This is a genomic window from Maribacter polysiphoniae, from assembly GCF_003148665.1.
GTDB lineage: Bacteria > Bacteroidota > Bacteroidia > Flavobacteriales > Flavobacteriaceae > Maribacter_A > Maribacter_A polysiphoniae.
On record NZ_QGGQ01000011.1, the window covers coordinates 1 to 57,671 of the forward strand.

Here is a 57,671-nt window from a genome sequence, read left to right on the forward strand (position 1 = left end):
CACCGAACCCATCAGGAAGATCATCTATACGACCAACGCCGTGGAAGGTTTTCATCGCCAAGTTCGTAAGGTAACCAAGACCAAGGGGGCATTTACCAACGACATGGCCTTGTTGAAACTGGTATACCTGGCCACAAAGAACATCGAAAAAAAGTGGACAAGCCCATTACATAATTGGAGTCTTACCGTTCAACAACTTTATATTAAATTTGGGGAGAGGATACCACTGGTCTTAAACGCCAATTCCTTTGGGGCTAGCCCCAAAGGAATTGGAACAACGGACAGAGTTTAATTTACAGACCCATTTTCTACACAGGTTTTAGGAATATTCGACTCTCTATTGGTCGCTATTGAGAATCAATACCGCAATATAGCACCTGCCCTCCTACCCTTGCAACTACAGGATATAGATATAGAACAGGACATTGGTGCCTGGGATGCAGCTAAAAAAGCATGGGCATTACTTTATGAAGCTTTAGTTACCCCTCTATACGGACTTAAAATACTGTCTTTCATCATTGGGGTTTTTCTATGGATACTTGACCTTTTCATATATCCGATATTCTTAGCGGAGCGTTTTTTCTTATTAGGAATAATGCAAGCCTTTTTTCCACTAGTCATTAGTCTTTCCGTTTTTGAAAAGTTTCGTTCCCTGGCCTACAATTTTTTTAAGCTTTATGCCGGTGTGTATATGTTGGTGCCAGCATTTTTCCTGGTAAATGTATTCGTGAATAATCTCTATACCGAAATCAATGCCAATTTATGGAACGACCTATTTGGGACGGATTGGGGAAGTAATTTCTTTGCTCCGCTTTTGCAGTTAGGATCCATAGGGTTTATCGTATTCCTAAAATTCAAATTATACAGCAGAGCGACCTCGTTCACTTTTAGGCTGTTCGCAGGTTAAAAATTAAGAATCAACTATATGAAAACACCTTATAAGAATATCTATTCCATTTTAAAGCTCAACCGTTTTATCGTCTTATCGGTTATTATCGGAGCCGTGCTTACTTGTATCGTCTCCATAGTGATGGTGATAAAACTCCACAAAGAATCCGTAAACAATGCCTTTGTTGTCAATACCAATGGAAGTGTTATTCCCTTAAAAATGGTTTCCCAAAGAGAAAATTTAAATGTGGAAACATTAGCACACTTGGAACTTTTTCACACTTATTTCTACAACATCGATGCAAGCAATTACGAAAAGAATTTGGAAAAGGCTCTTTGGTTGGGAAACAGTTCCGTGGATGCACTATACCGGCAAAAAAAGGCGGATGGGGTCTACAATCGTTTGTTACAATACTCATTGGTCCAAAAAGTATTGAGCATAGAATCAAAAGTCGATTTACAAAATGAGCCCTATGAATTTGAAACCAAGACCATCTTTGAAATCAATCGTGGGACTATTACCGATACTTATGAATTGACGACAACAGGCAAAATGATCCACGTGGATAGAAACTTTCCAAAAAATACACACGGATTATTGATTACCAATTTTTTTGAAAACAGCTTAAAGAAAATAACCGATGAGAATTGAAAAGAACAAAATTATTTTTTCCATCATGCTAGTCTGCATTCTACTTTTTATAGGAGGATATGCACTATTAGTTTTAGAAGAAGACCAGGAACCAACTTTAGAAAACAACCAGGTTCCCATACCGGAATTAAAAGATAATCAAAAGGAATATGATTCCAAATTAGACGCTTTAAACGACTTAAAAGAAGTTAGACAGATCAATGCCCCAAGTATCTATGATGAACGGCTGCTGGACTCAACAGGGGTATATGATCCCGATTTATTGGACAAGGAAAAGATGCGCATCGTGGATAGCATATATCAACAGGGACAAATTGAATATTCCGATAGAAAATATGAAAACTTCAATATGAACAATGAGGCAACAAAATTCACTCAAGTAGTTCCAAAAGATACTATGGCATTCATTGAGGAAAAAGAAAAAGATGTTGCGGCCAAAGAATTGGGCTTGGAGCATCAACTCTTTTTTGCTTCGCACCCCATTGAAAATGATGATATGAACGTGCTAAAAACCGACACCTTCATTTATGTGCGAGTGGATGGTACCCAAACCGTCAAAAACAATTACAGACTGCAGATGCGGTTAAACAAAGCTGCCAACATATATGGAGAACACTACCCTAAAAATACTTCCATTTATGGGTTCGTGAGTTTTAAGCCAAATAGAACCATAATAGATATCGAACAAATAAATCATCAACCAATTATACTAAAGGCTCACGATTACCAAGATGGTAGTGAAGGCATTTATATAGAAAATAGTTATAAGGCGGAAATTACAAATGAAGTCTTGGGAGATATGGTGGAGGATATCAACATACCCGGCGTACCTCAAGTCAGCGGTATAAAGAACGTTTTTCGGCGAAACCAAAGAAATGTAAAGGTCACCGTTCTCGATAATTATAAACTCATTCTAAGAATTTCAAAACCACAGAATAAATTTCAATTCAATTAAAGACCAATACCATGAAAAAAACACTTCTTTTTTTGTCTCTGGCATTGTCGTTTTCGATATCGGCACAACTGCCATTGGATACCATTTATGCCAACGACCAGAAAAACGTCGCCCTATTTTTCCCTAGCCCAATACGGCAAGGCATCACTGGAGCTTCTCATTTTGTTTTCACATACAACCGGGAAAAAGAACAGTATTTTGGACTCTTACAGGCAAAACCAGGTTTAGAAAGTAATATATTCGCCGTCACCAGTGATGGTAGCGTGTATTCCTATATTCTAAAGTATTCGGAAAAACTTTCAAAGCTCAACTATTTTGTTACTGCGAACGAAAGTATAGGAAACGAAGCTCCTCTAGATAAGCCAGTTAAGCAAGCAAAAATAAATATCGTTACCGATGAAAATAGAATACCCTATTTCCAAAGAGCCTGTGATTATCTATTGAAATCTAAATCTCAAGCTATTGCAACAAAACGAAAACAAGGAATCAAATTAGAGTTGGAAAAAATGGTATATGATGGCTCTGAAGTATATTTGGTTATTGAGGTAAAGAATAAATCCGGAATCAATTTTGAAATCGACTATCTGAATGTGTACAGAACTAATGGAAACAATAGGCGAAAAGCTTCATTTCAACGTTTGCCACAAGATGTAATTTACCAACATAGTTTTCCAAACATCATATTAAATGGTCTATCACAGCAGTTTGTCTACGTACTTCCTAAATTTGTTTTAGGGGATAATGAAAAATTGATGTTAGAGCTCAAGGAATTGAATGGAAGTAGGAAAGTGATTTTGGAAGATAATCTTTAATAAGATTCTTTCAATAAAAAAGACCAAGCTGAATCAGCCTGGTCTTGTCATATTCAGTTTAAGCCTATACATTCAAAATGAATATCTTACGCTTTTCATTTTGAGGTGGTTCTTTTGGAAAATGATTTATTCTCCTTTAGATTGAATTGTGCTCGCAACCGCTGCATGTCATCACTTACTTTTCGCTCTATAACTTTTGCATAAATCTGAGTCGTAGCTATTCTAGAATGACCTAATAATTTTGAAACTGTCTCAATGGGCATACCATTACTCAGCGTTACCGTTGTTGCAAAAGTATGTCTAGCGATATGAAATGTGAGATTCTTTTGAATACCACATACATCTGCTATTTCCTTTAAATAGGAATTTAGCTTTTGGTTCGACATTTTAGGGAAGATAGTTCCTTGAGATATCGATTTCTTATTGCTTATATATTTTTCAACGATTTCAAGTGCTTTTGGTAATAATGGAACTCGAATAGGCTTCGTGGTCTTTTCTCGACGATAATAAATCCAAAGTTCGCCATCTATTCCAATACATAGGTTTTCTCCGGTCAGGTTAATTACATCGATATAACTCAAACTCGTATAGCAACTAAAAACAAACAAATCTTTTACCAACTGAAGTCTAGTTGTGGCAAAGGACTTTTCTTCTATTGCTTGAAGTTCGTCAAGTCTTAAAAAGCCTCTTTCCGTTTTAATATATTTTGATTCGAAGTTGATAAAGGGATCACGTTGTATCCATCCCAATTTTAGAGAAAGGTTGATTAATTTTCTGAAACGTGCTATATGTTTCATCACAGTATTGTTACCCATTCTCTGTTGATGGTCTTCAGGTACGTAAGACCTTAGAAATTTTTCAAATTTTATGATAAAGTCATAGTCGAGTTCACTCAAGTACATATCCGAGGACTTATAAGTTTTTAGTAGGAATTTGGAAACATATTTTTGTGTGGTGAAATAATTTTTTTGGGTTCCCCATTTTAACTTGCCCCTCATGTCCTCGTTATGGTAAGCAATAATATCCGTAACCGATCGATGGGCATCATCTACCCGAAGGAATCTTGCCTTAACTGCCTGTGCGGTAATAAGCTTATTTTCAGTCTTTAAATCTCGGTAGCACTGAAATAAGTGATTATAGGTCTCGTCCAAATAGCTGTTAAGTATTCTCGATTTTTGGCTAGTCCCTTTAGCTCGGTTTTTATGCACATCCCAGCCCGATATTAAAATTTTCCGTTTTAAACTAATGACTGCCCGTTTACCATTTACGGTGATTCTAGCATAAAGTGAGACCTGATTGTTTTTGACTCTGGAAAAATCTGCCCAGAAGAGAATACTGAATGTTGAAGATGTCTTCATGATTTCGTCTTTTAATTAACATTTATTTTGTTATCAGACGAAAGTCAAATCACTTATAAAGATACATTTATTTAGTCAACGCATTTGGCTTTTTAACAAATAGGTCAACACTTTTACAGTTTTAAATTTGTTGACCGATTTGTTGACATTTCTATTAGGATTAAATGATATGTTTTGATATCCCTGAAAACGAAAAAACCTGATAATCATACGATTAACAGGTTTTTGCTATAGATTGATACTATAATTTGTCGGGATGACAGGATTTGAACCTGCGACCACACGGCCCCCAGCCGTGTGCGCTACCGGACTGCGCCACATCCCGAAAATCACTTTTCATTGAGGTATCGTTTAACACCTCTTTTCTTGATCTTCCTTTCCAATTGCACTGCCTCAGTTCGATCGGTACAAGGGTAAGTCTTGATCAATATCCAAGGCCTTCCCTTGGATGTATATTTTTTACCACCACGATTATGTGTGATAAGTCGTTTTTGAATATTGTTCGTCTGACCAACATAATACTTGCCCAGCGATTCACTATACAATATGTAAACAACAAATTCCATCATTTCATGCGACCATCCCGCCACAGGCGGGATACGCTACCGGGCCTGTCCCGCTCCTCTGCGGGAACTGCGCCACATCCCGAAAATTACTTTTCGTTGAGGTATCGTTTAACACCTCTTTTCTTGATCTTCCTTTCCAATTGCACTGCCTCAGTTCAATCGGTACAAGGGTAAGTCTTGATCAATATCCAAGGCCTTCCCTTGGATGTATATTTTTTACCACCACGATTATGTGTGATAAGTCGTTTTTGAATATTGTTCGTCTGACCAACATAATACTTGCCCAGCGATTCACTATACAATATGTAAACAACAAATTCCATCATTTCATGCGACCATCCCGCCACAGGCGGGATACGCTACCGGGCCTCTCCCGCTCCTCTGCGGGAACTGCGCCACATCCCGAAATCGGATTGCAAAAATATAAAAGTTAGGCAAATTAACTTCTATCTTTTATAGAAAACTTTTCACTATTCCAGACTTTCGATCCATTCGAACATTTGTTCTGTCCATCCCCGAAGGTATTTGTCCTTAGTTGCCAAGGAAAAACCGTGGCCCCCATTTGGATATATATGCATCGTGGCGGGAACATTGTTCTTTACCAACGCCCTGTAAAATACCAAACTGTTCTCAACAGGTACCGACTTGTCATCCGTTGCATGCAATAAAAATGTAGGGGGTGTATTCGATGAAACCTGTTTTTCGTTACTAAAACGATCAACCATCCCCGGTTTAGGGTCCTTGGTCAATAAATTCTCCTGGGAGCCCCCGTGGGTAGATGATTCGCCAAAGGTGATTACCGGGTAACACAACACCATAAAATCGGGCCGTGCACTCCTTGTATCAACGTCATCAATTGGCGTGTATACCTTCTCTTCGAAATGGGTTCCTAAAGTCGAAGCCAAATGCCCCCCGGCGGAAAATCCCATAGCTCCAATTTTATTAGGGTCGATATGAAACGCCTCAGCCTTACTCCTTACTAAGCGCAAAGCCCTTTGTGCATCAATCAAAGGAACATCCTCTTGATGGGTCTGGGATACCGATGAAGGTAAGCGATACTTGACCACTATACCTGCAATGCCCTTACTATTCAAGAATTTGGCGATATCGGTTCCCTCCCAATCATAGGCCAGAATACGATATCCCCCTCCAGGGAAAATCACTACTGCCTGACCGGTAGCATTCTTTTTTGAGGGTAAATACACCTCAATGGTCGGCTCTTGCACCGTACTTATTCGCAAAATATCCTCCATGACATGCTCTTCCTTTTCAAGGGATGCCACGTGGTTTGGTATCTTGTCTTTGGGCCACAACGGCATTATGGTATCTTGTGAAAAAGCGTTTACACCCATGGCTAATACAATAAGTAGTGTTATTTTATTCATTCGTATTTCTAGTTATTAATTACACTCCCATTTAAAATCGGCTACCTTATCGTTAGATGCTGCAGATAGGTTGTAATGCCACCATTCTGTCCGTATGGACCAAAAGCCATGTCTTTCCATGGTTTCCTTAAGCAATAGTCGATTATCCAATATATCTTGGGGTAGATCCAAATTATCGTGATAGGCACGCTTTCCGAAAAAATCAAAATCAGTACCCATATCCAATTCTTCCCCTTCCAGGGTCACCAAGGTAATGTCCACAGCGCCACCCTTGTTATGTATAGATCCCTTTACAGGGTTTGCCACATATTGCGGATTGGGAACAATCTCCCACATTTTATATTGTACGGAATTTGGTCGATAACAATCGTAGAATTTAATTTTCACGCCATGCTCCTTAAACTCCCTATTGGCCTCTATGAGTGCTTTTGCCGTTTTCACACGGGTATAACATTCGGCACAATCATAGACCTTGGCCTTTAAGAAATTGTTCTCCGTGGCATAACGCATATCATAGGCAAAATCATCACTGAAATCGGCTAGTCGAACAAAAGTACTATCGGCCAAGCTTTCAAAGGTCTTGAATTTCTTGGCTACAGACTTTTCTGTTTTAACCGTATCCTTGACTTCCAATGGCGCAGAGGGTTCTATGTTTTTTTTTGTTGGAGACTCCTTACAGCTGTAAATCAAAATCAAACTAAAAAGAAAAAATAATCGGCCCATATAACTGTTTCGTGGTTTGATTCCTTTATATTTAGAAGGTTGAACTAAGAAGGAACAAGTTACATATAATTCTTTGTTTGATCAAAGTCATAAGACATCAAATTTCATATGAAAAAAAATAATTTCAGATGTTTGTTTTTACTCATTACCCTAAGTTTCTTCTCTTGCAAGGAAGAAAAAGCGGTAGCGGAACAAAATAACGAACCTTCAGTACAAAATTGGATGCTCGGATTCAAAAAAACCACTATAAATCCCATTATGGTGGCAGATTCGAGCTATACGTTTCAAGACCCGATTTCCAGGAAGGAAGTACAATGGCAAAAGGCCGATGTCTTTAATCCAGGGGCCATTGTCAGGAACGATACCGTTTTTTTATTGTTCAGGGCCGAAGATAATCCTGCCGCTATATTGGGTGGAAGGACTTCACGAATCGGTCTTGCTTACAGTACGGACGGCATTCATTTCACCAAACATCCGGAACCGGTTCTCTATCCCAATGATGATGCATTCAGCAAATGGGATCAACCAGGGGGCATTGAGGACCCTCGTGTTGTGGAAACCCCGGAAGGCTCCTATATTATGCTGTATACCAGCTGGAACAAAGATGTGGCCCGACTCTCAAGTGCAACATCCAAAGACCTCAGAAGTTGGACCAAACACGGTCCCGTTTTTGAAACGGCATATAACGGAAAATTCCTGGACATTTGGAGTAAATCAGGTTCCATGGTGACCGAATTGGTCAATGGAAAACTTGTGGCGAAAAAAATCAATGGAAAATACCTTATGTACTGGGGGGAACTCTTTGTCAATCTTGCCCTTTCCGATGATGGAATTGATTGGGAACCCATTTTGGACGCCAATGGGGAACCCCTTCATGTGTTTACACCATCCCCCAATGAGTTCGATAGTCACTTGACCGAACCCGGACCCCCAGCGATTTATACCGAAAACGGTATTCTTTTGTTATACAACGGCAAAAACCTGAGTGGTGAGGGAGCTACGGATAAAGTCCCTGAAGGCACCTATTGTGGTGGACAAGTACTCTTCGACAAAAACGACCCTACGAAAGTTCTAGCCCGATTGGAAACCCCTTTTATCTGTCCCGACCTTCCCCATGAAATTACCGGACAATACAAGGCTGGAACGACCTTTATCGAAGGCTTGGTTTATTTCAAGAACCAATGGTTTCTCTACTACGGAACTGCCGATTCCATGGTAGGTTTGGCCATTAAAAAGGATTAAAATGGGATATACCTTCATTCAAACCCAACATTGAACCTTGTTGATTTTCAATATCCTATTGGATAGCGGCCTTATCTAGGTTAACAAATTCCCTTCCTCATCCCATTCCGCAATAATGCCGCGTTTGCTTTGATCTACACATTTGGCGATCCATTCCGGATCATAGGACACCCCATGTTGTTCCAAAACATCTTCAGGTACACCATCCCAAACATTGGGCATGTTACCCTTGTATCCCAAATCGGCTATGCCCACCTTAGAGGTGTAGTATCCCGTGACCGTCAATCCTCGCATCATGTGAAAAAACTGGATCTCCATCGGTTGGTCCTCCAAGGGCACCTCAACATCGTGAAAGGCAATCGTATCCAATATTTGTTTTTGCTGTTCCAAAGTGGCCGACTTAAATTCAATACCAAAAGTTGTATTACAGGTATGGTCTAACCACATGAGTCCACCCAACAATGTATCCTGCATTTCAGGATAATCCTTGGCAATAAACTCAATGAACTCGGGCACTTCTGCTTCAATAGGGCCGCCGTGGGGTTCTTTGGGGGGAAGGATTACCGTACTTAAAACAGCAATGGTCTCCATTTCATGCGTATTGAACAATTGCTCCGCATTCAGTTTCTCGATCAACTTCAATTCCTCGGGCGTTCTACCAAAAAATTCCTCGGCACCAGAAGCTATATTTTCCTCAACTGTCGGACCTTCATCTGTTTTACAGCCCTTAAAGATCAAGCCAGTTGCCCCAGCCCCGGCCCCCAATATAATTGCTTGTATACTTTTTCTCCGATCCATATGCTAAATGTTTTGCTGTTTCAACTGCTTAATAATATAATCCGAGGCCCTCCATGATAGTGCCAGGATCGTCCAAGTACAATTCTTATCCGCTTGGGAAACAAAAGGTCCCGCATCGACAATAAAAACATTGTCCACATCGTGTAACTGCTGATACTTATTGGTAACCGATGTTTTAGGATCATTGCCCATGCGCGTGGTGCCCACTTCATGAATAATCCGTCCAGGAGCCAACAAACCATAGTCTTTGTCTTTCCCTGGTTTCCCACCCAAGGGTTCACCTCCCATATTATGAAATATCTCTTCAAATGTATCCTGCATATGCTTGGCCTGTTTTCGCTCTAAATCGGACCATTGGTAATTGAATTTCAATACAGGGATTCCGTATTTATCGACGGTAGTGGGGTCAATTTCACAATAATTCTCTTTTCTGGCAATTGACTCACCCCTTCCTGCCAAACCAACTACAGCGCCATAATACTTTTTAACATCGTCGCGTAGGGTATCACCATACCCTCCAACCTTTGACCCAAAGAACTTATTGAATTCATTGGGGTCATAAGCAAAACCATAACTGGGCATAGACATGCCTCCCGATATTTCAATATGGTAACCCCTAGGGAAATCCAATTTGGAATTATCGCCCCACCAAGGTGAGTACACATGCATACCTCCTACCCCATCTTCATTGTATGACGTTTTTCTATTCATTAAACCAGGAATAAAGGCAACCCTACTTGCCCCTGTTGAATCATGTAGGTATTTCCCCACCAGGTTACTGCTATTTCCCAAGCCGTTGGGATGTTGTTTGCTTTTCGAGTTCAACAATATACGCGCCGAACTACAGGCAGAGGCCGCAAGTACAACGACTTTTCCCTTCAGTTTATATTCTTTTCGGTCGTCCTTACTGATGTACGAGACCCCTGTTGCTTTCCCCTCTTCGTTGGTGGTTACCTCACGCACTACGGAATTCACGAAAATCTTTATCTGGCCCCCATTTTTCTGGGCCGGAAATATTAAACAACTCCCTGATGAAAAATCCGCATAAACAGAGCACGAACGGGAACATTGTCCACAATAAAAGCATACCCCCCGTTCATTGTTGATCTTCTTTGTCAACATGGAAAGTCGTCCCGGAATTACGGGAACCCCCGATTTTTTTGCTCCGTTGATATAAAACAGTTCGTGTAGTCTAGGTTTGGGGGGAGGAAGAAAAAATCCGTCGGGATCATTGGGGCGCCCTTCTTTAGTTCCGAAAACCCCGATCAACTTATCCACCTTATCGTAATAAGGCTTAACATCCTCATAACTTATGGGCCAGTTATCACCATGTCCGTCTATATCCTTATGCTTAAAGTCCCTAGGCCCGAACCGCAAGGAAATACGTCCCCAATGATTGGTCCTACCCCCGAGCATATGGGACCTAAACCAGTCGAATTTTGTGCCCTCGGCATGGGTATACGGTTCCCCCTCAATCTCCCATCCGCCATAGGCCATATCCCATTCCCCGAAAGCCCTTGTCTTGGACGCTCCCCTTCTGGGGGATTCGTAAGGCCACTTAAATTGGGTCATTTGTTCTAAATTCTTGGGGTCGAAAAAAGGGCCGGCCTCTACCACTGCAACCTTGAATCCGGCATCGGCCAATTGCTTGGTTGCCATTCCGCCGCCAGCTCCTGAGCCTACAACTATTATATCATAGACTTCTGTTGGTTCTTTTATTTGCATAGTTGATAATCGCTTATAGCGACAAGTTAAAAATTATACATTTAAATCCGCACTTTTTTAGACCAACAGATTTCAACAAAATAAACTTTGAATCAAAAAGATAAACTTTTGACAAAATAGTCTCAATCGCATAACCGCTCACCCCATTATTATTCATAATTATCCACCCCCTTAATTATTAAATACACATTATTTTATGGCTTTTTTGGAAGCACAAGAAGTAGCCTTGAAGTATTCCGACTAGTTTATGACAAAATAGTACATAATTAAACTATGGGGTATTAATAATTTTATTTTCACAGATGAACCTATCATTTTCCTGAAAACCAAAAGATGCATAAAGACCTGTATAAATATTTAATTCTCGCCCTGTTAGGTTCAACGGTACTTTCCTGTAAAACAGGGCTCATGAAACAATCAACATCACAAATAGTGGCTGATCGAAAGGCCGACCCATCAGCGAAATACCTGTTGCTAAGAATCAAGGAAATACCAAAGTCCGGATATGCTTTTGGCCATCAGGATGCCACGGCATATGGGATGGGATGGAAAAACAATGGTGATGACTACAAGAGCGATGTAAACGAGGTTGCGGGTGATTTTCCCGGGGTCTATGGTTTTGAACTGGGACACCTTGAATTGGGTCACACCCAAAACCTGGATACAGTCAACTTCAACCTTATGGCCAAACTGATAAAAAAGGCGCACAAAAAAGGAGGAATTATCACCTTGAGTTGGCATCCTGACAATCCGGTGACCAAAAATTCGGCCTGGGACCCCTCACCTGCGGTATCCCAAGTTTTAGAAGGAGGGTCCCTACACCCCAAATATAGGGCCTGGCTCGTCAAAGTTGCCGATTTCATGCAAAGTCTCAAGACCCGTTCAGGGAAATCAATCCCCATAGTTTTTAGACCGTATCACGAAATGAACGGTTCATGGTTTTGGTGGGGTCATGGCAACTGCACCCCGGAGGAGTTCAAAACACTATGGAAAGAGACCTTCGAATTCCTTACCTCCAAAAACAATGTCCACAATCTTTTATACTGTTATTCGACGGACGCCATCAAAGATGGGGAAGAATACTTAAGATACTATCCTGGTGATGCCTACGTGGATATTTTGGGCATAGACCTATACCACAAGAACACCACGGAAGAATACATTCAACTATTAAACGACAACCTTTCCCTGCTGGCCAAGATAGCCAAGCGGAAAAACAAACCCTATGCCATGACCGAAGGCGGATTGAATATGGTGACGGAAGAAAACTGGTGGACACAGGTCCTAAATAAAAATATTGCCAACAAGGGTATTTCTTGGGCGCTTTTTTGGAGAAATGCCTGGCCCAATCATTACTACGTACCGTTCAAAGGACAAAAAAGCAGTGCCGATTTCAAGCAATTCGAGTCATTGCCGAATGTACTTTTCCTTAAGGGATTGAAAAAAATAAGGTAGTACCGTAAACCGTTGGCAAGAAACAGAAAATATGGAGAAACTAAAATTAAAGGAAAAAGCGGGTTATGGTTTTGGCGATTTTGCCTCTTCGATGTTCTGGAAAATGTTCAGTGTATATCTTTTGTTTTTCTATACGGATGTTTTTGGCATTTCCGCAGCCGTAGTGGGTACCATGTTCTTGGTTACCCGGATTTTTGACGGCCTTAACGATCCCATCATGGGTATTCTTGCCGATCGTACAAATACGAAATGGGGAAAGTTCAGACCGTATTTACTATGGATGGCGATTCCCTTTGCCCTTTTCGGGGTACTGACCTTTACGACCCCCGACCTAACGACTTCCTCCAAAATAGTCTACGCCTATGTAACCTATTGCCTCATGATGATTGTGTACACGGCCGTGAATGTGCCCTATGCCTCCCTACTGGGGGTTATGACCTCCGACCTGAAAGACCGCACATCCTTGGCTTCGTTCCGGTTTATTTTCGCTTTTGCCGGGAGTATCCTAGTATTGGCAACGGCAGAGCCTTTGGTGGAATTTTTGGGGAATGACCAAGGTGTATTGAATCCGCAAAAAGGATGGCAACAGACAATGACCATTTATGGTATTATCGCTGCGATTCTCTTTTATGGCACCTTTCACCTTACCCGAGAACGGATCCAACCCCCGAAAGAACAAAAAACAGCCCTAAAAGCTGATTTAAGGAATTTAGCCAAAAATGCACCTTGGTTTATCTTACTGGGTGCGGGTATATTCACCTTGATATTCAATTCGATTCGGGATGGCTCCACCATCTATTACTTTAAATACTATTTTGATACACAAGAGGCATTTCAACTGCCCTTATTAAATGTACCCCTAACCTTTAGCACCCTGTATTTGGTACTTGGGCAAGCTGCGAATATCATTGGAGTCGTACTTGCAAAACCCATTTCCGACGCGATTGGCAAAAAAAGGACCTTTATGGCCGCCATGTTCATGGCAACGATCCTGAGTTGCATCTTCTTTCTTTTTGATGCAGACCAGCTCTTTTTCATATTCCTGTTTCAATTTTTGATCAGTATTTGCGCGGGAATCGTTTTCCCCCTACTCTGGTCAATGTACGCGGATATCGCTGACTATTCGGAATGGGAAACTGGTAGAAGGGCAACCGGACTCATATTCTCATCATCCTCGATGTCCCAAAAAATGGGTTGGACATTGGGGGGAGCCCTTACCGGATGGATCCTGGCCTATTACGGTTTTGAAGCCAATATAGACCAAACCGAGGAGGCTAAGACCGGTATTCGCTTAATGATGAGTGTTTTACCCGCCCTTGGTGCTCTTTTATCTGCCATTTTTATGATTTTCTATAGGCTTGATGACAAATTCATGATAAAAATCAACAAGGAGTTGACCCTTAGAAGAAATAATGAACCAACCACAAATAACCCACTATGACCAAATACAAAAACCATTCAAATAACAATCTGATCCAAAAATTGTTCGACGACTATAAAAAACTGATTGGCAGGAAAAACATTCCATTGTCACAACCTTCAGGTTTATTCACGAAATACAAGCACCCTATCTTAACGGCTGCCCACGCACCGATACATTGGCAATACGACCTCAACATTGACTCTAACCCACATGCCTTGGAACGAATAGGCATAAATGCCACATTCAATGCCGGGGCCATTAAATGGAACAATGCATATGTTTTGGCCGTCAGGGTTGAAGGGAAAGACAGGAAATCGTTTTTTGCATTTGCCGAGAGCGAAAATGGTGTTGATAATTTTGAGTTTTGGGAAGAACCCTTACTACTCCCCCAAACCGACGATCCCGACATAAACGTTTACGATATGCGTCTCACAATGCATGAAGACGGATATGTCTATGGTATTTTCTGCACCGAAAGAAAAGACCCCAATACACCTAAAAGTGACACATCATCAGCTATTGCCAACGCTGGTATTATCAGGTCGAAGGATTTGAAAACCTGGGAGCGCATGCCGGATTTATTATCCGATTCCAATCAGCAGCGGAACGTAACCCTACATCCCGAATTCGTATGCGGTAAGTATGCTGTTTACACCAGACCCCAAGATGGATTTATCGAGACGGGTGCCGGTGGAGGAATAGGATTGGGATACATTGATGACATGAAGCATCCCCAAGTGATGAATGAGGTCATTATCAATCCAAAGGAATATCATACGGTATACGAGCTCAAGAATGGACAAGGGCCATCACCCATAAAGACCAAGGATGGTTGGTTACATTTGGCCCACGGTGTAAGAAATACGGCTGCCGGCCTACGATATGTACTTTATTTGTTCATGACCGCCCTCGACGATATCACCAAGGTTATTTATCAGCCAGCAGGATACTTTATGGCCCCTGATGACCAGGAGATCATAGGGGATGTTGGGAATGTGCTCTTTTCAAATGGATGGATACCCGATGACAACGGTGATGTCTATATATATTACGCATCTTCCGACACACGTATGCACGTTGCGAAATCGACATTGGATATCTTGGTGGATTATTGCAAGAACACCCCAAAGGACAATTTATCCTCTTCAGGTTCCGTTGGTAATATCCATGAATTGATCAAAAGGAACAAAGGACTTTATTAAAAAAGATAAAATCCCAAGCATATGACATTGAATGACCCTACTGAAGTTTCGGCCCAACTGGAAATGGAACTCCACCATATTCTTGATTTTTGGAAAAACAACACCAAGGACATGGAATTTGGCGGTTTCATAGGTCGCATTGACCACAATAACAACATAATTAAGAAGGCTCCAAAAGGAATTATACTGAATACCCGTATCCTATGGACATTCTCGAGGGCCAATAATTTTTATAAGGACAACAGATACGGTGCGGAATGTCAATTGGCCTTCGATTATTTATACGACTATTTCAGGGATGCGGATTTAGGCGGTGTGTATTGGGAAGTTGATTACAAGGGTTGTGCAACGAACAAAAAAAAACAAGTTTACGCCCAGGCCTTTTGTATTTATGCCTTGGCGGAATATTATAAATATTGCGCCAATACCAAAGCACTTACTTGGGCGATGGAACTATTCGACTTACTGGAAGCACATTCGTACGACCCCAAGCTAAAAGGCTATATTGAAGCCTTTGATGAAAAATGGGGTTCCATCGAAGACCTTAGGCTCAGTGACAAGGAATTAAATGCACCAAAAACCACCAACACCCATTTACACGTACTTGAGGCTTATACAACACTCTATGAGGTAACCAAGGACCCTAAAGTCAAAAACGCCCTCTTGGGGATTTATGACCTGTTCTTAAACCGGGTTTTTAAGAAAGACAATCATCTCGATTTATTTTTCACCAACGATTGGCAATCACTTTCCTCCGAAATATCTTTCGGTCATGATATCGAAACGGCGTGGCTATTGATCCACGGGGCGAAAACCATTGGCGACCAGGAACTTCAAAGGAAAACCGAGAACCTTTTGCTCTCGGTTACCAATACTTTTGTAGCCGAGGCATTGGATCAGGATTTTGGCGTGATCAATGCAATAGACCCCATGACCGAAAAACTGGATAACGACAAACATTGGTGGCCCCAGGCGGAAGCCATGGTAGGTTTGGTGTATGCATGGAAAATCACGAATGACGATTCCTTTTTCAATATGGGTTATAAAGTCTGGCAATTCATCAAAAACCATATTATCGACCATAAGAATGGTGAATGGTTTTTTAGGGTGGATGTTGATGGGGTACCGTACACTAGTGAAGACAAAGTAGGTCCTTGGAAATGCCCCTACCACAATTCCAGGGCACTTATTGAAATAATTTCAATGATAAAGGGTTAGGACCTTTATAGCACCCTCTTAATACCTATGAAATCATCGCGATATTCAGTAGGTGTCCTTTTTTTGTTTTTCTTAAAAACCCTATTGAAATTGGCAATACTATTGAAGCCACAAATGAAAGCGATTTCAGAAATAGCCAAATCCCTTTCGATCAAGAATTTTGAGGCATAGCCAATACGTACCTCGTTCAAATAATCCACAAAGGTTTTCCCTGTTCTTTTTTTAATGAACCTATTGAAGGAAACGTTACTCATATTAACCAGATCCGCCGCCTCTGTCAATGTTATTTTACGGGCGTAATTCTGCTGTACGAACTCGTACAGTTTTTTGATTTTATTATTATGCTCAAAATGGGGTGGCTCAGGGGTCAAAGTCGATAGTAGACGTTGATTTCTCGAAATAGCCAAATCGTATAGAATCGAAAACAATTCCATGAAATTATCCATACCTCCCATTTTGGACACCCTCAACAATCTATTCTTCATCGCCAATGACACTTCCTTGGAAAAAAGGATACCATGGGAAGACCTTTCGAACATCTCCCGAATAGGCCTCATTACACTTCGGTTCATCATCGCTTCACCAAAGAGGTCGCTATGGAACTGTATGGTAACTTCCCTTACTTTCTTATTCGTGCAATTATGCTGTTCCCAAACATGGTATAAATTAGGACCTACCAAAACCAATTCTATATCATCTATCTCCTCCATACAATCCCCAATAAACCTTCGTACCCCTTTTCCGTTTAAAACGAAATTCAACTCCATCTCTGGATGATAATGCATGGGATAATCAAAAAACTCCTTGGTCCTGTCCTCTACCAAAAAACTGTCCTCTGAAGAGAGCGTGACAATCTCCCTGTGAATTTTTTTTAATATATCCATTGTCCTTAGGTTGTTTTTGAAGCTATACATTACCCAAATGACAAAATATTGGCAATAGAACCTAACTTATTTAGTTAGATTTGATTAGGTAATGTATATCACATATGATTAGGTCTTAGCAATTTAATAAAATATTCCTAAATAAATTAACATTTTATTGTTTTGAGTTACCTATTGCTAAAATATGATATGCCTTCTACCTCTAAGAGACGAATATAATAGGATTAATATGGGGAATCCGGGTCATATTCCTATTTGAAATAAGACAAAATTGAATTGATATAAGATTAAAATTAGTTTATTGAGTTAGTTTTTTTATCCTGTACAGCACCTTTGCTCCCAACCGACAAAGGTGTTGTTTTTTTTTGCATATCACCGATTACTGCAATCCCTCACCGATAATCAGCCATAACCATGACGGGGCAAACATTGGACTTATACCCAACAGGAGTCGACAAGAATTGGCAATCCACTTACTTTGTGACGTTTGGATCCCCAGGCATCTCAACATGAAGAGCCAGAAACAAACATCTCAGCCATAGCTGTGCCCTAAAACCTAAGCCGCGCTCCCGCCAGCCTCTTTCTTAATCCCTAATTTCAGTAATATCTTCTCTAACAAACACCATTTGGTAAAAGCCGATTGGAACATATTGGCACCTATGAACATCGTAAACCACAGCCAATTGATATTTACGTACACGGCCATAATAACACTCGCCATAATAAACACTCCTACTAAGGCCCTAAAATATGTATTCAACATAAGATTTCTTTTTAATTGATTTTTAAATACTTCTTTCTACAGGAACAACAATCGCCTTTATGGGATTATTGGTTTCCAAGCTCCCATTGAACTCCTTGATCAGTTCAAAAAGCGCATCTATCTTATCCTCACTGGTAAAAGAGAAAAACAAACTGGACTCGACCCCTCCCTTAACGTTCGGGAACCAACTCGATTTCATCAATAAGGAAATAGGATTTTTATAACCATCAATATCAGAACCACTGAAATTCTCGATCTCGGCCTTTTTAAAAAGGTCCATGACCTGCTTCTCATACTGTTCAACAACAGTTACCATTAATAGCTTCATACCTTTACATTTTAAATTAATTGTACTTCCACCATCCTTCTAAAAGATGGGATAAGAACGTATACCACAACTACGTTCCGGTATGGAGAATAGTGAAATCGGCCCTTATGGGCTAACCTTCACTAATTGTCAATACCCGGCTCATCCATTATTATTTATAATTTTTACGTTCGATCATATAGTACACCAAGGGCACAACCAAAAGCGTCAACACAGTAGACACGATCGTTCCTCCCATAAGTGATATGGCCAATCCTTGAAAAATAGGATCGAATAAAATTACAAAGGCCCCGATAACCACAGTACCCGCAGTCAATAAAATGGGTACGGTCCGTACGGCACCAGCCTCGATAACCGCCTGTTTGATCGGTATCCCCTCGGCCAATCGCAGATTCACAAAGTCGATCAACAGGACGGAATTCCTCACCATAATACCCGCAAGGGCAATCATTCCGATAAAGGAGGTAGCCGTAAAGAAAGCCCCCAACAACCAGTGTCCCAATACGATACCTACCATGGATAACGGTATGGCAACCATCATGACCACGGGTGCCTTAAAATTCTGGAACCAACCTACAATCAGAATATAAATGATGATAATGACCCCTAGGAACGCAATCCCCAAGTCTCTGAAAACTTCCAATGTAATTTGCCATTCACCATCCCATTTAACGGTATAATTGTCTTCAAAATCAGGTTGCTTTATATACAACTCATCCAGGGAATACCCTTCAGGAAGGTTTATTTGTTTCAGTTTATCGGTCATCCCTAAAATGGCGTATACGGGACTTTCCAAATCCCCGGCCATATCGGCCAGAACATATACCACCCTTTTTTGGTTTTTGCGATAAATGCTTTTTGCCCTTGTCTTCTGTTCTATCGTGACCAAATCGCCTATGGTGACCATATGGCCTTGTTGTGATTTGACCTTTAATTGTGCAATATCACCAATGGTCGACTTCTCTTTCTCATCCAAGGCCAAGACCAAACCTACCTGATGGGCAGCATCCTCGTCATAGAGATTGGTCACGGATCTTTCGGACAACGCCATATTCATGGTATGGGCTATTTGTTGTGGTGCTACACCATACAACATAGCCTTTTCCTTATCGATTATAAATTCATATTCGATTTGATCGGCCTCTACCATCCAATCCACATCGACAACATCTTCGGTATTGTTCAATATATTCTGGACTTGGTTGGCCACATCTATTTGTATATCGTAATCCGGACCATAAATCTCACCCACAATGGTAGAAAGGACAGGAGGTCCTGGAGGTACTTCCACGATTTTCACATTGGCATTGAACCGCTTCCCTATGCGTTGGATTTCGGGACGCAACAAACTGGCAATTTCATGACTCTGTTCGCTTCGCTCCCCCTTGTCGATAAGGTTCACTTGAATATCGGCCATATTACTTCCCCCACGCAGGTCATAGTGGCGTACGAGTCCATTAAAGGTTATTGGGGCCGATGTACCCACATACGTCTGATAATTCACCACTTCGCTGCGGGTAGCCAAATACTGTGCTATTTCCTTGGCCACTACTCCGGTACGCTCCAAGGTAGTGCCCTCGGGCATATCAATGACCACCTGAAACTCGTTCTTGTTATCAAAAGGCAACATTTTCACAGCAACCGATTTGGTAAAGAACAAACCAACGGAGGCAATCAACAGTAAGAACGTAATGCCTAAAAACAGCCACCTCTTCTTTTTATCCTCGATCAGTGGTTTTTCAAACTTCTCATACATACGATAGATAAAAGAATCCTCCATCGCTTTCTCCTCTTTCTCCCCGCTTCCCTTTTTTTCCTTTTCCCGAAGGAAGACAAACCCCAAATAGGGAGTTATCGTCAATGCCACAAAGAGTGACAACAACATCGCTATCGATGCACCAATGGGCATCGGACTCATATAGGGCCCCATTAAACCCGATACGAATGCCATGGGCAGTACGGATGCAATTACGGTGAATGTTGCTAAAATCGTCGGATTACCCACTTCATTGATCGCATATAAAGCCGCCTGTTTAAACGGCAAGCGTTTCATTTTAAAGTGACGGTGCATGTTTTCCGCAATAATGATGGAATCATCGACCACAATACCGGTGACGAATACCAAAGCGAAAAGCGTAATTCGGTTCAAGGTATAATCGAGCATGTAGTAGCTCAATAAAGTAAGGGCAAAAGTGATGGGGACCGATAAAAACACGACCAAGCCACCCCGCCAGCCCATGGCCAACATAACCACAAAGGTCACAGCGACAATGGCCCCAATAAGGTGCATTAAAAGTTCGGATACCTTATGGGAGGCTGTTTCCCCGTAGTTACGGGTTACCTCCACATGAACATCATCCGGAATCAAATCCTTTTTCAAATGCTCCACCTTATCCAATATGATATCGGATATCTTCATGGCATCGGCTCCCTTACGTTTGGCAACGGAAATCGTTACTGCAGGATACTCGGATTTAAAATCGACCGCCTTTTCACTGGCTTGTCCAAAGCCCAACGCCACATAATCCTTAGGAATCTCAGGTCCATCCTGAATACTTGCGATCTGCTTTAAGTAAATTGGCCTATTTTGTTGAACGCCAACCACTAAGTTCTCCACATCTTCGGCCGTTTCCAGGAATTTACCGGTGGTAACCGTGAACTCCGTGTCGTTTTTATCAAAGGAACCACCACCCAATTGCTGGTTATTGGCCTGGATCATTTGGGCCACGCCAAGAAAATCCAAACCACTTTCGGCCATCTTTTCCTTATCGAGTACGACCCTTAATTGCCTATTTCTGCCCCCGATTTTTTTAACCACCGACACATCATTGATTTTTTCAATCTCATCGGTAAGCTCCTGTGCAATCAACTTAATGCGATAATCATCATAAGTATCGCTCCATAAGGTAAGCCCCAACATGGGCACATCATCAATGGCACGCGTTTTTACCAAGGGGAAAGTGACACCTTGGGGCATAATGTCCATATGCTTGTTGATCTCATTATAGAGCTTAACGAATGACCGCTCTATATCCTCCCCTACATAGAATTGCACAATGACCATGCCCTGTTCTTTCATTGAAGTTGAGTACACATACTCGACTCCCTTGATGTTCGAAATCAGTTTTTCCAAGGGTTTCGTAACCCTGGATTCCACTTCTGTCGGACTTGCCCCTGGGTATCCCACAAAGATATCCGCCATAGGCACATCGATCTGGGGTTCCTCTTCCCTAGGTATTAAAAAGGAGCTGTAAACCCCAATGACCATAAACACGATCATCAGAAGTACTGTTAATTTAGATCCAATGAATAATTTGGCGATTTTGCCAGCTAATCCTTCCTTCATTCTATTGATTATTTAATTTTTTGGGCGTTCGGGCGGGCTTTCACCAGTCGCTTTTTTTATACAAAAAAGAGCTCCAACAATGGCTCAATCCCTAACGCAAAATTTACTATTGGATACTGATTTTGGCTCCATTATACAATTTGCCTTCCGCCGATACGATATATTGCTCATCGGATGTCAAACCGGATAGTACCTCAACCTGGTCCCCCATGGTCCTACCCAATCGCAACCATCGCAACAAGGCCGTATTACTCTGGCTAACGGTATAAACCCCCGTTAGTTCCCCATTGTTGACGATCGCTTCTTTTGGGATCATAACCGATTGGGCATTCTTTTTCTGGGCGATAGGAAAACGTACCGTGGCATACATACCCGATAAAATCCCAGCATCGGTCTTGTCTAAAACTACCTTGACCAAATATTGTCCCCCCGTGTTCTTGGACGATGTGCTTATTTCAACCACCTTGCCCTTAACCGTTTCATTCAAGGATTTTAATATCACATCCACCGTTGTATTGGCCTTGATCTCGAGTATTTCATTTTCCGGTACCATGGCCATTACTTGAAATTTTCCAGGTGATTCCACTTCCAACAAAGGCATACCAGGATTCGCCATATCCCCTTCCTTGATAAACTTATTAGTTACGATACCACTGAAAGGCGCTCGAATATTGGCATATGAAAATTGGGCATTTACCTCATTCTTCATCTGTTTGGCTGCTTCCAATCGGGCTTTGGCCATATTATAATTGGCTGTTATGTCATCCAATTCCTTTTGGGAGGCACTATTTTCACTGAACAATGCCATAAACCGGTTGTAATCTTTCTCCGCATTGGTATATGCAGCCGTTGCTTCGGTAATACCTGCATTGACCTGGGCCAATTTTGCTGAAAGATCGGCATTACTGATACTGATCAACTGCTGGCCTTTTTGCACCTTATCGCCTACATTCACATATATCCTATCGACATAACCCATCATTCGGGTACTCAAATTGGCGCTGTTTACAGCTTCGATCTTACCACTTGTTGTTAAGAAAGAATCCCCGCCTTCTTCGGATACCGAATTTACCGACACCTTTATTATTGGGGTATTCTCCGCTATGTTTTTCTTTTTCCCATCCCCACAACTGGCAATGGAAAGTGCAAGCGTGATCAATCCTATGAAATACGTATTCCTCATCTTGATGTTTATTTTTTTACTGTTGAATTATTCCTTGGTTAAAAATTGTACATATGCCAGTGCATAGTTATGTTGAAAAATGGTGGCGTAATACTCCAACCGCTTTTGTGCATATTGGGTTTCCGCCATCAATAAATCAGTGGTTTTCTCCAATCCTTGTTCAAATCTATTGGTTCGGATCCTTAACGATTCCCCAGACTGTGCCAAAGCAAGAGCCGTAAGCTCCAAGTTGTTTTTGGCATCTTGAAGCATACGTATGGCCCTATTCAGCTCTACCTGACTTTCCGCTTTATATTGGTTGAGTTCCAATTTCGATTTTTCGAATTCGGCCCTACTTTTCTTTGCCTTACCAAAACGTTTTGAACCTGCGAAAATATCCCATTTCAATTCGGCCCCGAACAGATAGCCTTCCGCATCGGCCTGAAACACACCGTCATCATGCAACTCATACGTACCAAAAGCATTCAACCGTGGAAGAAAACTCATTTTATCGGACCTGTACATTTGCTGGTAGGCCTCAGAGGCTGAGGACATGGCAAGAATATCCTTCCTGTTTTCCGGCAAAACATCAAAATCCACATCTTGGGTAAGAACAGTCAATGAATCTGCAGGTTTCAAAATGATATAGCTTTGATCGTTCATCAAGACCGATAATTGGTTCGAGGCATTTTTAATATTGCTTAAGGCATATTGCAGCTGGTTATCGATCTCAGTAACCCGCACCTGAACGGCCAAAACATCCGATTTTTGTAAATACCCCTGTTTAAAGCTATTATCGGCCAACCTTTTATTCTCTAGAGCCGCTTCCTTTGCTTTTTCGAGTACTTCAACCGTTTTATAGGATAGTTGTAATTGCATATAGGCCTTATCGACCATCAATTGTATATAGTCTTGCTTGCGTTCTGCCTGCATTTGTGTGGCGTTCCATTTGGCTTTAGCCGCTTTTCGCTGGTAGAGTCCATCAAAATTCAACAAAGGTTGTTGTACTTCGATACGCGTAGCAAAATCCTCTATTTGTTTGGGGTCGTTAAGCGATAGGGGGTCAAAATCAGCTTGGGTCAATATTTCCTGGTTCAACTTTGAACCAAAGGCCATTAATGGATTTGTAGTGGCTATCCCTGTATGGGAAATACTGATATTGGGTAGCAACACAGCATTACTTTGCATATAGTCTCCCTTGGCCGCCAAAACCTCCTGTTCCGATATTTTGAGGGCATTATTCCCCTCAAGCACTTTAGTAAGCACTTCATCCTTGGTAATCAAGACTGTTTCTTGTGCCCGTATTCCCGTTAAAACAATGAAAAATGCAAGTATTAAAAGTATTCTCCTCATCACTCAATTAATTTGTGGTAAAATTAGAAGGTGTCACATAACCTAACAGTAACTTATGTTACCTTGGGTTGTAACATTTGTTACCCAAAAAAATCGTTACGGGAAAATCAGATCATAGGCATAGGCCAAATATGCTATGGATTAGCTAAAGTTTAACTCCATAAGATAAATCACCTGCATCCCCAAGTCCGGGAACTATGTACCCCTTCTTGGTCAATTCATCATCAATGGCCGCAATCCATAAATGCGTGTCTTTAGGAAAGACCTTTTCTACATAGTCTACACCCTGTTTAGACCCAATTACCGAAATAATATGGATTTGTTTGGGTTGTCCATGGCTTTTCAGAGCCTTTAATACATTCTCCAAGGTTCTACCCGTAGCCAACATGGGATCGGTCAACACCAAGGTTTTGTTTTCCAGGCTGGGTGCTGCAAAATATTTTACAATGACCTCAAAATCATCCCCTCCATTGGGGTGGTGCCTATAGGCCGAAATAAAGGCGTTTTCTGCACGGTCTAAATAATTCAACAACCCATTATGCAATGGGATTCCTGCCCTTAATACCGAACAGAGTACAAGATCATCCATGGGCAATGCGATATCCTTGGTCCCTAGTGGTGTCTGTACGGTCTTGTTTTCATACCCCAAGGTCTTACTCATTTCATAACACAGAATCTCTCCGATGCGTTCGATATTCCGTCGAAATCGCATAGGGTCTTTCTGAATCTCGATATCACGGATTTCGGCAATAAAACGATTCAACACTGAAAATCCGGACTCAAAATCATGTAATATCATAAACCTTGTTTTTAGCTTCTAAAATACGTCATAATTGGTAGTTTTTATTAACAAAAAAAGAAAAAATCCATTTACCATTCTTAGTGTAAAACCAATCGTTGATTCCTGCCGACCCGTAAAATCCATGGGCTTTAATCTTGTTCAATTACGTTCTCCATTTTTTCACTATTACACCATCCTTGGGGAATGCCCATGTATCCTTAAATTGATAATAAAAGCACCCGACGGCTGTCGGGCACTTCTTATTAACAACTAAATTAATGTGGAAATAGCCCACGTAACAAAAATCCTAAAAAGGATAAGCAGTGCTTTGCCCCCTTACAGACCTTTTACCTATTGTTAGCCTGAATACGATGGGACATTCAACTACTTAACTATTCCCTATTCTGTTTCCCATGCCTTTTTTTCGCCATCCACTCCAAACGGGATATCCATTATCATTCCTAAGTTTCAAGACATGCTCATTTTTCTCAACTTCTTTTACGATAATGGCGGGCGCATTCTGGAAGGTTATCCTAGAACCGGTTATGCGCACTTCATCCCCTTTTTGAAATTGGATAACCTGATTGTCCAAATACCATGTTGGCCCCAAGTGAACCGATATCGTTTCCGTTTTGGTTTTAACACTCAAATATAGGCCTTGGGACATTTTATTGTTCTGCTCTATCCTCTCAACCCCAATTACCGTACCTATAAGGGTTTCCACTGTATTCGGGTTGTACATTCTACCGTAGTCGGAATTTTGTCCCCACCCCCTACTTCCTTTTTGGGCCGTTAAAGCGGTGGTTCCCAGTACAACAAATACGACCAAAAGCACTATTTTTTTCATGATGTCATCTTTTAACTATATCTGGGCGAAATTATTCCAGTAATTAATCAAGTACAATGATTATGATCAGGTGAAAGGTACAAAGGGAATGGTTTGATGTTTTTTACATATAAGGGTATACCATAAAAAAGCATCCGCCGATCGGCGAATGCTTTTATCAACAACCAAACAAAATTGACCAATGGGCACTGATCAATTTATCGTTAAACTACAATTGATCAAGGGCCTTACTTTTCCTTGGCACCTTCCAAAATTGTATTATATCCTCGAATTTCAATAGTTCTTACTTCGATAGCAAATTGCAATTAAAAACAAAACCCCACCGCTACTTTTGTTACACAAAAAAAGACACCTACTCAATCGATGTAAGTGCCCTTTTTTCAACAACCAAACAAATCAATGAAATTAGGGGTGTTTATTGTACCTCGCGGGTACCCCCATGGCCACCAGCAACAATGACCAATATTTTTAAACTTAAATAAATGAACTTAAAAAACTGAATGATGGGATTCATCATTATAAACCGTTTTCTTTTCGATATTCTACGTGTCATATTCTAAATTTTTATTCTGGGATCAACCACCAAAAAGGTCTCATTTTGGCCTTGTACAAAAAGGCATGGTGAAGGGCCAACTTTAACCAATGACCCGCCAAACCTATTTCCCCAAAGGTTTTACCCAACTTTCGACCATACGTGTCCGGATATTTGTTAAAATCGGGAACGATAGGGAAAGTGGTAATACTGATGCCACTACCTTTTGTTATTCCGTATCCAGAGGAAGCGATACATGCAGCCCCCATATTACCCATTGAACCCTTATGGTGCAACGATGGTTTTTTCTTTTTAATCGTATCTATAATATTATCCGCGACCAACTTGGCAGTAATACCGGAAGGCATACCTGTACGCGGTGGTGCCGGGGATATTGGGGTTCCGTTTTTACTGACCCTTGGTTTTGAAATCGCATGTGGAGGTGCGAAAGCGATTCCAGGTGCAAAAATATTCGCGTAAGAGGGATTTTGATAGGTTTCTGGCCAATCCTGTACAGACCATTCCTCATAAGGTTTGGGTGTATAGTCAGCATCCACGATCATAAACCCTCTAAACAGTTTTTCCGTGATATCTTGATCATTCTTATCGTATGCCTTAAATCCGTGTCCAGAAAAAGCAGGGATCAACATGGCAAAATCATAGGTTTCCGTATGAAATTCGCCATCCAATGTTTCATAATGGGCTACACCCTCCTCAATTTTATTGACGCCAGCCCCAATGATCCATTTAATTCCCCGGTCCTCAAAGACCATCTCGACCAACTCACTCGATTTCATAATATTGCTACCATAACTGAGCAACATGCCATCCATTCCAAAATCACCCAATTGGGGTTCATTGGCTATCCACGTAAGCTCTGCCATGTCCCTTACCCCATGCCTATTCAATTCTTGTTCCACGTTCAAAATATATTCAAAAGCAGCGCCTTGACAGGTAGATTTGGCATGGCCGGTCCCAATTAATATTTTGGCTTTCTTACCTTGTTTCATCTGCTGGATCAATTGATCCAAAGCATGCCATGCTTCGGTTGCATGGGTATAGGTACAAACAGAATATGCTTTATGGGTGGCTGGCTTTAGACCTTCGGTCATTTCAAAAGCCAATTTTGGACCCGTAGCATTGATAAGATAATCGTAAGTGACTTTTTCGGTAGTGCCCTTGGCCTCCCCGGCAACATACTCGGCCTTAACAAAGGGTTTGTCTATTTCTGTGTCCCCTTCTGGATGAAAGGTAACGACTTTGGCCTGTTTAAATTCAATGCCTTTCTTTTTATATAGGGGCTCCAAAGGAAAAATAATATCCTTGGGTTCCATACGTCCGATACCTACCCATATATTGGAAGGTACCCATTGGTAATTGCTATTGGGGGAAACTACCGTAACCGTATGTTCCTTGGATAATTTTCTGCGTAAATGGGTCGCAGCGACGTGCCCGGAGATGCCAGCTCCCAAAACAACAATTCTAGACATTCTTGATTATTTAAATTTCAATAAAATTACTTCTGACAATAGAGAGGAGCAATGATTGATATCATGTGCCCTATCCGCATTACTATTGTAAAGATTGAGTTTAAATGAAACTTATACTGCTACTTATGTTACACTTACAACAATTTAAGGCCTTTTTAAAGAATGAAGGGGATAAATACAACAAAAGGCGCCTCAATAGCTTAATGTTCCCCGTAACCCACATCATCCATTTTACCTTTAAAAACCCGGTATTGGACGACCATATAGAAAATAACCAACACCAAGGCTATAAAGAACCAATTCATACCAACAGAAAGTCCATATTCATGGGCAGCCACATTGTACAGTGTCAATGATGGGTTAACCGTATTGGTCGAGGGCAGTAGTTTGGGAAATATCGAAGCCACGGTAGAGGCCAAACCTCCCAACAAAAACAAGGAGGAAAACAAAAATCCCATGCCATGCTTTTTAAAAGTCCGTACTTTGAACAAACCGAACAACCCAACAAACGTTATTATCGGGAATAACCACATTAAGGGATATTGTACGAAATTCTGAAAAGGATCGGGTTCAATAATATGCCAAATCAACAAGGAGACCACAACCAAGGCGAGCAATACAAAATTCAGGATAAACACCACCCGCTTTAATCTGTCGTTTATACTGGAGTTTGTTTTGAAGATAATCCAATTGGCACCGTGAATCGTCAAAGCGACCACACTAACCACACCCAAGAACAGTGTAAACCAATCAATAATGCCCAGGTGTTCTGCTTGTGGACTAAAAGTGGGGTTCCACAAGGGTAAAAAGAAATAATGGGCCTCTTGGGTAGACACCCCATTTTCAACCATACCCAAATTAACACCCCTGACAACATTGCCCAGTGCCACACCGAAGAAAAGTGCCAATAACAAACTAGCCACCCCAAACGCCTTATCCCATATTACTTCCCAAATCCTGTTATGCACTTGCCCTCTTAATTCCAATCCTATTGCCCTAAAAATAAGCAGCCATAAAATCATGATCAAAGGCAGATAAAATCCACTGAAAGAAGAGGCATACAAGGTTGGGAATGCGAAAAACAGAACCCCTCCTGCGGCAATCAGCCAGACTTCATTAGCATCCCAAAAGGGTCCTATAGCACTGGTAATGGCTTTTTTATCCTTCTCGGTTTTCGCGAAAAACAGATGGATGATTCCCGCCCCAAAATCATAACCATCCAAAATAACATAGACGGCCAACATTATCACTAAAACGATATACCAAAATAATTCCATATTCAATGTTTTAAAATGTGAGGACCTTTATTGATAATTTTTCCAGCCAACATAAGGAACAAGAGTCCAAGAAGCAGATAAAGCCCAATAAACCCGAGCAATGTGAATAGGGTGTTTCCTGAGGAAACCGTTGGGGATGCCCCTGCGGAGGTTCGCATTAAATTATAAACCAACCATGGTTGCCGTCCTAATTCCGAAGTATACCAACCCGTGGTATTGGCGATGTATGGAAATGGCAGCATAAATAAAAGCGACCACAAGATCCATTTTGTTTTATATAATTTTTTCCGATATAATTGAATGGTAGCCAAAAGCATCAACCCTATGAAAATCGTCCCTAGTCCCACCATAATATGATAGGAATAGTAGAGTCCTGGCACGTTGGTAGGATAATCCTTGGCATCAAACTCATTCAATCCCTTAATTTCCGCATCCCAATCCTGATAGGTCAGAAAGCTAAGGATATTGGGCACCGCAATTTTGTTATCCAATTTTTTCTCAAGCATATTGGGCTGCCCGATCAACACAATCTCAGAACCTCCCTGCTCTGTCTCAAAAATACCTTCCATGGCCGCGAAAGTCACAGGTTGGTGTTTTGCTACATTCTTGGCAACCATATCCCCTGTTGGGAAAGCAACCAACACACTGGATATCAATCCAAAAACAACGCCGGTTTTTACAAACAGTTGACCAAATTCACTATGCTTTTTGTTTAAAATATAAAAGGCCCCTATGGAAGCTACCACGAAAGATGAGGTAATTACGGAAGCCAATTGGTTATGCAGATAGGAAGGCCATAACCAAGGATTGGAAAAGAGGGCCGAAAAATTATTGAGAACGAACTTCCCGTTTTCCATTATTTCATAACCCACAGGGAATTGCATCCAAGAATGGGTCGCAATAATCAAGAATCCACTCGCCCAAGACCCCAGAAAGACCAGAAAACCGGTTACAAAGTGCAATTTATGCCCTAACAGCTTTTCCCCAAAAAGAAACAGTCCCAAAAAAGAAGACTCCAAAAAGAAGGAGAACATGCCTTCCATAGCCAAGGTCTGCCCAATAATCCCCCCAGTAAGCTCGGAAAACTTTGCCCAGTTGGTACCGAATTGAAACTCCATCGGAATTCCGGTAACAACCCCCATCGCAAAGTTCAGGGCAAAAATCTTCATCCAAAATTTAGCCGCCTCGTTATACTTCTCCAATTTAGACCTTAAGAACTTCCATTTGAAATAGACGATCATCAGCGAAAGTCCCATGGTCAATTGTGGAAAAAGATAGTGAAAGGTAATAGTGAACGCAAACTGCATTCGATCATAAAAAAGCATGTCTTCCATACCGAGGATCTTTAAATGGATTATTTTTATAGACTATGAAATCAAGTTAAGAAGCACCAAATTTCATTGATCCATAAGAGAAAAACCGTAACCATTGTTACAGTAGTATAAAATTAAAAAAAAAGTTTCCCCAGCGTGTACTTTACACCCTGGAATTTACAAAATAATCATCCCCCCGTATCCAAGGATCGCCCTCCAACTTAAACCAAGATGAATCATGAAGGATATAACCACTCCCATGATAAAAAAGAAGCCCTGTGAAATAAATTCACAGGGCCTCGAACCATCAATGAAAAAATCCTATTTAAACACGGGATAAATAGTTAATCCCAATCCAACAATCTCTTTTGTCCTTCCAACTTTTGAATCTCTGTAATATCTTGGGACATTTCAATGACCCCCTTATAGTTTTTGTCCGTATCACGGATAGCAAAATATCTGATATGTATGACCCTACCTTTAAAATTGAACCAAAATTCAGCGACATCTTTAGTTCCAGCCTTAAATTCATCCACAATCCTAAGAACCATATCAACACTCTTGGGGGGATGACAAAAACGGACTTCCCTTCCTATAATCCCCTTACTCCTGGCAAAAACCCTATCATCACCCCTATTATAAAAAATAACTTTGTCATTTTCGTCTACGTAGGTAATGTCCACAGGTAAAAAACGCAACAATAGATTAACCTGTTCCGGAGTCATATAACCCTCGTCATAATGAAAGGTATTCTCTAGGGAAAAGGATAGATCGCGCTTTTTAAAATCTTCACTCGGATGCACATAGGTATCCTCAACCATTGGATAAGGAGCCGGTTTTTCCAACAACATCCAACCAATTTCCTCATCCCCTTGATAGAATTCCTTCCATTCATCCTCTGTCAATAATTCCAATGCCGTAGGGAACAAACGCATATCCTCAATGCTCATTAGTCGCTTTATCCCATCAATGAGGTACGGCAGGTTATCCACGATTTTCTCTGTGTTTCTTTCCGAATTGTACGTATTGATCAATCGCATTTGATCTCTTAAATTATCGTGAAAAGACCACATGCCCTGACTTGGCCCTTTCCAACCATGTTTTTCCAGGTATGGGAACAGTTGATTTTCCTTACGTGCGAATCTTTTTTCAATAGTGGTGAGTTGATTGTAAATATTGAAATACTTTTCAAAATCCTCTACAGGGTCGGATTCTTGAAGTTCCATCAACAAATCATTGATCAAGGCCCCTTCCTCGTAATAGACACTAATAGGATGCCCTTTGGGCAATGTTTCAACAGTGGGTAAAAATGAATTCATTATGCTATGATTTTTAAAGCTTTGGGTACTAAAACATGTTTTTCGAAATGCATATATCCATGCACTTTATTATCTAATTGTTGTAGGCTTTGGTATAAGTACCGATACGAATTACACGCTTCCTCCGGTGCGGTATAGTTTGATGATAGATTTGCTATTTTATGGAATACCCCTTCTATAAAACTTTGCCCAGCAGTAATCCTTTCCACGGCCCCTTTAAGTGCTTCTAGCTGTTTAAAGGTTATTTCCGCATTTGGATTGTCTAAACTCAAAATGGTATCGATTGCAGGAAAAAGTCTATTTAACGTATTGGCAAAAGTCCTATCCAGACTTATTCCAACAGTCTGGAGAAGTTCCTTTATATCTACAACTTCACGATGTCCGGCACCATGAACATCAGCTACTTTGGAAGCCAATGGCAGTATTTCCTTAAAACTATGATCAATAGTTGGGTAATATTCGGTCTTTACCATTTGCATTAAGGAACCGAGGTCACGATCGGTTAAACTGGAAGTACCAACAATTTTATTGTTCATTGACTCAATTTCCTGCCTTAACGTCTCGAAGGTTATGCCTTTTTCCGTACATGCGGCCTCTAGGGTCAACCCTCCCCCACAGCAAAAATCGATGTTATATTTACTGAAAATATGGTCTGACCCGAGTTTTTTGGAAACCACTTCGGCAATCGTATTTTCTTTTACTATTTCCATACAACCTGTAATGCTCTTTTAATTAAGGATTAAAAGATGTTTTTGTCTTTAATACAAAAGTATTGGTCTCGCTAAACTGAAATTATGATAAATGTCAGTTTATGAACAAAAAGTTACATTAACTTTGTATTGTGAGAAACCATTCTAGAACCATAACGACGTTATTCTTGGTTTTAACCCTCGCCAGTAGCCTAAAGGTTGCCGGCACCTTAGGCTATTATGCTTTATTCACCGATGATTTTATTGAGCGATACTGTGAAAACAAGGAGCGTCCCGAACTACACTGCGATGGTAAGTGTTATCTGGCAAAAATGCTCTTACAGGAGTCTAAAGATGACAATCCGCCTATAAATGTTGAGCTTTTAAAAAATGAAACCGTTCTATTTTTAGAAAAAAGTCCTGCCTTTGATTTTAATGTTGGCCGCGAACCTACTATGGCCAATTACCATTACACGAATAACTACGATTACAACTTCCAAAAGAAAGAAATACACCCGCCACGTTCATAGTGTTTACTCCTTTTATTTTCTATGTTGAACAATACGATTCCCCGTATTCCAATTCAACATTAATTACACTTTAACTAAAAGAATCAACTATGAATGCAAAACATTTAATGGTGATTGCCTGTACCTTGTTCGGTCACTGGATAAGTGCGCAAAACTACAAAGGTCAAGTCTTACACCATACCAATAATACACCTGTAAAGGAAGCCCATATTCTATTGAACAATAAAGCCATCGGTTATTCGGATGCCGAAGGATTCTTTGAAGTAAGCATTCCTGAAAAAGGGGCTACCCTAACCATTTCACATTTAGGATTTCAGAGCATTGACAAATTTATAACACCTCGGAAAGATGTGGAATCGTTCTATCTCATAGAAGCACCCATTAGTATTTCCGGTGTTATCGTTAGCGGTGATTCCAAAATGGACCCGGTTTTTACCGTTGAAACCAATGACTATGTAAAAAAGATCGTACAGCCGCGTAACGTAGCTGACCTTTTTAACGATGTAAATGGATTTGCCCTAATAAAAAGGGGTAACTACGCCAATGACCCCAGCTTTAGGGCTTCACAATATGAACAGTTGAACGTTCAGTTCGATGGTGGCACCAAGGCCATGCATGCCTGCCCTAACCGAATGGACCCCATTACAACCCATGTCATTCCTGAGGAAATTGAAAAAATAGAGATTATCAAAGGGCCCTACACCGTTCGCTATGGATCCACCTTTGGTGGCATAGTCAATATGGTTACCCAAGTACCGGATGCCAGTGATTATGGTTTACACGGAAGTGTACATGCAGGATATGAGAGTAATGGGGGTTCATTGGTTTCCATGGCCAGATTACAACAAGCCACTGAAAAATATGACCTTACGGGAAATATTGGCTTTAGGGATTTCGGCAATTATGAGGATGGGGATGGCACTGAGGTCCCTTCCTCTTTCCGAAGTTTGGATTACGGATTAAAGGCCGGTTATAATTTTACACCAAACCAACGCTTACAGGCCCATTGGAGACAATCTTACGGTAGGGATGTATTGCATGCCGGATTGCCCATGGATACGGATTTGGATGACAGTAGTATTCTTTCTTTGGATTATAAACTTACGGGACTAAACGGTACGCTCAAGACCATGGATGCAAAACTATATTATAGTTATGTAGACCATATCATGAGCAATACCAACCGACCCAGTTTTATGATGACCGATGCCGTGTCTAAAATCAATGCGACCACCGCAGGGGGTAAAATCGAATTCAAGCTAAAACCAAGTGAGGAATTCACTTTGTTTACAGGATTGGATGCCATGCATATTGCCAGGGATGGTGAACGCACGCGATTGGTGAAGCGGAATATGATGGGGCCATTGGAAACCCCGGTGGAGTTTATCGACAAAGTGTGGCAAGATTCATATATCAATGACCTTGGAGTTTTCGCCGAGGGCAAATACATGCTGTCTGCCAACACGATCCTTACCGCAGGGTTACGCTATGATTTGGTCACTTCGGAAATAAAAGACCCCGAAGCTGATTTCGCTGCGCTATATCCCGATTTGGATAAACGTAACGAACATAACGTGAGTGGTACGGTTTCCTTAAAATATGTCCCAAGCACGCTATTCATCATGGAACTTGCCTATGGGCGGGGCGTTCGTTCGGCCAATATGATAGAGCGGGTGATCAATCATTTTACCGTTGGTCAAGATGCCTATGAATATATAGGAAATCCCAATTTGGATGCCGAGGTGAACAATCAATTCGAAATTGGATTTTCCGGCAAACTTCCCTTCTCCGAGAATTCAAACGACCGCTTTAATTACAGTAGTTCATTCTATTATTCTTATTATGAAAACTATATCGTTGCGGTAATCGATGAAACCCAGACCCGAAAGTTCATGCCTACCAATGACCCTAAAAATCCAAAGGTTTTCAGAAACCTGGATGAAGCCTATAAAACCGGTTTTGAGATTTCCGCTGGAATTGACTTTCTCAATGATTTTAATTTTACGACGGAGTTGGCCTATGTCTATGCCAAAAACAAGGATTTGAATGAATCATTACCCCTAGTGCCCCCTTTGACCACTAGTTTTAAATTTGGATTTGAGAAAGAACGGTTTTGGGTGAATGCCACCTATAGGATAACCGCAAAACAGGATGATATCTCTTCTTCCTTTGGTGAAACCTCAACACCCGGTTATGAGGTCTTGGATCTTCGCTTGGGCGTTGTCCCATTCAAGAACCTGACTTTGGGCGTGGCAGCATTGAATGTTTTTGACGAGACTTATCATAACCATTTGAATTTCTCATTCAACAATCAGGCTGATTTTGGCAGGACACCCATAAATGATCCCGGTAGAAACCTATCGGCCTTTGTCCAATACAAATTTTAATAAATACAAACGGGGGCAAATGCCCCCGTTTCTTTACAATGTATTGCATATTAGTTACTTCTTGAAGGTATAGGCAATGCCCAACATTATCATATCAGTGGTCATGTCATAGGAAACCTCACTTCCTGGAATGGCCCCATATGGTGGATACGCCTGAATGAACATAGGGTTCAATAATGGTCCACTGGTAGCATCACCACTAGCACCGTGGTGATAGACAGCGTCCAAGGCAAGATTATCGCTTATTTCATACGAAAAACCAACCTGGAAAGCATTCTTTATTACTGCCGTAGCCGGAATATTGAAAAAGGTAACCTCATCATTGATTGGATTACTACTATAGGTATACCCCAATCGAAGAGGTAATTTTTCAATCCCCTTATATTGGATTCCCGCAGAGATAATTGATATATTCTCCCATCCAAAACCAGCGACCGATGCTGTGGGTGTCCATCCCGTTTCAGCAAAACCATCGGTATTCTCATAATCGACCAAGCGATAATCCAAAGCCAAATCAATAGTACCCAAAGAGTACCCTAAACCAAGGGAGTATATCGCTGGATAATCCATATTGAAATCATTGGTTCCGGTAGAACCATCCAGATAAGTATTGTCAAATTCAAAATCCCCAAAGGTTTGTGTGGTTTTATACGAGGCACCTGCCTTAAACCCTTTACCAGAATCATAAAAAACACCGAATTGTGCCCCAAAACCGAGAGCAGTTGCCTTGTCTGTTGAAGGGTAACCTGCGGTTTGGCTCGGATTAGCCGTTGGGTTGGGCATTAACTCCAGGGTGGCATAATTGAAAGTCGGTTCCACGCCTATTGAAAACTGGTCCGAAATTTCATAAGCATAGGTAAACCCTATTTGCAATAGGATATAATCGGATTCTATTGCCCCAAAGCCACCCATGTTCTGTGGCATATTAATAGGATTGGTTGTGCTCTCGGGAAAAGTAACCCCAAAACCACTGATACCAAAAGCAGAGGCCCCAAAAGTATGTTTGCTACCCTCCTTACCCCAGACCATTGCCAAGGCAGGCATAGGGGAAACACCCCTGTCATCCTTGGTAGTTCCACTGAAAAAATTACCTGTGGGTTGTCCTTCCCCATCAAATTCCGGGACTGTTGAATACAATTGGGGCGATGAGAAGAAGAGTCCCATATCAAATTTTATGATTTTATCATCAAAAGTTGAAATAGCAGCTGGATTCCATTGTAAGGCTCCCGAGATATCCAAAGGTTGCCCTGTGGCAGCGCCACCCATAGACATGTTGACAGCTCCGACCCCCTGCATAATATGACCCGACTGGGCCAAGGCTGCAGTAGCAAAGATCATAAAGACGAAATTTAGTGTTGATTTTTTCATTTACGTTGATTTTAGGGGCAACAACCGCCGATATCGAAGCAACCCTATGTTACTTCCATTCCATTACCTGTTACCGATTATATAATAGCCTTTCTAAAAATAAAGAACATAACAATCTGATATAATGACAATTATCATATACTGAAAATACGGACCCCCAACCTCGCCCATAGCTATATATTATTGACAATTAAAAATTAGATAAACAATAATTATGTGCTTTAAGGGATACAGTTTAAAAACTTTTGTAACAAATGTTACCAAAAATACTTGCTAACCAAGCATAATCCAGTATTTATCCTCAACAATTGATGGACAACATGGGTAGACAAAGACACCCAACGTAGTAATTGTGCGCTTAACACCAAAGATAAACGTTCGATGATCCTATACGGGTGCGCCATTAAACACCCCTGTTTTCATAAAACCTGCTTGGTCTTTCATTCTTCTTGGAATTAGGTTTAGAAAAAGATAAAAAATCACTGGGGCCAAAACCATGGGACAATCCAAATTGATTCTTATGCTTGGCTTACAATCGTTTAACCCACATTATATTACGAATGTACCCCTTTTGGTTCCTTAAGGGTGTTACCCTTTCTTTTGCGATTGCAGTTTTAAGATTCCCTCCAGTCATAAGACAATGACACCGATCATAGTGTAAATCGACTATTTATTTATCTTTATCATTTAGTGTAACTTTTGTTACAGAGTTTACCATTAAAATATACTTATCTTAAAACCTTGAATTTCAATCCATAAGATGAAAAGAAGAAATTTTGTTACTAGAACTGCTTTGGGTTCATTAAGCATGCTGATCGGGACGGATATTGTTTTTGGCAATACGATGCCTAAGGATTATAATCCCTTGGCCTTACAAGACCCTGACCCTTTTAAGATGTTCAACAAAGATCGCGGTATGGAAGTCCTTAACGACAAGCCTTGGAATATTGAAGCCAAAGCCCACTTGTTGGATGATAAGATTACCCCCAACACCTCTATGTTCCTTAGAAACAATGGATTGATTCCTGAAAATATAGATGCCAGTACATGGACATTGACCATCGACGGGGAGTCGGTAAGTAAGAGTAAAACCTATTCCTTGGCAGATTTAAAAACAAAGTTTCCACAATATACCTATCAATTAACTTTGGAATGCGGCGGAAATGGCCGAAGTGAATTTGACCCTCCAGCGAAAGGCAACCAGTGGACAGTCGGGGCGGTTTCCTGTGCCAATTGGACAGGGATCCGTTTGCGAGATCTTCTTGATGATGTAGGTATTAATAATGATGCTGTTTATATCGGTTACCACGCTGCCGATGTCCATCTAAGTAGAGATCCCAAAAAAGAGCCTATCTCACGGGGTGCCCCAATGCCTAAAGTAATGCAGGATGAAACCCTGATTGCATTTAAAATGAATGGGGAAGACATTCCCTTGGCCCACGGTTATCCCTTACGATTGGTCGCTGGTGGATGGCCTGCCTCTGTTTCAGGAAAGTGGATCAACCGCATCAGTGTCCGCAATATCATACATGATGGTACCAAAATGACCGGTACGGCGTATAGGGTGCCCTGTAATCCGGTTGCACCCGGGGAGAAGGTGAAAGACGAGGATATGTGTATTATCGAATCAATGCCTGTAAAATCACTGATTACCTATCCTAAGACTGGCGCAACCATTAAGGATGGTAAGGTTCTGAATATTCGGGGACATGCCTGGGCAGGTGAATTGGAAATATTGAAAATGGAATACTCCATAGATTTTGGTGCCACTTGGAAAACCTGTAATCTTGAGAAACCTGCCAACCGATTGGCTTGGCAACACTTTACGGCCGAGGTTTCATTTCCTAAAAAAGGATATTACGAAGTATGGGCAAAGGCCACTGATTCGATGGGAATAAGTCAACCCATGTTATTACCAGGATGGAACCCAAAAGGGTATCTGAACAATGCCTGTCATAGGATTGCAATAAAGGTTGTATAAATGGATGAACATACGAAATTCAAGCAACGGGCGAAGGCCATATACCAAATGCTTTTGGGCATTTTTGGTTTATTCGCGGTAGCCGCCTTTACTATATTATTTCTTATGCTGAATCCTGATTTGTTAAAAAAATCAGGACCCCAGGTTGAAGAAATGGAATACACAACCGTTCCTAAGGAAGATGATTTTGATAAGATAGAAAATGGGATACACGTCCGCACCGGCTTGGTCGATGCTGAAGGACTGATGACCGTAGTCAATAATTGCACCAATTGCCATTCGGCAAAATTAGTGACCCAGAACCGAATGAACGAGGAACGGTGGATCACCACCATTCGTTGGATGCAAGAGACACAGAATTTGTGGGACTTAGGACCCAATGAGAAAATTATCGTCAATTACCTGGTCTCCAATTATCCTCCTGAAAAAAAAGGGCGACGGGAAAATTTAAAAGATATTGAATGGTATGATCTTAATTAATGAAATCAAGACTGTATGAATTGACAACGTCTAGGTATAAGGATACACAGTGCACCCAAGAACGTTAAGCGTACAATCATAAATAAAAATGCTATGGAAAAATATGTGAATGCTTTTGTCAACTCCTTTATGGGGAGCATCGATTGGACTTGGAAATCCATAATCTTTGAAGTTCCCTGGTACACGAATTATTTCTGGGGACTTACCCTTATTTCTTTGATCGTCTGGGGATTGGAAATTGCTTTCCCATGGCGAAAGGAACAATCGATCTTTCGAAGGGATTTTTGGCTCGATGCCTTTTATATGTATTTCAATTTCTTCTTATTCGCCATTGCCATCAGTGGTTTTTATAAATTTTTGGGACTGCTCTTCAATGATATCGGTATTTCATCAAAAAGTTTAACCATTCTTGATCTTTCAGCCATGCCCATGTGGAGCCAATTGCTGATTTTCTTTATCATTCTTGACTTTGTACAATGGTTTACCCATGTACTGCTTCACAAATATGCCTTCTTATGGAAATTCCATAAAGTACACCATTCGGTCAAGGAAATGGGATTTGCCGCCCATCTTCGTTATCATTGGATGGAAAACATCATTTATAAACCCTTAAAAACCCTTGGGGTAATGGTCCTGGGAGGTTTTGAGCCAGAACAGGCCTACATTGTTCATTTCGTGGCCATTACCATTGGTCACTTCAACCATGCCAACATCAAGATAACATGGGGACCTTTAAAGTATATCCTCAATAATCCGGTGATGCATTTATACCATCATGCCTATACCCTGCCCCAAGGAACATATGGCATCAATTTTGGCATCAGTCTAAGCCTATGGGATTATATTTTTAAAACGAATTATGTTCCTGAAGACAGTGGTAATCTTGAATTGGGATTTCCTGGGGATGACAAATTCCCCCATGATTTCATACATCAGAATATCTATGGCTTCGGCAAACAGAAAAAGGAATGATCGCGATACTGGCTACGATTCAATATCAAGTATCAATTACCCGTTACATAAAGCTGTCGTCCATTGTGGGGCTGCTCGTTCCTGTAATTATTAATGGGCATCAATTTCTTTAGAAGGTCTACCTGTTCCAATGAAACCGTAATGGGTTCTTTTAAGATATACCAATTCACCCCTTCTGTACAGGGAGGGGTTGTTAAAGAGCCCGTATAAAAGAAATAATCCTTATTACTGGGCAAATTGTCGTTCATATTGAAGGGCAGATCCACTTCTTTTTTCTCACCAGCCTTAAGTGGCAAGAAACTTTCCAAGAAATCAAAAGGAATACTACTTACCCCTTCTTTGGCCATAACCGCAATAACGGTATACTGTCCGGAATCATTAATATGCACCAAATGCATTTCCAAGGGATAACGCACCCCATCGATCGTATGTTCCGACGGTTCATGAAAGTGTACTTGTTTTAAATCATATCGCAAACCATTGACCATGATATTATCCCCAGATTCAAAATTATATTGAATGCTATGCCCATTGTTGGTCACATCGTGTATTTTGGTGTTTTCGGCGTAATGAAGGGCTATAGGCTTAAGACTATTGTTTTCTTCGTATTTGACAATATTTATTGGGGATTGAAATTTACCATTGCAATCCGATTCCGCCTCAATCTCAGCCCAATGTTCCGGACCTGTCTCCCCCGCATAGCTCCAATGCTTTGATGATGACCCGTGTTCAACTTCCCTAGTTTCTGCGCCAATGTGGGTGTTTTTCGTCCCACTTTCTTTACAGGCCCCTAAGACCAATAAGCCTATGAAGGCATACATTGTATATTTCATTTGACAAATAGTATTTATGAAGGTTTTCGTAATGGGGACTGCATAAAACATTTAAATCCTTTGAACGTAAAACCACGTCAAAAGTAGATTTATTATCCAATTCCCAAAAGCGATAAGGATACTATTTATCAAAAACAATACTCCAAATACCACGTACTTCATCAACATCATAGCCTAATGCCAAATCGGAAGGATATAGTTTCCTTAAAGTGGTCAAGGTTTCAAAAGCGACGTTTTCGTTGGGTATTCCATGGCATTGCAGACACATCGTATTGGTAGTTATGGGATAATAGAAATGTATTTGATCATTGACCTCTTCTGTCATCGGGCTGATTTCCATTCCATTTTTCGCCATCTGCTTAAAGACATTGATATAATCAAGTTCTTTGGCATTTGCCTGGTTATCGGGATTTCTGGGTTTGTCCGAGACTCTTTTGATTTTAGCCTTGTGGACAATGGCCATACTATCGGTTAGCTTTATCGCTTTAAGGTTACAAAACGTAACAGCGCCAACAGTCCCCTTTTGTTGTATTGCGGTTATGAGGTTTTTTCCTAATTGCTGTTTGGTAGATAAGGCATATTTTAATCCCAAGGCACTAAAATCGGTATCCGTAGTATTCTGACCCATGCCCATTCGCATCTGCCTACCATTACCCATACCTTGGCCTCTTCCCATACCTTGACCATTACCCATACCTTGACCATTACCCATACCTTGGCCTCTTCCCATACCTTGGCCTTGGCCGTTACCATGGTTCATTTGATAATGTTCTTCGAACCATTCCGGCTGATCTATCTCATTATCGTATAGGTAATCCGCTATTTGTTTTATTTCCTCCTCAGGGTAAGGAAGATAGGGCATTACCCCAAAACGCTGTACGGCACCCGGCATTTTCGATTTTTCACGTGAGGGTTTCCTTGACCATTCCACAAAATCATTGATGAATTCATTTTTGGTGGTACCCCCCATTTGATACCGCATTTTAACCGCTGCCATGGGTGGGGCAAGTCGATTAGCCTCTGGAGTGGTTGCATCGTGACATATATAACATTTGGTCTCTACGATTTTCTTTCCCGGGTGTTCCCCATCCACCAAGTTGTTTTCTGAAAGTCCATCCCCTATAGGAGTCGTCTTTCCCTTGGTGTCTTTGCAACTTGCCAATACGATAATTACCGCTATACAATATATAATCCTCATTCTTTGGACATTTTACCCGTTGCACAACTCACAAACGACTTTGCTTTGGTCGCAAGGGTATTTTTGCTATCGACAGAAGGATATCCCAATTCCTTAAGTTTATCCTTAACCCGAAGGGTGTCCTCCGCAGCCACATAGGTAAATGTCACTGAAGAGGATTCCGTGATGACATCAACTTCTGAAATATGCTCTATTTCAGATAATTTATTGGTGATTGTACGGGCACATCCGTCACATTTTAAATTCTGAACTATTATTGTTGCTTTCATTCCTTGTACTATTTATTCTTTACAAATAATATCCTTTAAAATTAAAATTCCCAAAAGGTCCTTTTACCATTGCATATATCCTCCTTGAAGGTCATACACTTTCTCGAAACCCATATCCAATACTTTACGAGCCGCCTTTCTACTTCTACTACCTGATCTACAGTACAAATATACCGGTTTGTCCTTATCCAACTTTTCAAAAGACGACTTAAAATCACTGCCTTGGAAAAAATCGATATTAATGGCCTTACCTATATGTCCGGTCCTGTATTCCCCGGCAGTGCGCACATCTACCAATTGTACCTTTTTATTTCGAATGGCTGCCTTAAAGGCATTTTTATCCAGTACTTCAAACTTATCGGGATCAAGGGCGCCTCCGCCAAAAAGTAAACTTAAAAATGACATCTATTATATGTTTTATCTGTTCTTGTTTATACATTTAGAAACAAGGGAAAGACCATAATCAACCTGCCCATCCCTTGCTATCAACTAACTACTTTTATGTCGTACTATAGCATGGTGGTCGGACATACATAATCGGTTCGATCCACTGCTGTATTTGAGATTCCATCGAACCCTTCTACCACATCGGTAAAATTGTCCCACCCCCTTTGTTTTAATATAGAGGCTGCAATCATACTCCGATATCCTCCCGCACAATAAATAATGAAGGGAGTATCTTTAGGAAACTCGGCCAAATGCCCGTTGATTTCATTCAATGGGATATTTTGGGCGCCAACAACATGTTCGGAATCATATTCACTTTTTTTACGAATATCGATAACCAGTGGTTTTTTGGCAGTATACATTTCCGCAAATTCCTGTGACGACATACGATTGATCGTCCCAAACTCCTTCTTGGCGATCTTCCAACTATCGAAACCTCCCTTAAGAAAACCTATCGCATGATCATAACCAACCCTTGATAATCGGGTAATGGCCTCTTTTTCCTTATCGGGATAGGTAATAAGCAAGATTTCCTGTTTAATATCAGGAACCATTTCACCTACCCATTGGGCAAAATTACCGTTCAATCCGATATTGATGCTATTCGGAACATGCCCTTTTGCAAAATCCTCAGGATCCCTAGTGTCTAACATCAAAGCGCCTGTTTCATTGGCAGCGGCCTCAAAAGCTTCTGGGGTCAAGGCTTGTGTCCCCCTTTCCATCACGGTATCAAGACTTTCATACCCCTTTATATTCATCATTACATTTTTGGGGAAGTAGGCTGGTGGCGAGGTCAGGCCTGTAAGCAGTTCCTTGATGAACTCCTCTTTGGTCATATCTGCCCGTAATGCATAATTGACTTTTTTCTGATGCCCTAAGGTATCGGTAGTTTCCTTACTCATCATTTTACCACAGGCAGAACCTGCACCGTGATTGGGATATACGATAAGGTCATCGCCCAAAGGCATAATTTTATTTCTTAGGGAATCGTACAGGTATCCTGCCAGTTTTTCCTCAGTAAGCTCTGACACGACGTGTTGCGCCAAATCGGGCCTACCAACATCACCAATGAACAACGTATCCCCTGTAATCAGGCCGTGCTCTTTCCCTTTTTCATCAATAAGCAAATACGTTGTACTCTCCATGGTATGTCCAGGAGTATGTAAAACCTTTACTTTATACCCCCCTATTTCAAAGACCTGATTATCCTCAGCGACCAAAGCATCATAACCTGGCTTGGCCGTTGGACCGAACACTATTTGTGCCCCCGTTTTTTTCCTTAAATCCAAATGGCCACTTACAAAATCGGCATGAAAGTGGGTCTCGAAGACATATTTAATACGGGCATTGTCCTTTTTTGCCCGGTTTATATAAGGTTGTACCTCACGAAGAGGGTCGAAGATGGCTGCCTCACCATTACTTTCCAAATAGTAGGCTGCATGGGCTAAGCAACCCGTATAAATCTGCTCTATTTTCATGATCGTGGTTTGATGTGTTGACTGTATAAAAGTATAATCGTTCCCCTGCTTACAAAGTAACAAAGGTTACAAAGATCATAACAACAGAATTAAGAACAACTGATCTTCGTCAGCAGCCGACAAATTATGGTATTGAAACACATATTAGTCAAATCCAGGCTAGGCCGTTTACACCTTCAGTAAACGTATCTGGTTTCTATGGAGTTTGATTTCACCTAGGTTTTCGAGCTTTTTAAGCAGTCTGGAAATAACCACCCTTGAAGTATGTAACTCATAGGCAATTTGCTGATGGGTGGTACTGATTTCATTGTCATTGGTTACCCTCGCCTTATCCCTTAAATACTTTAGAAGACGGTCATCCATCCTCAAGAAGGCTATACTGTCGATTGTCTCCAACATCTCATTCAGCCTGTTGTGGTAACTTAACAGGACAAAATTTCGCCAGCTTGTGTATTTTGCCAACCATTCCTCCATCTTTTGGATTGGAATCATAATCAATTTGGCATTGGTTTCGGCTATGGCCCTAACTTCACTTTTCGTGTGACCCATGCAACAATTCAATGTCATGGCACAAGTATCGCCATGTTCCAGAAAATACAATAATAATTCATCGCCATCCCCATCTTCCCGAAGCACTTTTATTACACCGGATATCAACAAGGGCATGGATTTTACGTAATCCCCAATCTCCATCAGCTTATGACCTTCATGAATTTCCCGATATGTCCCTGTTTGGTTTATTTCATTGATTAGTTCTTCCTCAAAAAGATGTCCGTAATTTGCTTGTAGTTCTTTGATCATATGGCTAATGTCGCGATTATAGTTGAAATATGGGTTACACCAAAAATAACCCTCAAATTTCAAATTGAAAATAATTCTTGGGAATACTTTTGAAATTGCCTTAATTTTAGTTTAAGTTTAATCTAAATGTTTGAAGGGCAAAGCTTTTCGAAGATATACATAATACCTAAAATGACCGATTATTCTGAAGTAAAATTATCCCCAAAAATAGCGGAATCCTTACTCTTGGGGCTGTACAAAATCGAAGGTAAGGCCATGGCATTACCTGGGGAATCCGATTTTAATTTCAAAATCACCACCAAAGAAAAAGAGTGTTATGTTCTAAAAGTTTCAAGGCCTAATGAAAGCGGGGCATTTTTCGATTTTCAGCAAAAAATACTTCAGCACATCGAAATGCAAAAAAAGAATATTGTTGTTCCTAAAGTAGTACTTGATAAACAGGGCAATGCCATTTCCGACTTTGTAGACACCAATGGTCATCATCGTAAGGTAAGGCTACTCACTTGGATATCTGGTAGGGTTTGGAGTTCGATAAATCCCCAATTGAATGATTTACGATTTAGTCTGGGGAAGCAATGTGGTACATTGAGTTTCTCCCTTTCCAAGTTTGAACACCCTATGGCAGTTAGGGAATTTGAATGGGATGTAGCACAATCGCTATGGACAAAGAACCATTTACATGTATTTGATACCAATCAAAAGGAAATCATTACCTATTTCCAAGACCAATTCGAAAAGGTGCAAAACGCCTATACCAAGCTTAGAAAATCGGTAGTACATAACGATGCGAACGATAACAATATTATAGTCACCGAATCGCTTACCTCCCCTAAGGTTAAGGCTATCATTGATTATGGCGATGCTATTTATACCCAAACCATCAATGACGTGGCCATAACCTGTGCTTATGCCATCATGAACCAAAATGACCCATTAGAAGCTGCATTGCCTATCGTAAAAGGGTATCACCAGAGTTATCCTTTATCCGAAGGGGAACTGAAGTATTTGTACATCACAATTGCCATGCGCTTGGTCATCTCTGTGACGAAATCGGCATTGAACCGCATCAAGGAACCTGATAACGAATACTTATCGATCAGTGAAAAACCTGCTTGGCGATTGCTTGAAAAATGGAAAAAAATAAGTGGGGATTTCGCCTATTATAGCTTCCGAACAGCTTGCGGGCTTAATGCGCATCCCCAAGAGGAAAAATTTCAAAGCTGGACCAAAACCTGTAGGTCAAGTTTGCAGCATTTGTTTCCTACGATAGAAAATAATGGGATTTTCCCTTTGGACTTGAGTGTTTCAAGCCCATGGACCGGACACCAAAGTGATTTTAACGACCTTGATCTATTTCAATTTAAAATTGGTCAATTGCAAAAAGAACATCCCCAAAAAATCATTGCAGGGGGGTATTTGGAACCAAGGCCACTTTACACATCCCCTGCATATGACAAAATCGGTAATAGCGGTAAGGAAAGCCGTACCATACATTTGGGTATTGACTTTTGGTTGCCCGCTAAAACACCCGTGCATAATCTATTTGAGGGTGAAGTTGTGATTGCTGTAAACGATGCGGGTGATAAGGAATATGGAGGGTTGGTCGTTTTAAAACACAAATTCAATCATCTTATTTTCTATACCCTGTACGGACATTTATCCGTGGCTAGTGCCACAGCCCATAAAATAGGTGACAAATTGGAAGTTGGTGATTTAATAGGCGTTTTGGGCAATTATCCTGAAAATGGCAATTGGGCTTCCCATCTTCATTTTCAAGTACTATTATCCTTGCTCGATTTTACCGATGATTTCCCTGGAGTTGCCTATCACAACCAAATCGATGTTTGGAAAAGCATTTGTCCCAACCCCAATGTATTATTCAAGTCATCGGGATTGAATGCCATTGCCCACCAATCAAATGAAGATCTGATCACGTATCGCAAGAAACATTTGGGCAAGAGCTTGAGCCTACAGTATGAAACACCCATTAAAATGGTACGCGGAAATGGTCCATATCTCATCGATCAATATGGCCGCCGTTATTTGGATACCGTGAACAATGTAGCCCATGTAGGGCATGAACATCCAAGAGTGGTTAAGGCTGGACAGTCACAAATGGCCCTAATCAATACAAATTCGCGCTATTTACATGGTAATATCAATATTTTGGCGCAGGAATTATTGGAAACGTTACCCGAAGCATTGAGTGTGGTCCATTTTGTCAATTCGGGTAGTGAGGCCAATGAATTGGCCATTCGTATGGCCAAGGCTGTCACTGGGGAACAAGATATTATCGCTTCAGAAGTTGGCTATCACGGCAACACCAACAGTTGTATTGATATTAGTGCCTATAAGTTCAATGGTAAAGGCGGAAATGGCACCCCTGAACATACCCATATATTTCCCTTACCCGATACTTTTCGGGGAAAATACAGAGGTAAAAACACAGGACCCTTGTATGCTCGGGAAGTACAGCAACAAATCACCAAAATACAGAAAAAAGGCCGCGGGGTTTCCGCTTTCATCGTTGAACCCATTATTAGTTGCGGAGGGCAAATTGAGCTTCCGACAGGTTTTTTAAAAGAAGCTTATCAGCATATTCGAAACGCAGGTGGCCTTTGCATTTCAGATGAAGTTCAGACAGGATGTGGTAGAATGGGCAAAACCTTTTGGGGTTTCCAATTGCACCATGTAGTTCCTGATATAGTTACAATCGGAAAACCCTTGGGTAACGGACACCCTTTGGCTGCCGTGGTCTGCACCCAAAAAGTGGCCGACGAATTCGCCAATGGCATGGAGTACTTCAATACTTTTGGCGGTAACCCTGTTTCATGCGCCATTGGCACCGAGGTATTGCGGGTTGTCAAAGAAGAAGGTTTACAAAGAAATGCCTTGGAAGTCGGGGAATATCTTAAGTCGGAATTGGAAAAACTGGCAATCAGGTATCCAATTATGGGTAACATACGTGGGCAAGGATTGTTTTTAGGGGTGGAAATGGTCGATAAAAAGATGGAACCCCTTGCGGCACAGACTGATTATTTGGCCAATCGAATGAAAGACCACGGCATTTTAATGAGTATAGACGGGCCCGACCATAATGTCCTGAAAATAAAACCTCCCCTGGTATTTGCCAAAGAGAATGCGAATGAGTTACTCTTTTATCTCGAAAGAATCCTTGGTGAGGATTTTATGGATGTTTCGGTCCAAAAAAACATATAACCCATAAAAATTGGACATAATCTATTCCCCGAACCAGGCTTCAACCAATTCTTGTTCACTTTGGTTCCCACCTTTATGCTCAAATTCATTTTTAACCAGATTATGGATATAATCCTTGCCCCATTCTTTGTGGTTTTGTGCAATTTGGGCAATAGCTTCACATATATAATCAACCTCTTTATCGGTCATTGTAGGGTGAATGGACATTCGTATCCAGCCCGGTCGTTCCATCAAACAACCTTCCAAAATCATCTGCTCAATGGCTTTGGAGGTCAATTGATCTACATGCAATAAAAAATGTCCGTAAGTACCGGCACATGAACATCCTCCCCTAGTTTGGATTCCATATCGATCATTCAATAGTTTTACAACCAGATTATAATGTGCATCATCAATATAAAATGAAAAAACGCCCAATCGATCCTGATGTTCCTTTGCCAAAATGTGGAGATTCCCAACCTTGGCCAGGTTTTTAAAAATCCTTTGGTTCAATTCATGTTCACGCTTAAGGATATTCGCCACCCCCATCCGTTCTTTCAACTGTATCGCCAAGGCTGTCCGTATGGCCTGTAAGAATCCAGGCGTACCTCCATCTTCCCGGGTTTCGATATCATCAATATAATCATGATCGCCCCACGGGTTGGTATAGGTGACCGTTCCCCCACCGGGATTGTCCGGTATCAGGTTTTTATACAATTTCTTGTTGAAGATAAGAACGCCACTCGAACCTGGCCCCCCTAAAAATTTATGGGGGGAAAAAAAGATGGCGTCCAAGTATTCATCTTCATTCTCTGGATGCATGTCGATTTGCACATAAGGCGCCGAACAGGCAAAATCAACAAAACAAAGTCCATTATTTTCATGGATTATTTTAGCAACCCGATGATATTCTGTCCGTATGCCCGTAACGTTGGAGCATCCTGTTATTGAAGCGATTTTCAAGGGGTGCTCCTGATATTTGTCCAATAGCTTTTCGAAACTTTCAAAACAAATCAAGCCTTGTGCGTTACATGGAATAACCTCAACCTTGGCGATGGTTTCAAGCCATGAGGTTTGGTTGGAATGGTGTTCCATATGCGATATGAAGACAATTGGCCTTAAGGCTTCAGGTACCTTGGTGTGTTTCCTTAGATTTTCCGATACCTTGAGCCCTAAAATCCGTTGGAATTTATTCACTGCCCCTGTCATACCCGTACCAACCGTAATCAGAACATCATCCTCATTGGCATGTACATGCTGTTTTATTTTTTTACGGGCCTTATGGTAGGCCATGGTCATTACGGAACCTGTAAAGGATGTTTCTGTATGTGTATTGGCCACGAAAGGACCGATTATCTTGCTCAGTTTATCCTCAATTGGGCCATATAACCTTCCACTAGCCGTCCAATCAGCATATAGAATACGCTGCTTTCCATAGGGTGATTCGAAAGTTTGGCCATCCCCGACAATGTGTTGCCTGAATTGCTGAAAGTAATTTTCCAACCTCGATTCCCTTAAACCTGATTTTGATATGGTGTCGCCCATGGTGTAAATTTATAAACTATATGTAAAAATAGCCTTAAATAATCCTTTGGTATAAAAATTAAAGGTCACTAATTCCATTTTAATAAGCATTAAAACATTTCTGTTTCCATATGAATGGTTTTTTACCATAATCCTAAAAAAAGGGTCTACCAAGCATCACAAATATCAAAATTACACCTAAAATATTGATATACTGATAATTAAACCATACGCTATGTAACAAAAGTTACACAAAATCAAGGGTGATTCCCATAAATTGAAAAAAACAAATCAAAAAATTATGAAAAAAGATTTCGAAACTAAGGTTATCGGTTGGGCGTTTATCGTATCGGCCATATTATTGTGGGGAGGGTGGTTTTTTTCGCCCCACCATTTGGGAGAGTATATTATCGCCTCTGATTTTGAGGAAATAAACCAAAATTTATGGACATGGATTTGGCTCTATCGGGTTCATATCTTTGGATGGGTCATAATGGGGATTGCCATGTTCGCGTTAACGGCAATAGCCACGAAGAAACCATATCGCGTATTGATTTATCCCGGAGCCGGAATGATCATTGTCGGCACCTTCACTTTAGCCATTGCTGCCGCCTTTTACTATACATTCGGGGCATGGGGTATAGGAAACACTGCAGGGAAATCACCAGAGGAAACCCAGCAGATTATGGATGGCTTACTTTTTACTAACCACTATGTAACCTGTTTTGTAAGGTTTGGCCGCGTATTTTCAGGGGTAGGCCTTATGATTTTGGGTGCTGCTTTTGTAAAATGGAACATTGTGAACAAAGGTTTGGGCTGGCTTACCATTATCATGGGGTTTGCCGCTATGGCTATTATCATGGGAATTCCCGATAACTTTGAAATATACAAGCCTATGTTTCATGTTAAAGCTTTATGGCTTGTTTTAATGGGGGCAACCTTATTACTCAAGGGAATCAACCTGCCTGAAGAAGAGGACTAGCGCTACATCATGAAATAGTTTACAAGACAAAGTCCCGATGCTCTATCGGGACTTTTTGTTTTGTTGAGCAGTGTGGGAAATCGTTCATAGCCCATGACCATTTTTTCTTGACCATCCCCTATTCCCTTAATATGGATTGGTTCGGTTCAACCGAATCCCATCGGACCATGAATGAAAATCCTCATTATGGAAATCAATCCCGCTTAGGGAATGCCAGACTATCCGCTGGATAGGTCTCCTTTAAATACCTCATCTGTGCTTTGGCCCAATCGATTATCATTTCACGCTGTTCATCTGTCAAATTCGCTTGGGGATGAAGGCCAAAATAAGTATATGAAGCCAAGGGCATTTCCTTTTTCTCAACCATTTCAATAGTTTCCTCTAATTTATGGTTTTGGACAAAAAGGGGTTTTTTAGTGAATTCAGAATAATTGAGATGTTTTTTACCATCAACAACATGTTCATTCAACCACCAAGCCACAGGTTGTACATTGGCATACCAAGGATATTCCGTTTTATTCGAATGACAATCATTACAGGATACCTTCAACAATTCGTTTACCTCTGCAGGCACCTCGTATTTCTTTGAAATATCATATGTAAGGTCATTGGATTCATTTCTTTCCGGGCGAAAGAACTGTATAATCACCAAAAGAATCAACAGTACTATTAAAACTTTCCTTACCATAATAATGTGTATTTTAAATTAAAATTACATAAATGATTTCTGTTTCTTAATACCAATTTCAATATTCATCCTCGTCGCCCCTTATTCCTTCGTGAATCAGCATCACAAATTCCCGCTTCATTCCCCTTTTCAGATACCCTTTACCTTTCCGATATGGGATTCGATAGAAAAAAGGAGTCTTTTCTATTATTTGTATTTAGCGACCCTTTCGTCATTAATTGGTCCACTCCAGTTTAATCCAAAGGCAAAATCATAGGTATTTCCATCAGCATCGCTATAGGGTGTCATATCCCTTGGCACATCCTCAAACTGCTTTTCTACAGTTGCCATATCGGAAGGCATTTGAAATGGCAATAAAGCAGAAGGCTCGAACGCCCCTGAAATAATTTCCATAATCGCTTGATCTTGCACACCCATATGGATTAAAATGGCTGAAGAGCTTTTCTCGATTTCCGAAAAAACCATGGGTTTTGAAACATGGGCAACAACAACCACAGGTTTGTCCCCCATTTTCGATTTGGTTTCATTGACCAAAGTCATATCCGTAACGTTTCTGGTTTTAACGGTTTTACCGTTGAAGGAACGGTTTTTAAAATCTTCAAACGGACTACCGCCCGCCAAACTGGTCTCACGCGCCTCATTGGCCGTATAAGAATCATATTGTAGACTAATGGGCACATAACCGTTTCCTCCTTTTTCCACATCGGATTTATCGTAACCTACACCTCCATCAGGACTTTTGATACCCACTAACGCAAAATCCGCTACCTTGAGATCATTGACCACTTCAAAATATTTTGACACCACCTCTAGATTAAAGGGGGACTCGGTCCTTTCTGGCGTTACAATACCCCACCAATTTGTGCTTGGGGCAATGTAGCGTTTGGGAATATATACTTTCCTTTTATCTTTAATCGGAAGTACCCCATTGTGGTTTTTAAGCATCACCACAGACCGTAGCTGTGCGTTAAAACCAGCCTTCATGAATTCGGGGTTCCCTACTATTTTTTCTGTTTCGGAAACATCCAAATAAGGGTTCTCAAACAGTCCAACCCTAAACATATTCTTAAGCAAACGAACAGCGGAAGCTTCAAAACGCTGACGCATATACTCCTCCCCATGTTCAGCTACGCCCATTTTATAGGCTTCAAGAATGGGTTCCTTATCATTGTTGCCACCAAATTGATCAACGCCAGCCTCAATGACCATATAATGACGTTCTGCGACTGTTTTGGTTTCAACACCCCAACTTTTACCTTGAAATTTATCGACGGAGGTAACATCATTGGTTATGCCCCAATCGGTACAGACAACACCGTCGTATCCATATTCACCCCGTAATACTTCGGTAATCAAATATTTATTGAATCCGTTACCTACAGCTTCCCCTTCCCCATGGGAAATGGTATAATAGGGCATAACGGCAGCGGCCATTTTAGTTGGCCCGTTCAATTTAAAAGCCCCTTGGGTAAAAGGTTGCAAATGATCTTTTAGGTTCTTACCCGGATAAACTGCATAAGCACCATAACCGAAATGGCCATCCCTACCACCTTCTTCCGGTCCGCCTCCAGGCCAGTGCTTCACCATGGCATTGGCACTTTCAAGGCCCCAATTCCCATCTTCGCTGGATTGAAAACCATCTACATAGGCCCTTGCCAAATCGGTGGTTAAGTCCGGGTCCTCACCCATGGTACCATCAAAACGGCTCCAACGGGGTTCCGTCGCCAAATCAATTTGGGGAGACAAAGCCGTAGCGATACCTAGGGCTCGATACTCTTTAGAAGCGATTTCGCCAAATTGTTGCATTAAACCGGGATCAAAAGATGCCGCAATACCCAGCGTTCCCGGCCACATTGAAATTGCTCCTCCTGCACCGGCATTATACTCGGTATAAGAATCACTACCATGCCTAGGGTCCGAACTGGTATTAATGGGGATCCCAAAACCAATACCTTCAACAAAAGCTTGAGCATTATTATTCCATTGGGCTGCTACTGAAGGGGTTTCTACCCTCGTAATCAATACATGTCGTAAATGGTCTTCTTCCAAAAACTTTTTTTGCTGATCGGAAAGGTCACTGGAGGAAGCCCCACTTTCCTTGAGGGCTTTACCATTATACGTCGCAGCCCCAAAGCCTTGACTCGCCCCGGGAATGGATTGGTGAGAACTGTACAACATGAGTCCGGCAATATCTTCCAAGGAGAGTTTGGAAGCCAGATTTTTCGCCCGCTCATCATCTGACAAACGCCAATCCTCATAGCTATCCAAAGTACCATTTCTGTTAAGGTCCTTAAAAGCATATTGGTCAACCTTCAACAGTTGCACCCCAGATTCAGGGTGAAATGTCAAATCGCTTCCGTTCGTATTGTTGACCCTTACGTAGCCATCCTTTTCCTCTGTGGTGAATTTATCCCCACAACTCCCCAATAGCAGGGTCAAGGTCAAAGTACTTATTGCAAAATTCACTTTATTTATGATCATATGTCTTTGTTTTAGGCCTCCTATTAGTTTTGTTGAACAAGTTCAAATAATTCCTTATCCAATTGAGGTTTCACCTCACAAGTGGTATTGAAATGCATGGTGGCCGTATTTTCCCTATTGTATTCTGGCCATTGGGGTAAACCTTTGTGATTGGGATTTCCCGTCTTGGCGAAATTAATCCATGCTTGATTCATTTTTTTTGCTAAAGCCTGGGCATCCTTACCACCTCCTGTCATCTGGTTGGCCAAGGAAACATTATCAAAAACAAAAGGTAGATCCATACAATGGAGTGCCTTGTATTTCCCATCAAAAACAGGGGATTGCCATGTAAACAGATACATATAAACAGGAGCCCCACCTTCCAGTGCCGACTTTTCATTTGCCTGCACAACGGCACCGGGTCTGAACATGGTGTCCACATCCAATAAATCCTTGGCCTCCGTATCATTAGGATATGCCTTCTTCACTGCCTTTATGTACTTATCGGCGTTATCCTTATACGTCGCTTTAATATAGCTTAGTATAGCTTCATCGGATGCCCCGACGAAGCGCATATTGGCAAAGGGTGCAAATTCATTTTTTGCGGTGCCAATCAGTAAAGGAATGTCCTTCGATATCGCAAGTGCCTCATCTGACCCTAATTGATAAGGTAAATCCTCACCATCTACACTAGGGCCCCAACTAAGACCAAAACCAACTATGGGTTTTCCTGCGGACCTCATTTTTTCTTCAACGCTTTTTAAGGCTTGGGTACTCGCTTCGGCCAAAATGTCAAAAGGGATGCTTTGGAGACTATCTACCTGTGAGGCATCAATACCTAGATTTGACAAGGTCTCCATGGTTATGGCCTGGGTATCCTCTTTTCTTAAGACTGAGAGTCGAAAAGAACCACTCTGATTGATGGCTTTATGGAAAAGCCCTTTGGCCTTTGGCATTGCCATCAATGTATTTACTTTCGCTCCTCCACCAGACTGTCCAAAAATGGTGATATTATCGGGGTCACCTCCAAAGTTTGAAATATTATCCCTAACCCATTCCAACGCAAATTTGATATCCAAAATACTATTGTTGGCCGAATGCTTATATTTTTCACCGTAGGCCGACAAATCCAAGAACCCTAGCACATTCAAACGATGGTTGATCGAAACCACTACCACATCGCCGTTTTTACTAAGATTCAAACCGTCATAGGAAGGAAGCTCATGGCTTGAACCTGCTGTAAACGCCCCTCCATGAATCCAAAACATTACCGGTCTTTTTTTACCATCGTTGATGTTTGGGGTCCATACATTTAGATTGAGACAATCTTCGTTGGTATAGCCCCAATCGTGGTCAAATACAAATTCAGATTCGTCCTGAACAAAACTGGTCGGTGTAATTAAGGGGGCTACCGGACCATAAACCGTGGAACTACGAACCCCTTCCCAAGCATCAGGCTTTGTCGCGGGTTCGAATCGTTTTGCCTTTGCATAAGGAATTCCCTTATAAATAAAGACCCCTTTTTCTATGTATCCCCGTACTTTGCCGGATTCGGTATTCGTTACCGCCACCTTTTCCCCTGTGATCACTTCTTGTCCGAAACTATTGAAAAATGTAAATAGTAATCCAGTGACGCAAACCTTTAAGATTAAATCTTTCATTGTTTAACTTTTGAATGTTTAACTTCTTTAAATATCCCATTTCAAATGAGCACCATAGGCACTCAATCGGGGTTCGATTGTTTTGCCAAATCATTTAATTCCAAAGTGGTTTTTGCTCTTTAGCAAATAGTCCTGAATGGTTGGTCCAAAAACAGTATCCGTAATTCGGATGGTACACAAAAGGGTTTAACTCGATTTCTATTTAAAACCTATTTTCCTCAATCCCTCATGACTTACCTTAATGGCTTCAAGTGGCTCCATATTGAAAGTCTTATCCTGCTCTACCATATAGTATTTCATACCTGATAATTTCTTGTTGGCCAATATCCTTGCCAAATCAAGATGACCGGTACCTACAGGGGCAAATCTTCCTTGATCATCCATATCCTTTACGTGCCACATTTTAAATCTTTTAGGATATTTTTTAAAATACGCTACTGGATCGGCACCTGCTTTTGTTACCCAATAAAGGTCCATTTGGAAGTTCACATATTTAGGATCGCAATTTTCCAGTAAATATTCAATTGGGATTATACCATCAACATCTTTTTTATACTCAAAATCGTGGTTATGATAGAGTAATTTAAGTCCGGCTTTCTTAGCTTTTTTACCCAATGTTGTTAGGATATTGGCTAAATTTTCCGCACCACCTTTCATACCCATGGACCTCGTTTCCTTATCAACCTTAAAAAGGCCCATAGGGGGAACAGGAACCACAAAATACTTGAAGCCCGCTGCCTTTACATCGGCCATCATCGCATCGGCATTGTCCAATGTAACCGAACCTTGGTGGGTACTAATGGGGTTAAGCCCGAGTTCCTTGAGGTAAGCTTTGAATTCCAAAGGTGTCATATTATAAAATTTGCCATCGGAATAGCCGGCAGCCTCTATATTTTTATATCCAGCATCGGCAACAGCCTTTAGGGTTTCCTTGGCATTATCACCCATGGCATCACGAACGGTATACAAGGCCAATCCTCCAAATTTATCTTGTGCATAGGTGGTAAAAACACCTATAAGCATAAAGGCAAGTAGCATCCCCTTAATTGAACTGTTGATTATTGATTTTTTCATTTTTGTATTTGTTTTGATAGTTATAAAGATTCCTGTTATTTCGTTATTCTATGATTTAAAGCTATATAAATAAGGGGCTTTATGGGCCTTTCCCTGAAATAATTTTTCATGGCGTTCTAAGATGTCCATACCCAAAATTCGCCGTTGAAAAGTTGTTCTTCGTAAATTCTCCCCTAAAATAGCTTCATAAACCTGTTGCAATTGCTTCATGGTAAACTTGGTGGGTAATAGGTTCATGCCTATCAACTTTTTATCAAGGTTATCACGCAGCACCTCTAACGCTTTTTTTACAATCTGCCCATGATCCATCATTAAGGATGGTAATTCGTCTATAGGATACCAATTGATGTTGTCAGAAAAAGCATCCGGTCTGGGAGTCACCTCATCATAATTGATCAATGCATAATAAGACACAGAAAGAAATCGATCCAACATCCATTTATACTTTTGCCTATCCATTCCATTCTCATCCAAGATACGTTCCATGGCTTGGGGATCGGAGCGGGTCATGCTTCCGAAAGTATAGAACTGTTCCAAATAAATCTGATCGAGGCCGGTACGTTCCCTTACCCCTCTTTCCGCAGCATCATCCAAACTCTCATCACGTTTCACAAATCCACCCGGTAAAGCAAAAAGTCCTGTATTGTGATATTCCAAAATCAAGATCTTGAGCTGTTTGCCATTGAAACCGAAAATAACCGAATCGTATGAAAGGTTCGGGATAAAATCCTCACTTTCAATATGATCGATTGTTTTTTTTGTGTTATTAACCATGCTTGTATCAAAATAAAGACAAAAAAGCAAGAAAACAAAGCATTATTGTAACAATTTGAGACAATGAAGATTAACAAGGA

General features: G+C 41.0%; 50 protein-coding genes, 1 tRNA gene and 1 pseudogene. 17 read left to right on the plus strand and 35 right to left on the minus strand.

What is annotated here, in order from left to right; translation table 11 throughout:
* The 5 genes and pseudogenes from LX92_RS17865 to LX92_RS17885 form a co-directional block, all read left to right on the plus strand.
* A partial coding sequence (locus tag LX92_RS17865) for a transposase (protein WP_146197863.1) occupies positions 1-292 on the plus strand: 292 nt, incomplete at its 5' end.
* A gap of 12 nt (positions 293-304) precedes the next feature.
* Positions 305-907 (plus strand): annotated as a pseudogene (locus LX92_RS17870) (hypothetical protein); the annotation flags it as partial.
* Positions 908-925: 18 nt separating this feature from the next.
* Positions 926-1,540 (plus strand): conjugal transfer protein TraK, encoded by a 615-nt coding sequence (locus tag LX92_RS17875; protein WP_109653570.1) that lies wholly within the window; start codon positions 926-928, stop codon positions 1,538-1,540.
* A 25-nt stretch (positions 1,541-1,565) separates the two neighbouring features.
* Complete coding sequence (gene traM, locus LX92_RS17880) at positions 1,566-2,495, plus strand: conjugative transposon protein TraM (RefSeq protein WP_317047075.1); 930 nt, start codon at positions 1,566-1,568, stop codon at positions 2,493-2,495.
* 11 nt (positions 2,496-2,506) lie between these two features.
* On the plus strand, positions 2,507-3,307 hold the full coding sequence (locus LX92_RS17885; RefSeq protein WP_109653574.1) for a DUF4138 domain-containing protein: 801 nt from the start codon (positions 2,507-2,509) through the stop codon (positions 3,305-3,307).
* 95 nt (positions 3,308-3,402) lie between these two features.
* On the opposite strand, the gene LX92_RS17890 is transcribed toward LX92_RS17885, so the two are convergent.
* The 6 genes from LX92_RS17890 to LX92_RS17915 form a co-directional block, all read right to left on the minus strand.
* Positions 3,403-4,665 (minus strand): site-specific integrase, encoded by a 1,263-nt coding sequence (locus LX92_RS17890; RefSeq protein ID WP_109653577.1) that lies wholly within the window; start codon positions 4,663-4,665, stop codon positions 3,403-3,405.
* Positions 4,666-4,916: 251 nt separating this feature from the next.
* Positions 4,917-4,990, minus strand: a tRNA-Pro gene (locus LX92_RS17895).
* A 4-nt stretch (positions 4,991-4,994) separates the two neighbouring features.
* Positions 4,995-5,234 (minus strand): GIY-YIG nuclease family protein, encoded by a 240-nt coding sequence (locus LX92_RS17900; RefSeq protein ID WP_223308405.1) that lies wholly within the window; start codon positions 5,232-5,234, stop codon positions 4,995-4,997.
* A 152-nt stretch (positions 5,235-5,386) separates the two neighbouring features.
* A complete protein-coding gene (locus LX92_RS23070; RefSeq protein WP_211315893.1) occupies positions 5,387-5,557 on the minus strand; it encodes a GIY-YIG nuclease family protein in 171 nt (56 codons plus the stop codon).
* 144 nt (positions 5,558-5,701) lie between these two features.
* Entirely contained in the window at positions 5,702-6,616 is a 915-nt protein-coding gene (locus LX92_RS17910; protein WP_109653579.1) for an alpha/beta hydrolase, read from the minus strand.
* Between the two features lie 15 nt (positions 6,617-6,631).
* Positions 6,632-7,339 (minus strand): M15 family metallopeptidase, encoded by a 708-nt coding sequence (locus LX92_RS17915; RefSeq protein ID WP_109653581.1) that lies wholly within the window; start codon positions 7,337-7,339, stop codon positions 6,632-6,634.
* 108 nt (positions 7,340-7,447) lie between these two features.
* On the opposite strand from LX92_RS17915, the gene LX92_RS17920 reads away from it, so the two are divergent.
* Entirely contained in the window at positions 7,448-8,581 is a 1,134-nt protein-coding gene (locus tag LX92_RS17920) for a glycoside hydrolase family 130 protein (RefSeq protein WP_109653583.1), read from the plus strand.
* Positions 8,582-8,656: 75 nt separating this feature from the next.
* On the opposite strand, the gene LX92_RS17925 is transcribed toward LX92_RS17920, so the two are convergent.
* Together LX92_RS17925 and LX92_RS17930 are read right to left on the minus strand one after the other, a co-directional pair.
* A complete protein-coding gene (locus LX92_RS17925; protein ID WP_109653585.1) occupies positions 8,657-9,379 on the minus strand; it encodes a gluconate 2-dehydrogenase subunit 3 family protein in 723 nt (240 codons plus the stop codon).
* Positions 9,380-9,382: 3 nt separating this feature from the next.
* Positions 9,383-11,104, minus strand: coding sequence for a GMC family oxidoreductase (locus LX92_RS17930; RefSeq protein WP_109653587.1), 1,722 nt, complete (start codon positions 11,102-11,104; stop codon positions 9,383-9,385).
* A gap of 408 nt (positions 11,105-11,512) precedes the next feature.
* Here LX92_RS17930 and LX92_RS17935 point away from each other — a divergent pair, with 408 nt between their 5' ends.
* From LX92_RS17935 to LX92_RS17950, 4 genes are read left to right on the plus strand one after another with little or no spacing between them, the layout of a single operon-like run.
* Positions 11,513-12,559: a glycoside hydrolase family 26 protein gene (locus LX92_RS17935; protein ID WP_170117886.1), complete on the plus strand. Its 1,047-nt coding sequence runs from the start codon at positions 11,513-11,515 to the stop codon at positions 12,557-12,559.
* Positions 12,560-12,590: 31 nt separating this feature from the next.
* Positions 12,591-14,000: an MFS transporter gene (locus LX92_RS17940; protein WP_109653591.1), complete on the plus strand. Its 1,410-nt coding sequence runs from the start codon at positions 12,591-12,593 to the stop codon at positions 13,998-14,000.
* Complete coding sequence (locus LX92_RS17945; RefSeq protein WP_109653593.1) at positions 13,997-15,184, plus strand: glycoside hydrolase family 130 protein; 1,188 nt, start codon at positions 13,997-13,999, stop codon at positions 15,182-15,184. Before LX92_RS17940 ends, LX92_RS17945 begins: the two co-directional genes overlap by 4 nt.
* Before the next feature lie 21 nt (positions 15,185-15,205).
* A complete protein-coding gene (locus LX92_RS17950; RefSeq protein ID WP_109653595.1) occupies positions 15,206-16,402 on the plus strand; it encodes an AGE family epimerase/isomerase in 1,197 nt (398 codons plus the stop codon).
* 5 nt (positions 16,403-16,407) lie between these two features.
* On the opposite strand, the gene LX92_RS17955 is transcribed toward LX92_RS17950, so the two are convergent.
* The 14 genes from LX92_RS17955 to LX92_RS18015 all read right to left on the minus strand — a co-directional run bounded on the left by LX92_RS17955 (position 16,408) and on the right by LX92_RS18015 (position 32,507).
* The gene (locus LX92_RS17955; RefSeq protein ID WP_109653850.1) at positions 16,408-17,286 is read right to left on the minus strand and encodes a helix-turn-helix domain-containing protein; all 879 of its coding nucleotides are present in this window, start codon (positions 17,284-17,286) and stop codon (positions 16,408-16,410) included.
* A gap of 556 nt (positions 17,287-17,842) precedes the next feature.
* Positions 17,843-18,049 (minus strand): YgaP family membrane protein, encoded by a 207-nt coding sequence (locus tag LX92_RS17960; protein ID WP_109653598.1) that lies wholly within the window; start codon positions 18,047-18,049, stop codon positions 17,843-17,845.
* A 22-nt stretch (positions 18,050-18,071) separates the two neighbouring features.
* Positions 18,072-18,377, minus strand: a complete 306-nt coding sequence (locus LX92_RS17965; protein WP_109653600.1) for a hypothetical protein — start codon at positions 18,375-18,377, stop codon at positions 18,072-18,074.
* A gap of 151 nt (positions 18,378-18,528) precedes the next feature.
* Complete coding sequence (locus tag LX92_RS17970; RefSeq protein WP_109653602.1) at positions 18,529-21,723, minus strand: efflux RND transporter permease subunit; 3,195 nt, start codon at positions 21,721-21,723, stop codon at positions 18,529-18,531.
* Positions 21,724-21,829: 106 nt separating this feature from the next.
* Positions 21,830-22,906, minus strand: coding sequence for an efflux RND transporter periplasmic adaptor subunit (locus LX92_RS17975; RefSeq protein ID WP_109653604.1), 1,077 nt, complete (start codon positions 22,904-22,906; stop codon positions 21,830-21,832).
* A 27-nt stretch (positions 22,907-22,933) separates the two neighbouring features.
* The gene (locus tag LX92_RS17980; RefSeq protein ID WP_109653606.1) at positions 22,934-24,238 is read right to left on the minus strand and encodes a TolC family protein; all 1,305 of its coding nucleotides are present in this window, start codon (positions 24,236-24,238) and stop codon (positions 22,934-22,936) included.
* A gap of 145 nt (positions 24,239-24,383) precedes the next feature.
* Entirely contained in the window at positions 24,384-25,037 is a 654-nt protein-coding gene (gene upp, locus LX92_RS17985) for a uracil phosphoribosyltransferase (protein WP_109653608.1), read from the minus strand.
* A 370-nt stretch (positions 25,038-25,407) separates the two neighbouring features.
* Positions 25,408-25,866 carry a C2 domain-containing protein gene (locus LX92_RS17990; RefSeq protein ID WP_109653610.1) on the minus strand — a complete coding sequence of 153 codons (459 nt, stop codon included), beginning with the start codon at positions 25,864-25,866 and terminating at the stop codon, positions 25,408-25,410.
* A gap of 415 nt (positions 25,867-26,281) precedes the next feature.
* Entirely contained in the window at positions 26,282-26,419 is a 138-nt protein-coding gene (locus tag LX92_RS22500; RefSeq protein WP_170117887.1) for a hypothetical protein, read from the minus strand.
* Between the two features lie 11 nt (positions 26,420-26,430).
* Positions 26,431-27,888 carry an NAD(P)/FAD-dependent oxidoreductase gene (locus LX92_RS17995; protein WP_109653612.1) on the minus strand — a complete coding sequence of 486 codons (1,458 nt, stop codon included), beginning with the start codon at positions 27,886-27,888 and terminating at the stop codon, positions 26,431-26,433.
* Between the two features lie 200 nt (positions 27,889-28,088).
* Positions 28,089-29,165, minus strand: coding sequence for a cytochrome d ubiquinol oxidase subunit II (gene cydB, locus LX92_RS18000; RefSeq protein WP_109653614.1), 1,077 nt, complete (start codon positions 29,163-29,165; stop codon positions 28,089-28,091).
* A 2-nt stretch (positions 29,166-29,167) separates the two neighbouring features.
* Complete coding sequence (locus tag LX92_RS18005) at positions 29,168-30,499, minus strand: cytochrome ubiquinol oxidase subunit I (RefSeq protein WP_109653616.1); 1,332 nt, start codon at positions 30,497-30,499, stop codon at positions 29,168-29,170.
* 323 nt (positions 30,500-30,822) lie between these two features.
* Complete coding sequence (locus LX92_RS18010) at positions 30,823-31,797, minus strand: DUF438 domain-containing protein (RefSeq protein ID WP_109653618.1); 975 nt, start codon at positions 31,795-31,797, stop codon at positions 30,823-30,825.
* The gene (locus LX92_RS18015; RefSeq protein WP_109653620.1) at positions 31,797-32,507 is read right to left on the minus strand and encodes a DUF542 domain-containing protein; all 711 of its coding nucleotides are present in this window, start codon (positions 32,505-32,507) and stop codon (positions 31,797-31,799) included. Before LX92_RS18015 ends, LX92_RS18010 begins: the two co-directional genes overlap by 1 nt.
* A gap of 131 nt (positions 32,508-32,638) precedes the next feature.
* Between LX92_RS18015 and LX92_RS18020 the strand changes: the two genes are divergently transcribed.
* Positions 32,639-33,016 carry a hypothetical protein gene (locus tag LX92_RS18020; protein WP_146197864.1) on the plus strand — a complete coding sequence of 126 codons (378 nt, stop codon included), beginning with the start codon at positions 32,639-32,641 and terminating at the stop codon, positions 33,014-33,016.
* A gap of 89 nt (positions 33,017-33,105) precedes the next feature.
* Positions 33,106-35,403, plus strand: a complete 2,298-nt coding sequence (locus LX92_RS18025) for a TonB-dependent receptor domain-containing protein (protein ID WP_109653624.1) — start codon at positions 33,106-33,108, stop codon at positions 35,401-35,403.
* 54 nt (positions 35,404-35,457) lie between these two features.
* On the opposite strand, the gene LX92_RS18030 is transcribed toward LX92_RS18025, so the two are convergent.
* On the minus strand, positions 35,458-36,771 hold the full coding sequence (locus tag LX92_RS18030; protein WP_109653626.1) for an OmpP1/FadL family transporter: 1,314 nt from the start codon (positions 36,769-36,771) through the stop codon (positions 35,458-35,460).
* 760 nt (positions 36,772-37,531) lie between these two features.
* Between LX92_RS18030 and LX92_RS18035 the strand changes: the two genes are divergently transcribed.
* The 3 genes from LX92_RS18035 to LX92_RS18045 all read left to right on the plus strand — a co-directional run bounded on the left by LX92_RS18035 (position 37,532) and on the right by LX92_RS18045 (position 40,204).
* The gene (locus tag LX92_RS18035) at positions 37,532-38,752 is read left to right on the plus strand and encodes a sulfite oxidase (RefSeq protein ID WP_109653628.1); all 1,221 of its coding nucleotides are present in this window, start codon (positions 37,532-37,534) and stop codon (positions 38,750-38,752) included.
* Positions 38,753-39,232, plus strand: coding sequence for a monoheme cytochrome C (locus tag LX92_RS18040; RefSeq protein ID WP_109653630.1), 480 nt, complete (start codon positions 38,753-38,755; stop codon positions 39,230-39,232).
* A 93-nt stretch (positions 39,233-39,325) separates the two neighbouring features.
* Positions 39,326-40,204, plus strand: coding sequence for a sterol desaturase family protein (locus LX92_RS18045; protein ID WP_109653632.1), 879 nt, complete (start codon positions 39,326-39,328; stop codon positions 40,202-40,204).
* Between the two features lie 32 nt (positions 40,205-40,236).
* Here LX92_RS18045 and LX92_RS18050 read toward each other — a convergent pair whose 3' ends face one another.
* The 6 genes from LX92_RS18050 to LX92_RS18075 form a co-directional block, all read right to left on the minus strand.
* Positions 40,237-41,037 (minus strand): carbonic anhydrase, encoded by an 801-nt coding sequence (locus LX92_RS18050; RefSeq protein WP_109653852.1) that lies wholly within the window; start codon positions 41,035-41,037, stop codon positions 40,237-40,239.
* Positions 41,038-41,158: 121 nt separating this feature from the next.
* Positions 41,159-42,235: a c-type heme family protein gene (locus tag LX92_RS18055; protein ID WP_109653634.1), complete on the minus strand. Its 1,077-nt coding sequence runs from the start codon at positions 42,233-42,235 to the stop codon at positions 41,159-41,161.
* Positions 42,232-42,504, minus strand: a complete 273-nt coding sequence (locus LX92_RS18060; RefSeq protein WP_109653636.1) for a heavy-metal-associated domain-containing protein — start codon at positions 42,502-42,504, stop codon at positions 42,232-42,234. The genes LX92_RS18055 and LX92_RS18060 overlap by 4 nt, the downstream gene beginning before the upstream one ends.
* 63 nt (positions 42,505-42,567) lie before the next feature.
* A complete protein-coding gene (locus LX92_RS18065; RefSeq protein WP_109653638.1) occupies positions 42,568-42,909 on the minus strand; it encodes a rhodanese-like domain-containing protein in 342 nt (113 codons plus the stop codon).
* Positions 42,910-43,013: 104 nt separating this feature from the next.
* A complete protein-coding gene (locus LX92_RS18070) occupies positions 43,014-44,429 on the minus strand; it encodes an MBL fold metallo-hydrolase (RefSeq protein ID WP_109653640.1) in 1,416 nt (471 codons plus the stop codon).
* A gap of 168 nt (positions 44,430-44,597) precedes the next feature.
* Positions 44,598-45,230 (minus strand): Crp/Fnr family transcriptional regulator, encoded by a 633-nt coding sequence (locus tag LX92_RS18075; protein ID WP_109653642.1) that lies wholly within the window; start codon positions 45,228-45,230, stop codon positions 44,598-44,600.
* A 171-nt stretch (positions 45,231-45,401) separates the two neighbouring features.
* On the opposite strand from LX92_RS18075, the gene LX92_RS18080 reads away from it, so the two are divergent.
* Positions 45,402-48,449, plus strand: coding sequence for an aminotransferase class III-fold pyridoxal phosphate-dependent enzyme (locus LX92_RS18080; RefSeq protein WP_109653855.1), 3,048 nt, complete (start codon positions 45,402-45,404; stop codon positions 48,447-48,449).
* A 21-nt stretch (positions 48,450-48,470) separates the two neighbouring features.
* On the opposite strand, the gene LX92_RS18085 is transcribed toward LX92_RS18080, so the two are convergent.
* Positions 48,471-49,973, minus strand: coding sequence for an aminotransferase class V-fold PLP-dependent enzyme (locus tag LX92_RS18085; RefSeq protein ID WP_109653644.1), 1,503 nt, complete (start codon positions 49,971-49,973; stop codon positions 48,471-48,473).
* Between the two features lie 280 nt (positions 49,974-50,253).
* Here LX92_RS18085 and LX92_RS18090 point away from each other — a divergent pair, with 280 nt between their 5' ends.
* On the plus strand, positions 50,254-50,934 hold the full coding sequence (locus tag LX92_RS18090) for a hypothetical protein (protein WP_109653646.1): 681 nt from the start codon (positions 50,254-50,256) through the stop codon (positions 50,932-50,934).
* Positions 50,935-51,127: 193 nt separating this feature from the next.
* Here LX92_RS18090 and LX92_RS18095 read toward each other — a convergent pair whose 3' ends face one another.
* The 5 genes from LX92_RS18095 to LX92_RS18115 all read right to left on the minus strand — a co-directional run bounded on the left by LX92_RS18095 (position 51,128) and on the right by LX92_RS18115 (position 57,591).
* On the minus strand, positions 51,128-51,622 hold the full coding sequence (locus tag LX92_RS18095; RefSeq protein WP_109653648.1) for a heme-binding domain-containing protein: 495 nt from the start codon (positions 51,620-51,622) through the stop codon (positions 51,128-51,130).
* A 186-nt stretch (positions 51,623-51,808) separates the two neighbouring features.
* A complete protein-coding gene (locus tag LX92_RS18100; RefSeq protein ID WP_109653650.1) occupies positions 51,809-54,103 on the minus strand; it encodes a glycoside hydrolase family 3 protein in 2,295 nt (764 codons plus the stop codon).
* 23 nt (positions 54,104-54,126) lie between these two features.
* A complete protein-coding gene (locus tag LX92_RS18105; RefSeq protein ID WP_109653652.1) occupies positions 54,127-55,743 on the minus strand; it encodes a carboxylesterase/lipase family protein in 1,617 nt (538 codons plus the stop codon).
* Between the two features lie 198 nt (positions 55,744-55,941).
* Positions 55,942-56,817, minus strand: a complete 876-nt coding sequence (locus LX92_RS18110) for a sugar phosphate isomerase/epimerase family protein (protein WP_109653654.1) — start codon at positions 56,815-56,817, stop codon at positions 55,942-55,944.
* A 48-nt stretch (positions 56,818-56,865) separates the two neighbouring features.
* Positions 56,866-57,591, minus strand: a complete 726-nt coding sequence (locus tag LX92_RS18115) for an NUDIX hydrolase (protein ID WP_109653656.1) — start codon at positions 57,589-57,591, stop codon at positions 56,866-56,868.
* Between the last annotated feature and the right edge of the window lie 80 nt (positions 57,592-57,671).

Bases quoted from the DNA above. Each gene is read 5' to 3' on its own strand.
- cydB (WP_109653614.1), bottom strand. From the start codon at position 29,165: ATGGAATTATTTTGGTATATCGTTTTAGTGATAATGTTGGCCGTCTAT.
- LX92_RS17935 (WP_170117886.1), top strand. From the start codon at position 11,513: ATGAAACAATCAACATCACAAATAGTGGCTGATCGAAAGGCCGACCCA.
- LX92_RS18100 (WP_109653650.1), bottom strand. From the start codon at position 54,103: ATGATCATAAATAAAGTGAATTTTGCAATAAGTACTTTGACCTTGACC.
- LX92_RS18080 (WP_109653855.1), top strand. From the start codon at position 45,402: ATGACCGATTATTCTGAAGTAAAATTATCCCCAAAAATAGCGGAATCC.
- LX92_RS18070 (WP_109653640.1), bottom strand. From the start codon at position 44,429: ATGAAAATAGAGCAGATTTATACGGGTTGCTTAGCCCATGCAGCCTAC.
- LX92_RS17950 (WP_109653595.1), top strand. From the start codon at position 15,206: ATGACATTGAATGACCCTACTGAAGTTTCGGCCCAACTGGAAATGGAA.
- LX92_RS17875 (WP_109653570.1), top strand. From the start codon at position 926: ATGAAAACACCTTATAAGAATATCTATTCCATTTTAAAGCTCAACCGT.
- LX92_RS18065 (WP_109653638.1), bottom strand. From the start codon at position 42,909: ATGTCATTTTTAAGTTTACTTTTTGGCGGAGGCGCCCTTGATCCCGAT.
- upp (WP_109653608.1), bottom strand. From the start codon at position 25,037: ATGATATTACATGATTTTGAGTCCGGATTTTCAGTGTTGAATCGTTTT.
- LX92_RS17965 (WP_109653600.1), bottom strand. From the start codon at position 18,377: ATGAAGCTATTAATGGTAACTGTTGTTGAACAGTATGAGAAGCAGGTC.
- traM (WP_317047075.1), top strand. From the start codon at position 1,566: ATGCTAGTCTGCATTCTACTTTTTATAGGAGGATATGCACTATTAGTT.
- LX92_RS18005 (WP_109653616.1), bottom strand. From the start codon at position 30,499: ATGGAAGACATGCTTTTTTATGATCGAATGCAGTTTGCGTTCACTATT.
- LX92_RS18095 (WP_109653648.1), bottom strand. From the start codon at position 51,622: ATGGTAAGGAAAGTTTTAATAGTACTGTTGATTCTTTTGGTGATTATA.
- LX92_RS17930 (WP_109653587.1), bottom strand. From the start codon at position 11,104: ATGCAAATAAAAGAACCAACAGAAGTCTATGATATAATAGTTGTAGGC.
- LX92_RS18040 (WP_109653630.1), top strand. From the start codon at position 38,753: ATGGATGAACATACGAAATTCAAGCAACGGGCGAAGGCCATATACCAA.
- LX92_RS17945 (WP_109653593.1), top strand. From the start codon at position 13,997: ATGACCAAATACAAAAACCATTCAAATAACAATCTGATCCAAAAATTG.
- LX92_RS18035 (WP_109653628.1), top strand. From the start codon at position 37,532: ATGAAAAGAAGAAATTTTGTTACTAGAACTGCTTTGGGTTCATTAAGC.
- LX92_RS17995 (WP_109653612.1), bottom strand. From the start codon at position 27,888: ATGTCTAGAATTGTTGTTTTGGGAGCTGGCATCTCCGGGCACGTCGCT.
- LX92_RS17990 (WP_109653610.1), bottom strand. From the start codon at position 25,866: ATGAAAAAAATAGTGCTTTTGGTCGTATTTGTTGTACTGGGAACCACC.
- LX92_RS22500 (WP_170117887.1), bottom strand. From the start codon at position 26,419: ATGACACGTAGAATATCGAAAAGAAAACGGTTTATAATGATGAATCCC.
- LX92_RS18110 (WP_109653654.1), bottom strand. From the start codon at position 56,817: ATGAAAAAATCAATAATCAACAGTTCAATTAAGGGGATGCTACTTGCC.
- LX92_RS18060 (WP_109653636.1), bottom strand. From the start codon at position 42,504: ATGAAAGCAACAATAATAGTTCAGAATTTAAAATGTGACGGATGTGCC.
- LX92_RS17940 (WP_109653591.1), top strand. From the start codon at position 12,591: ATGGAGAAACTAAAATTAAAGGAAAAAGCGGGTTATGGTTTTGGCGAT.
- LX92_RS17970 (WP_109653602.1), bottom strand. From the start codon at position 21,723: ATGAAGGAAGGATTAGCTGGCAAAATCGCCAAATTATTCATTGGATCT.
- LX92_RS18025 (WP_109653624.1), top strand. From the start codon at position 33,106: ATGAATGCAAAACATTTAATGGTGATTGCCTGTACCTTGTTCGGTCAC.
- LX92_RS17980 (WP_109653606.1), bottom strand. From the start codon at position 24,238: ATGAGGAGAATACTTTTAATACTTGCATTTTTCATTGTTTTAACGGGA.
- LX92_RS18105 (WP_109653652.1), bottom strand. From the start codon at position 55,743: ATGAAAGATTTAATCTTAAAGGTTTGCGTCACTGGATTACTATTTACA.
- LX92_RS18045 (WP_109653632.1), top strand. From the start codon at position 39,326: ATGGAAAAATATGTGAATGCTTTTGTCAACTCCTTTATGGGGAGCATC.
- LX92_RS17885 (WP_109653574.1), top strand. From the start codon at position 2,507: ATGAAAAAAACACTTCTTTTTTTGTCTCTGGCATTGTCGTTTTCGATA.
- LX92_RS17975 (WP_109653604.1), bottom strand. From the start codon at position 22,906: ATGAGGAATACGTATTTCATAGGATTGATCACGCTTGCACTTTCCATT.
- LX92_RS17910 (WP_109653579.1), bottom strand. From the start codon at position 6,616: ATGAATAAAATAACACTACTTATTGTATTAGCCATGGGTGTAAACGCT.
- LX92_RS18015 (WP_109653620.1), bottom strand. From the start codon at position 32,507: ATGGAAATAGTAAAAGAAAATACGATTGCCGAAGTGGTTTCCAAAAAA.
- LX92_RS17960 (WP_109653598.1), bottom strand. From the start codon at position 18,049: ATGTTGAATACATATTTTAGGGCCTTAGTAGGAGTGTTTATTATGGCG.
- LX92_RS18055 (WP_109653634.1), bottom strand. From the start codon at position 42,235: ATGAGGATTATATATTGTATAGCGGTAATTATCGTATTGGCAAGTTGC.
- LX92_RS18075 (WP_109653642.1), bottom strand. From the start codon at position 45,230: ATGATCAAAGAACTACAAGCAAATTACGGACATCTTTTTGAGGAAGAA.
- LX92_RS17915 (WP_109653581.1), bottom strand. From the start codon at position 7,339: ATGGGCCGATTATTTTTTCTTTTTAGTTTGATTTTGATTTACAGCTGT.
- LX92_RS17955 (WP_109653850.1), bottom strand. From the start codon at position 17,286: ATGGATATATTAAAAAAAATTCACAGGGAGATTGTCACGCTCTCTTCA.
- LX92_RS17890 (WP_109653577.1), bottom strand. From the start codon at position 4,665: ATGAAGACATCTTCAACATTCAGTATTCTCTTCTGGGCAGATTTTTCC.
- LX92_RS17900 (WP_223308405.1), bottom strand. From the start codon at position 5,234: ATGATGGAATTTGTTGTTTACATATTGTATAGTGAATCGCTGGGCAAG.
- LX92_RS18090 (WP_109653646.1), top strand. From the start codon at position 50,254: ATGAAAAAAGATTTCGAAACTAAGGTTATCGGTTGGGCGTTTATCGTA.
- LX92_RS17920 (WP_109653583.1), top strand. From the start codon at position 7,448: ATGAAAAAAAATAATTTCAGATGTTTGTTTTTACTCATTACCCTAAGT.
- LX92_RS23070 (WP_211315893.1), bottom strand. From the start codon at position 5,557: ATGATGGAATTTGTTGTTTACATATTGTATAGTGAATCGCTGGGCAAG.
- LX92_RS18085 (WP_109653644.1), bottom strand. From the start codon at position 49,973: ATGGGCGACACCATATCAAAATCAGGTTTAAGGGAATCGAGGTTGGAA.
- LX92_RS18050 (WP_109653852.1), bottom strand. From the start codon at position 41,037: ATGAAATATACAATGTATGCCTTCATAGGCTTATTGGTCTTAGGGGCC.
- LX92_RS17925 (WP_109653585.1), bottom strand. From the start codon at position 9,379: ATGGATCGGAGAAAAAGTATACAAGCAATTATATTGGGGGCCGGGGCT.
- LX92_RS18010 (WP_109653618.1), bottom strand. From the start codon at position 31,797: ATGAATTCATTTTTACCCACTGTTGAAACATTGCCCAAAGGGCATCCT.
- LX92_RS18115 (WP_109653656.1), bottom strand. From the start codon at position 57,591: ATGGTTAATAACACAAAAAAAACAATCGATCATATTGAAAGTGAGGAT.
- LX92_RS18030 (WP_109653626.1), bottom strand. From the start codon at position 36,771: ATGAAAAAATCAACACTAAATTTCGTCTTTATGATCTTTGCTACTGCA.